48 protein-coding genes and 1 tRNA gene (1 of these 49 running past the window's edge) are annotated in these 57,671 nt (G+C 32.5%); 19 read left to right on the top strand and 30 right to left on the bottom strand.

The window, feature by feature from the left end; translation table 11 throughout:
- The 5 genes from ACJBCC_RS11705 to ACJBCC_RS11685 form a co-directional block, all read right to left on the bottom strand.
- Window positions 1–2,010, bottom strand: the 5' portion of a protein-coding gene (locus ACJBCC_RS11705) for a prolyl oligopeptidase family serine peptidase (RefSeq protein WP_407557270.1). The gene continues 276 nt to the left of window position 1, outside the view; 2,010 of the gene's 2,286 nt are visible here — the first part of the coding sequence; the start codon lies at window positions 2,008–2,010; the stop codon falls past the left edge of the window.
- Window positions 2,011–2,206: 196 nt separating this feature from the next.
- On the bottom strand, window positions 2,207–2,728 hold the full coding sequence (locus ACJBCC_RS11700) for a DUF4136 domain-containing protein (RefSeq protein ID WP_407557269.1): 522 nt from the start codon (window positions 2,726–2,728) through the stop codon (window positions 2,207–2,209).
- Window positions 2,729–2,771: 43 nt separating this feature from the next.
- Window positions 2,772–3,491, bottom strand: coding sequence for an ion transporter (locus tag ACJBCC_RS11695; RefSeq protein ID WP_299102752.1), 720 nt, complete (start codon window positions 3,489–3,491; stop codon window positions 2,772–2,774).
- Between the two features lie 19 nt (window positions 3,492–3,510).
- On the bottom strand, window positions 3,511–4,509 hold the full coding sequence (gene obgE, locus ACJBCC_RS11690) for a GTPase ObgE (RefSeq protein WP_407557266.1): 999 nt from the start codon (window positions 4,507–4,509) through the stop codon (window positions 3,511–3,513).
- Between the two features lie 102 nt (window positions 4,510–4,611).
- On the bottom strand, window positions 4,612–5,721 hold the full coding sequence (locus ACJBCC_RS11685) for an adenylate kinase (RefSeq protein WP_299102756.1): 1,110 nt from the start codon (window positions 5,719–5,721) through the stop codon (window positions 4,612–4,614).
- 169 nt (window positions 5,722–5,890) lie between these two features.
- Here ACJBCC_RS11685 and ACJBCC_RS11680 point away from each other — a divergent pair, with 169 nt between their 5' ends.
- From ACJBCC_RS11680 to ACJBCC_RS11640, 9 genes are all read left to right on the top strand, one after another.
- Window positions 5,891–7,045 (top strand): 5-(carboxyamino)imidazole ribonucleotide synthase, encoded by a 1,155-nt coding sequence (locus tag ACJBCC_RS11680; protein ID WP_299102758.1) that lies wholly within the window; start codon window positions 5,891–5,893, stop codon window positions 7,043–7,045.
- A gap of 2 nt (window positions 7,046–7,047) precedes the next feature.
- On the top strand, window positions 7,048–7,527 hold the full coding sequence (purE, locus tag ACJBCC_RS11675; RefSeq protein ID WP_299102760.1) for a 5-(carboxyamino)imidazole ribonucleotide mutase: 480 nt from the start codon (window positions 7,048–7,050) through the stop codon (window positions 7,525–7,527).
- A 162-nt stretch (window positions 7,528–7,689) separates the two neighbouring features.
- A complete protein-coding gene (locus ACJBCC_RS11670; RefSeq protein ID WP_299102762.1) occupies window positions 7,690–9,720 on the top strand; it encodes a M3 family metallopeptidase in 2,031 nt (676 codons plus the stop codon).
- Window positions 9,721–9,819: 99 nt separating this feature from the next.
- On the top strand, window positions 9,820–10,323 hold the full coding sequence (locus ACJBCC_RS11665) for a GbsR/MarR family transcriptional regulator (RefSeq protein ID WP_407557264.1): 504 nt from the start codon (window positions 9,820–9,822) through the stop codon (window positions 10,321–10,323).
- A 54-nt stretch (window positions 10,324–10,377) separates the two neighbouring features.
- Window positions 10,378–10,713 (top strand): hypothetical protein, encoded by a 336-nt coding sequence (locus ACJBCC_RS11660; RefSeq protein WP_299102765.1) that lies wholly within the window; start codon window positions 10,378–10,380, stop codon window positions 10,711–10,713.
- The gene (locus ACJBCC_RS11655) at window positions 10,703–11,449 is read left to right on the top strand and encodes a DUF2071 domain-containing protein (RefSeq protein ID WP_299102767.1); all 747 of its coding nucleotides are present in this window, start codon (window positions 10,703–10,705) and stop codon (window positions 11,447–11,449) included. Before ACJBCC_RS11660 ends, ACJBCC_RS11655 begins: the two co-directional genes overlap by 11 nt.
- Before the next feature lie 17 nt (window positions 11,450–11,466).
- Complete coding sequence (locus ACJBCC_RS11650) at window positions 11,467–12,372, top strand: TIGR01777 family oxidoreductase (RefSeq protein ID WP_299102769.1); 906 nt, start codon at window positions 11,467–11,469, stop codon at window positions 12,370–12,372.
- 52 nt (window positions 12,373–12,424) lie between these two features.
- Complete coding sequence (locus ACJBCC_RS11645; RefSeq protein WP_299102771.1) at window positions 12,425–12,982, top strand: sigma-70 family RNA polymerase sigma factor; 558 nt, start codon at window positions 12,425–12,427, stop codon at window positions 12,980–12,982.
- A gap of 30 nt (window positions 12,983–13,012) precedes the next feature.
- A complete protein-coding gene (locus ACJBCC_RS11640) occupies window positions 13,013–13,276 on the top strand; it encodes a hypothetical protein (protein ID WP_299102773.1) in 264 nt (87 codons plus the stop codon).
- Here the strand turns inward: ACJBCC_RS11640 and ACJBCC_RS11635 are convergent.
- Window positions 13,253–14,089 carry a hypothetical protein gene (locus ACJBCC_RS11635; RefSeq protein ID WP_407557262.1) on the bottom strand — a complete coding sequence of 279 codons (837 nt, stop codon included), beginning with the start codon at window positions 14,087–14,089 and terminating at the stop codon, window positions 13,253–13,255. The two genes, ACJBCC_RS11640 and ACJBCC_RS11635, sit on opposite strands and share 24 nt — an antisense overlap.
- 122 nt (window positions 14,090–14,211) lie before the next feature.
- On the opposite strand from ACJBCC_RS11635, the gene gcvP reads away from it, so the two are divergent.
- From gcvP to ACJBCC_RS11615, 4 genes are all read left to right on the top strand, one after another.
- Window positions 14,212–17,055: an aminomethyl-transferring glycine dehydrogenase gene (gene gcvP / locus ACJBCC_RS11630; protein ID WP_299102777.1), complete on the top strand. Its 2,844-nt coding sequence runs from the start codon at window positions 14,212–14,214 to the stop codon at window positions 17,053–17,055.
- A gap of 167 nt (window positions 17,056–17,222) precedes the next feature.
- The gene (locus tag ACJBCC_RS11625) at window positions 17,223–18,281 is read left to right on the top strand and encodes a 3-oxoacyl-ACP synthase III family protein (RefSeq protein WP_299102779.1); all 1,059 of its coding nucleotides are present in this window, start codon (window positions 17,223–17,225) and stop codon (window positions 18,279–18,281) included.
- Between the two features lie 30 nt (window positions 18,282–18,311).
- Window positions 18,312–18,833 carry a methyltransferase gene (locus tag ACJBCC_RS11620; protein WP_299102781.1) on the top strand — a complete coding sequence of 174 codons (522 nt, stop codon included), beginning with the start codon at window positions 18,312–18,314 and terminating at the stop codon, window positions 18,831–18,833.
- Between the two features lie 24 nt (window positions 18,834–18,857).
- On the top strand, window positions 18,858–19,703 hold the full coding sequence (locus tag ACJBCC_RS11615) for a glycosyltransferase family 2 protein (RefSeq protein WP_299102783.1): 846 nt from the start codon (window positions 18,858–18,860) through the stop codon (window positions 19,701–19,703).
- A gap of 77 nt (window positions 19,704–19,780) precedes the next feature.
- Here ACJBCC_RS11615 and ACJBCC_RS11610 read toward each other — a convergent pair whose 3' ends face one another.
- The gene (locus ACJBCC_RS11610; RefSeq protein ID WP_299102785.1) at window positions 19,781–20,587 is read right to left on the bottom strand and encodes a DNA/RNA non-specific endonuclease; all 807 of its coding nucleotides are present in this window, start codon (window positions 20,585–20,587) and stop codon (window positions 19,781–19,783) included.
- Between the two features lie 9 nt (window positions 20,588–20,596).
- Entirely contained in the window at window positions 20,597–22,279 is a 1,683-nt protein-coding gene (gene pafA, locus ACJBCC_RS11605; protein WP_299102787.1) for an alkaline phosphatase PafA, read from the bottom strand.
- 201 nt (window positions 22,280–22,480) lie between these two features.
- Between pafA and ACJBCC_RS11600 the strand changes: the two genes are divergently transcribed.
- Both ACJBCC_RS11600 and ACJBCC_RS11595 read left to right on the top strand, forming a co-directional pair.
- Window positions 22,481–23,218: an ABC transporter permease gene (locus ACJBCC_RS11600; RefSeq protein ID WP_299102844.1), complete on the top strand. Its 738-nt coding sequence runs from the start codon at window positions 22,481–22,483 to the stop codon at window positions 23,216–23,218.
- A 2-nt stretch (window positions 23,219–23,220) separates the two neighbouring features.
- On the top strand, window positions 23,221–23,988 hold the full coding sequence (locus tag ACJBCC_RS11595) for an ABC transporter ATP-binding protein (RefSeq protein WP_299102789.1): 768 nt from the start codon (window positions 23,221–23,223) through the stop codon (window positions 23,986–23,988).
- Window positions 23,989–23,990: 2 nt separating this feature from the next.
- Here the strand turns inward: ACJBCC_RS11595 and ACJBCC_RS11590 are convergent, their stop codons facing one another.
- From ACJBCC_RS11590 to porU, 12 genes are all read right to left on the bottom strand, one after another.
- Complete coding sequence (locus tag ACJBCC_RS11590; RefSeq protein WP_299102791.1) at window positions 23,991–25,484, bottom strand: DUF389 domain-containing protein; 1,494 nt, start codon at window positions 25,482–25,484, stop codon at window positions 23,991–23,993.
- A gap of 5 nt (window positions 25,485–25,489) precedes the next feature.
- On the bottom strand, window positions 25,490–26,578 hold the full coding sequence (locus ACJBCC_RS11585) for a mannose-1-phosphate guanylyltransferase (RefSeq protein WP_299102846.1): 1,089 nt from the start codon (window positions 26,576–26,578) through the stop codon (window positions 25,490–25,492).
- An 11-nt stretch (window positions 26,579–26,589) separates the two neighbouring features.
- Window positions 26,590–27,186: a SprT-like domain-containing protein gene (locus ACJBCC_RS11580; protein ID WP_299102794.1), complete on the bottom strand. Its 597-nt coding sequence runs from the start codon at window positions 27,184–27,186 to the stop codon at window positions 26,590–26,592.
- A 23-nt stretch (window positions 27,187–27,209) separates the two neighbouring features.
- Window positions 27,210–27,857 carry an HAD family phosphatase gene (locus ACJBCC_RS11575; RefSeq protein ID WP_299102796.1) on the bottom strand — a complete coding sequence of 216 codons (648 nt, stop codon included), beginning with the start codon at window positions 27,855–27,857 and terminating at the stop codon, window positions 27,210–27,212.
- On the bottom strand, window positions 27,857–28,540 hold the full coding sequence (locus tag ACJBCC_RS11570; protein ID WP_299102798.1) for an SDR family oxidoreductase: 684 nt from the start codon (window positions 28,538–28,540) through the stop codon (window positions 27,857–27,859). The genes ACJBCC_RS11575 and ACJBCC_RS11570 overlap by 1 nt, the downstream gene beginning before the upstream one ends.
- Window positions 28,533–29,510: a M28 family peptidase gene (locus tag ACJBCC_RS11565; protein ID WP_407557259.1), complete on the bottom strand. Its 978-nt coding sequence runs from the start codon at window positions 29,508–29,510 to the stop codon at window positions 28,533–28,535. Before ACJBCC_RS11565 ends, ACJBCC_RS11570 begins: the two co-directional genes overlap by 8 nt.
- 83 nt (window positions 29,511–29,593) lie before the next feature.
- On the bottom strand, window positions 29,594–30,328 hold the full coding sequence (locus ACJBCC_RS11560) for a hypothetical protein (protein WP_407557258.1): 735 nt from the start codon (window positions 30,326–30,328) through the stop codon (window positions 29,594–29,596).
- A 127-nt stretch (window positions 30,329–30,455) separates the two neighbouring features.
- On the bottom strand, window positions 30,456–32,075 hold the full coding sequence (locus tag ACJBCC_RS11555; RefSeq protein ID WP_299102804.1) for a pyruvate dehydrogenase complex dihydrolipoamide acetyltransferase: 1,620 nt from the start codon (window positions 32,073–32,075) through the stop codon (window positions 30,456–30,458).
- A gap of 3 nt (window positions 32,076–32,078) precedes the next feature.
- Window positions 32,079–33,080, bottom strand: a complete 1,002-nt coding sequence (gene pdhA, locus ACJBCC_RS11550; RefSeq protein ID WP_299102806.1) for a pyruvate dehydrogenase (acetyl-transferring) E1 component subunit alpha — start codon at window positions 33,078–33,080, stop codon at window positions 32,079–32,081.
- A gap of 114 nt (window positions 33,081–33,194) precedes the next feature.
- Window positions 33,195–33,677 carry a cytidine deaminase gene (gene cdd / locus ACJBCC_RS11545; RefSeq protein ID WP_407557256.1) on the bottom strand — a complete coding sequence of 161 codons (483 nt, stop codon included), beginning with the start codon at window positions 33,675–33,677 and terminating at the stop codon, window positions 33,195–33,197.
- A gap of 82 nt (window positions 33,678–33,759) precedes the next feature.
- Entirely contained in the window at window positions 33,760–35,022 is a 1,263-nt protein-coding gene (gene porV, locus ACJBCC_RS11540) for a type IX secretion system outer membrane channel protein PorV (protein WP_299102810.1), read from the bottom strand.
- Window positions 35,023–35,157: 135 nt separating this feature from the next.
- A complete protein-coding gene (gene porU / locus ACJBCC_RS11535; protein ID WP_407557255.1) occupies window positions 35,158–39,063 on the bottom strand; it encodes a type IX secretion system sortase PorU in 3,906 nt (1,301 codons plus the stop codon).
- A 322-nt stretch (window positions 39,064–39,385) separates the two neighbouring features.
- Here porU and gldJ point away from each other — a divergent pair, with 322 nt between their 5' ends.
- Window positions 39,386–41,068, top strand: coding sequence for a gliding motility lipoprotein GldJ (gene gldJ, locus ACJBCC_RS11530; protein ID WP_299102814.1), 1,683 nt, complete (start codon window positions 39,386–39,388; stop codon window positions 41,066–41,068).
- Window positions 41,069–41,133: 65 nt separating this feature from the next.
- Entirely contained in the window at window positions 41,134–42,414 is a 1,281-nt protein-coding gene (gene murF / locus ACJBCC_RS11525; RefSeq protein ID WP_299102816.1) for a UDP-N-acetylmuramoyl-tripeptide--D-alanyl-D-alanine ligase, read from the top strand.
- 29 nt (window positions 42,415–42,443) lie between these two features.
- Here the strand turns inward: murF and ACJBCC_RS11520 are convergent, their stop codons facing one another.
- Both ACJBCC_RS11520 and ACJBCC_RS11515 read right to left on the bottom strand, forming a co-directional pair.
- The gene (locus ACJBCC_RS11520; RefSeq protein WP_299102818.1) at window positions 42,444–44,816 is read right to left on the bottom strand and encodes an outer membrane beta-barrel family protein; all 2,373 of its coding nucleotides are present in this window, start codon (window positions 44,814–44,816) and stop codon (window positions 42,444–42,446) included.
- A 134-nt stretch (window positions 44,817–44,950) separates the two neighbouring features.
- Window positions 44,951–45,025 (bottom strand) — tRNA-Val (locus ACJBCC_RS11515).
- A 174-nt stretch (window positions 45,026–45,199) separates the two neighbouring features.
- Here ACJBCC_RS11515 and ACJBCC_RS11510 point away from each other — a divergent pair.
- A complete protein-coding gene (locus ACJBCC_RS11510; protein ID WP_299102820.1) occupies window positions 45,200–46,690 on the top strand; it encodes a hypothetical protein in 1,491 nt (496 codons plus the stop codon).
- Here ACJBCC_RS11510 and ACJBCC_RS11505 read toward each other — a convergent pair.
- The 7 genes from ACJBCC_RS11505 to ACJBCC_RS11475 form a co-directional block, all read right to left on the bottom strand.
- On the bottom strand, window positions 46,687–47,904 hold the full coding sequence (locus tag ACJBCC_RS11505; protein WP_299102822.1) for a folylpolyglutamate synthase/dihydrofolate synthase family protein: 1,218 nt from the start codon (window positions 47,902–47,904) through the stop codon (window positions 46,687–46,689). The two genes, ACJBCC_RS11510 and ACJBCC_RS11505, sit on opposite strands and share 4 nt — an antisense overlap.
- A 3-nt stretch (window positions 47,905–47,907) precedes the next feature.
- The gene (locus tag ACJBCC_RS11500; protein ID WP_299102824.1) at window positions 47,908–48,795 is read right to left on the bottom strand and encodes an energy transducer TonB; all 888 of its coding nucleotides are present in this window, start codon (window positions 48,793–48,795) and stop codon (window positions 47,908–47,910) included.
- 87 nt (window positions 48,796–48,882) lie between these two features.
- Complete coding sequence (locus ACJBCC_RS11495; RefSeq protein WP_299102826.1) at window positions 48,883–49,275, bottom strand: biopolymer transporter ExbD; 393 nt, start codon at window positions 49,273–49,275, stop codon at window positions 48,883–48,885.
- A gap of 4 nt (window positions 49,276–49,279) precedes the next feature.
- Entirely contained in the window at window positions 49,280–49,984 is a 705-nt protein-coding gene (locus ACJBCC_RS11490; protein ID WP_299102828.1) for a MotA/TolQ/ExbB proton channel family protein, read from the bottom strand.
- Window positions 49,985–50,064: 80 nt separating this feature from the next.
- Window positions 50,065–51,456, bottom strand: coding sequence for a sodium:proton antiporter NhaD (gene nhaD, locus ACJBCC_RS11485; RefSeq protein WP_299102830.1), 1,392 nt, complete (start codon window positions 51,454–51,456; stop codon window positions 50,065–50,067).
- 6 nt (window positions 51,457–51,462) lie between these two features.
- Entirely contained in the window at window positions 51,463–52,689 is a 1,227-nt protein-coding gene (locus ACJBCC_RS11480) for a Glu/Leu/Phe/Val dehydrogenase dimerization domain-containing protein (protein ID WP_299102848.1), read from the bottom strand.
- A 60-nt stretch (window positions 52,690–52,749) separates the two neighbouring features.
- On the bottom strand, window positions 52,750–53,823 hold the full coding sequence (locus ACJBCC_RS11475; RefSeq protein ID WP_407557254.1) for an anhydro-N-acetylmuramic acid kinase: 1,074 nt from the start codon (window positions 53,821–53,823) through the stop codon (window positions 52,750–52,752).
- A gap of 91 nt (window positions 53,824–53,914) precedes the next feature.
- Here ACJBCC_RS11475 and ACJBCC_RS11470 point away from each other — a divergent pair, with 91 nt between their 5' ends.
- Window positions 53,915–55,057 carry an acyl-CoA dehydrogenase gene (locus ACJBCC_RS11470; protein WP_299102834.1) on the top strand — a complete coding sequence of 381 codons (1,143 nt, stop codon included), beginning with the start codon at window positions 53,915–53,917 and terminating at the stop codon, window positions 55,055–55,057.
- A 59-nt stretch (window positions 55,058–55,116) separates the two neighbouring features.
- Here ACJBCC_RS11470 and ACJBCC_RS11465 read toward each other — a convergent pair whose 3' ends face one another.
- Entirely contained in the window at window positions 55,117–57,552 is a 2,436-nt protein-coding gene (locus ACJBCC_RS11465; protein WP_299102836.1) for a helix-turn-helix domain-containing protein, read from the bottom strand.
- Window positions 57,553–57,671 lie beyond the last annotated feature (119 nt).

Below are 57,671 nucleotides of genomic sequence, written 5' to 3'. Positions count from 1 at the left end.
ATACCATTGCTCATTAAACTGTGCCATGTAAGGTTTCCAGTATTCTGGGAAGGATTCAAAGAAGGTAAACAAGTTACTTACACCTACATAATCAATACCGCAAGTATATAAGTCTGGTGTTTTTACAAGACTACCTAAAGTCGCCAAACCTCCATAACTAGCACCATAGATGGCTACTTTATCATTGTCAATAAAATCTAAAGTCTTGGCATAAGCAACAGCGTCTTCTAAATCATTAAGCATTTTTCGTCCAATTTGCTTGTTTCCGGCTAAGAAGAAATCTTTTCCATAACCACCAGAACCTCTGTAATTAACTTGTAAAGTTGCATAACCTCTACTTGCAAATAATTGTGTTTCTGGATTAAAACCCCAATAATCTCTTACGCCATATGGTCCACCATGCGGATTTACAATTAAAGGTACACGTTCACCTTTTTTAATATTGTTTGGTATTGTGATGTAACCATAAACTTTTAATCCATCTCTTGTGGTAAAGTTAATTGGTCGCATTTCTGCCATATCTTCTTCATGCAACTGTGGCATTAAATCTAATATTTTAGTAAACTCGTCCTTTTTTACATCATATGTATAGTACGTTCCGTAAAGCTTATCTGTTTGTAAAATAATTAAGTATTTATCTTCATCATCCGTTTTATCTACAATAGAGTATACTTTATCTCCAAATTGTTTTTTAAACTTTTTATCTAGTTTTTTATAGTAACTACTCACAGGCACAACGTGCGTTTTTTCACCAGTGTAGTAGTAATAATCTACTTCGTAATTTCTTTTTCTAGATCTACTGACACCACCAACATCAAACGTGTCATTACTATATATTCTTTCAATGATTTCTTTTTTAGCTAAATCATAAAGCACTAATTCGCTTGTGTTACTTTCTAAATTAGTTAACACATAAGCATCATGCTTGTAAGGTGTGTTGTAATTAAATGCCACTAAAGAAAATGAATCTTGCCAATTGGTAGTTACAATTTCATTAAATGGTTGATCATTACCTGTTCTGTAATACAATACATATTCTACTCCATTTTGTTGTTTAGTATAACCTCTAAGCTCACCATCTTTATCAAATTCATAGCCTGCAATAGGCGAAGAGGCATCTTTATTTTCGTATAACTTAACCATTTCACCAGTTACAATATTTAATTTATAAGGCTCAAATATTTGTTTATTATCCTTATTCATCATTATAATAACATGATCTGGTTGATCTTTTAAAAGATTAGAAAAATTAACCTGTACATCTTCAAAAGGTGTTAAAGCCTTAGGATTACTGCCATCTAAATTCGCTGCAAAAAGTTGGTAGTTTTCATTTCCACCATTATCTTTTATATAAACTAATCTATTATCATTAGCCCAACCGTAACCTCTAATAAGTTCTTCACCTTCTTTAATAGCTAAAGTTACCTTTTCAGTTTTAGTATCTTTTACATAAACATGGTTTTTGCCGTTTTCGTCCTTTTCTCTAAATGAAAAATAATTGCCTTTAGGCGAAAATTGAAATGAGCTTTTACTTGGATCTTGAAAATAATCTTCCGCAGAATATTTGTAGGTTCCATTATCAAAAGCAGCTAATTTATCTAATGATTCTTTAGTTGACGGTAATGACACATCACCTGGTTTCGTTTTTACAGTTTTAGATAAGTTGAGTGGCAACTCCATTCCGCCTTGAAAAAATGTTCCGTTTATAGTTTCATTTTCTAAAACACCTACATATTTAATTCCGCCTTGTGTGAACGCAATTGTTAACTCATTAGCCTCAAATACTGTTTTATCCATAGGAATTCCTGTTGCACCTTGGCTAGGACTATCCATTGTAGATGATAAAACACCGTTATCATTAGACACATTAAAGAATAATGGAATTTCTTGACCTTGAACTTTTAAAACACCTTTCCAAGATCCTGAGATATCTTGAGCAAAAGTGCTAATTGAAAACACTAAAGCAACAATGCTTAGTATTAAACTTGAATTTGATTTTGTTTTTTTCATGATGATTATTTTAAATTGATTTACAGTTTAGAATGTTACCTCATCAGTAAACGATTCTATATAAATGTTACATTTATTTCTGTAAATATAATTTTGAAACAACCTCAATCCATTGAAAATATGACGAGTGGTCATTTGAATATGGTCAACGGAAATTTAGTATAATCACCAAGTTTTAATATAAAATGACGGAGAATCAGTCTTTTTGAGGCGGATATTCTGCAAATACTTTATCTATAATTTTAGCAAATAAAGCTTCTCTTTTTTCAGGGCTAGCGTTAGGATTAAAACTACTCTCACTAATAGCTTGCCAGAATAAACCAGTTTTAGTTTCATCTACAAAATCAATTATCAATTCTCTAGACTGTTTGTTTTGTCCCACAGGAATACCTACCGAAACACCGCCAAAACCGCCTCCACTTCCGCCACCTACGCCAACACCAACTGAGCTGTTATTGCGGCTAACGATGCTTTGACTTTGAATATCAATATAAAAATCTGGATTATCAGTGCGCGAAAACCCCATTGCTTTGAGCTTCTTATCCATAACTCTGATTAAGCGTTTGGTATCTAATTCGCTTAAACCCGTTTCTATATCATCAAAATAATTGTACGTTTTGTAATCGTCAAAATTTGTTGACTTTTCGTAATCGTAGTTTACTATTGTACCACAAGACGTCAAAAGAAATGCAATAAATAGAAGTTTTAAATTCTTCATCATTTTTTATTTTAAAGGTATTAAAAAAATGAAAAAGTAAAGCCTATTTTAACGCTTCGTCTTCATTAGGTTCAACAGCTTTGGTCAATGAAGATGAAATAATACCTGTAGGAATTGCCACAATTCCCAAACCAATCATTAGAATAAAAAAGGTAAAAATTCGCCCACCAACTGTTATTGGGTAAACGTCGCCATAGCCAACAGTAGTTAACGTTACTATAGACCACCAAAGACTATCAAAAATTGAAGTAAAATGCTCTGGTTGTGCTTCGTTTTCAAAATAATAAATACCAACAGCCGCAAAATAAATTAGCATTAAGGTAATAATCATAAAGAGTATAATCTGTTCCTTGGCTACCATCATCGCTTGTGCAAAATGCTTCATGGCTTTATTGTATCGCATCATTTTAAACAAGCGAAATAACCTAAACATTCTCAATAAACGCAGTGATCTTAAATCGATGCCAAACGATAAGTAAAATGGAAGAATGGCTAATAAATCAATAATACCGAAGAAACTGAAAATAAATTTAGGCTTATGATCAGCAACATATATTCTAGCCAAATACTCAAAGGTAAATATGACAACACAGAAAGCTTCAATAGCATTTAACACCACCTTAGTTTGTGGCTTTAAGTCAGGAAGCGTTTCAATTGAAAATGTTATGACTGAAAATATAATTAAAAACTGAATAAAATACGCGAAAAGCCTACTTCGTCTATTATCGTTGAGTTCTACTAAGTTTTTAAGATATGCTTTCATGTTAAGCCATACACATTATTTAGTCATTTAACATCTTCCAGAGCGTATCTTTTAATTCTGTTAAGCCTTGTTGTGCTACTGAAGAAATGAATAAATAATTCGCTTTTAAATCTTTATCTAAAATAGCTGATATTTCAGATTTTAATTCATCATCTAACATATCAGATTTTGAAACTACTACTAAACGTTCTTTATCTAACATTTCAGGATTGTAACGTCTTAATTCATCTTCTAAGATTTCATATTGCTCTACGATATCCTTAGCATCTGCAGGAATTAAAAACAGAAGAATTGAATTACGCTCAATATGTCTTAGAAAGTAATAGCCTAAGCCTTTCCCTTCTGCTGCACCTTCAATTATACCAGGAATATCTGCCATAACAAACGACTGATAATCGCGATATTCTACAATTCCTAAATTGGGCTTTAAAGTGGTAAACTCGTAATCTGCAATTTTTGGTTTTGCTGAGGTTAACACAGATAACAGCGTTGATTTTCCTGCATTTGGAAATCCAACCAAACCAACATCTGCTAAGACTTTTAATTCTAAAGTAATATCTAATTCTTCAAGAGGGATTCCTGGTTGCGCATAACGCGGTGTTTGGTTTACAGAACTTTTAAAATGCCAGTTTCCTCGTCCACCCATTCCGCCTTCAACTACAATTCTTTCTTCGCCATCTTCTGTGATTTCAAACAATATTTTATCAGTTTCAGAATCACGAACTACAGTGCCTAAAGGTACATCTACATACTTGTCTTCTCCATCTGCACCTGTACTTCTACCAGAACTTCCATGAGATCCATGACCTGCTCTAATATGACGCTTAAATTTTAAGTGAATCAATGTCCAAAGATTAGAGTTTCCACGTAAAATCACATGACCACCTCGTCCACCATCTCCTCCATCTGGTCCTCCTTTAGCAATATATTTTTCGCGATGTAAATGCGAAGAACCTTTACCTCCATTTCCGGATGTAACGTGCATTTTTACGTAGTCTACAAAATTTCCTTCAGTCATGTTTACTTCCCACAAAAAGTGGGAATCTTTTTAATTAAAATCTTAAGCTAAATATAAATTTTAGTTTTATCATGAGTTTCCTGACCTCGCAGGAACGACAAACTAAAGTTTATCAATCACAGCACTTAAACGTACAGTAATATCTTCGATACTACCTACACCATCAACACCAAAATATTTATTTTGCTCAGCGTAATAGTCCTTTAAAATTGCTGTTTTATTGTAATATTCTTTAATTCTGTTTCTAATAATACTTTCATCTGCATCATCAGCACGTCCACTAGTTTTTCCTCTTTCTAGCAAGCGACCAACTAACACTTCATCGTCTACTTCTAAAGCAACCATAGCATTAATTTGAGAATCTTTACTATCCATTAATTCGTCTAACGCTTTAGCTTGTGCATTTGTTCTAGGAAAACCATCGAAAATAAACCCTTTAGCATCGGCATTTTTCTCAACCTCTTTATTTAACATATCAATAGTTACCTGATCTGGAACTAATTCTCCTTTATCCATAAAAGACTTTGCTAACATTCCCAAAGCAGTTTCGTTTTTAATATTAAATCTAAAAACGTCGCCAGTTGAAATATGAATTAAATCGTATTTTTCTTTTAAAAAATTAGCTTGGGTTCCTTTACCTGCACCAGGAGGTCCAAATAGCACTAAGTTTGTCATGTGTTGTGTGGTTTTTAATTGATAAACGTCTGGTAAATCTCTCCCTAAGCCATCATAATCTAAGCCGTAGCCAACGATAAACTTGTTAGGAATCTCCATACCAACGTAATGAAGTTTAAAATCTTTATTGTATGCTTCTGGTTTATAGAATAAAGTTGCAATAAGCAACTGTTTTACATTTTCATTTTTAAAAATACGATGAACTTCTTCTAACGTATTACCTGTATCAATGATATCTTCAAGAATAACAACCGTTCTTCCTGTTAAATCTTGAGTAAGGCCAATTAAGCGTTGAATATCATCAGTAGATTTAACACCTTCATAAGATGCCAATTTTATAAAAGTAACTTCACAAGGTTTTGGATATTTCTTTACAAAATCACTCACTAACATAAATGAGCCATTCATAATACCAATAAAAACTGGAACTTCATCTCCCAAATCTTCTGCAATTGCATCCACCATTTTTTGAACAGCAGTATCTATTTCTTTTTCAGATATAAAAGGTTTGAAGTATAAATCGTGAAGCTTTATCACTTTGATATAATTTTAGATTTGCAAAGATAATCAATTGATTGGCGATTGACGATTTTTTGATTTACGAATTTAGAAGTATATATCATTTTTAGCTTATTTTTGTTGCTGAAAAGCAGAATTTTTAATCTTAAAAATAAGATTCCCATCTAATCGGGAACAACTCAAGTTAATGAACTATTTTTCTTCTAATTTTAAACTCGGAATTCTTGGTGGTGGACAACTTGGCAAAATGATGCTCTACGACACGCGTAAATTTGACATTTACACCTGCGTATTAGATCCTAGTACTGACGCACCATCTCGCCTTGCTTGTAATGAATTCACGGTTGGTGACCTATTAGATTACCAAACTGTGGTTGATTTTGGCCAAAACCTAGATGTGTTAACTTTTGAAATAGAAAATGTTAATGTAGATGCTCTCGAAACTTTAGAAAAACAAGGCGTAAAAGTTTACCCTTCCTCTAAAACCTTAAGGACGATACAGAATAAAGCAACCCAGAAATTATTTTATCAAGACCATGATATTCCTACAGCAGAGTTTTCAAGATTTGCGTTCACCTCAGAGATTCATGAAGCCGTAGAAAATGGTGGATTAAAATATCCCTTTGTTTGGAAAAGCGCACGTTTTGGTTACGATGGTACAGGTGTAAAAGTTGTAAGAAGTGAAAGAGATCTGGTTGACTTACCAAATGTAGAATGTATAGCAGAAAAACTGATTCCATTTAAAAATGAATTGGCCGTAATTGTTGCTAGAAACGAAAAAGGATTGGTTAAGACATATCCTGTGGTTGAGATGGAGTTTCATCCAGATGCCAACCAGGTTGAGTATGTTATTTGTCCTGCGAGAATACCCGATAATATCGCAAAAAAAGCAGAAGCCGTAGCGTTGAAGGTTGCAAACGAATTTAAACATGTTGGCTTATTAGCAGTTGAAATGTTTCAAACTAAAGACGACGAAATTTTAGTTAATGAAGTTGCGCCAAGACCGCATAACTCTGGCCATTATAGTATAGAAGGCAGCTATACATCTCAATTTGAACAACAGATACGATGTGTTTTTGGATTGCCTTTAGGAAATACCGAAAGTAAAGTTGCTGGTGTTATGGTTAACCTTGTTGGTAAAGAAGGATATACTGGTGATGTCGTTTATAAAAACATAGAAAACATAATGGCCTTAGATGGCGTTACACCACATATCTATGGTAAAAAACAAACACGACCTTTCCGCAAAATGGGACATGTTACTATTGTAAATAAAGATATTGCAATGGCAAGAGAAATTGCAGAAAAGGTAAAACAAACAATTGAAGTAATTAGTGAATAACGATGAGTAAAGTAGGAATTATAATGGGAAGTAAAAGCGACATGCCAGTTATGCAAGACGCTATAGATATTTTAAAAGAGTTCGATATTGCTATTGAAGTCGATATTGTTTCTGCACATAGAACACCAGAAAAATTATTCGATTATAGTAAAAATGCACATACAAGAGGTATCCAAGTAATTATTGCTGGTGCAGGTGGTGCAGCACATTTACCAGGTATGGTAGCATCTTTATCGCCTTTACCAATTATTGGAGTACCTGTAAAGAGCAGTAACTCTATTGATGGTTGGGATTCTGTTTTGTCTATTTTACAAATGCCAGGAGGCGTTCCTGTAGCAACAGTTGCACTAAATGGTGCTAAAAATGCTGGTATTTTAGCTGCACAAATTATAGGCAGTTCTAACCCAAATGTTCTTAATAAAGTAATTGAATATAAAGACGGCTTAAAAGCTAAAGTTTATGATTCTGCGAAAGATTTATAAAAAAGCCTCAACTTACGTCAAGGCTTTTCAGCTATTAATCAAATCTGAGTAGTAACTGTATCACTCTTAAGATTTTGCAAAGATATAGCAAGTGATAGTATTTACTCTCTTAACGTTTCGTTAAAAAACAGACTGTCAACTATTTAAATATAAAATTAAAACATGACAATTCTAAATAAACCCTTCAACACAGCCTATAATACAGCACCTTTTTCTCAAATAAAAACAGAAGATTATTTACCCGCTTTTAAAGAAGGTATCAAAAAGTCGAAAGCTGAGATTGATGCTATTGTAAATAATAGCGAGGCACCAACTTTTGAAAACACTATTGAAGCCTTAGATTATTCTGGTGAAGAATTAGATCGCTTATCTAGTATTTTCTTCAATTTAAATTCAGCTGAAACTAACGAAGAAATTCAGAAAATAGCACAAGAGGTATCGCCTTTACTTTCCGAATTTAGCAATGATATTACTTTAAATGAAGATTTATTTAAACGTGTAAAAACGGTTTACAATTCTAAATCTACTTTAGAGTTAACCACAGAGCAAGAAACACTTCTCGACAAAAAATATAAAGGGTTCTCTAGAAATGGTGCTAATTTACCAGAAGACAAAAAGGAAAAACTAAGAGCTATTGACAAAGAATTAAGCCAATTAAAATTAAAATTTGGTGAGCATATTTTAGCTGAAACTAATAAGTTTGAAATGCATCTTATTAACGAAGATGATTTGGCTGGCTTACCTGATGGCGCAAAAGAAGCTGCTAAACAATTGGCAGAGAGCAAAGATAAAGACGGCTGGCTAATTACACTAGATTACCCAAGTTATATTCCGTTCATGACTTATGCAGACAATAGAGCATTACGTGAAGAATTATCTAAAGCCTTTGGCAGAAAAGGATTTCAGAATGATGACTTAGACAACCAAGATATTGTTCTTAAGATTGCTAAACTTCGTTTTGAACGTGCGCAACTTTTAAGCTATAAATCTCACGCACATTTTGTTTTAGAAGAACGCATGGCACAAACGCCAGAAAAAGTAACCTCGTTTTTAAATGAATTACTAGACAAAGCCAAACCAGCTGCAAAAGCAGAATTTAAAAAACTTGAAGAATTTGCTAAAGATTTAGATGGTATAGACCAATTACAAAAATGGGATTCTAGTTATTATTCTGAAAAATTAAAACAAAAATTATTTGATTTAGATGACGAGCAGCTGAAGCCTTATTTTAAGTTAGAAAACGTTATCAATGGTGCATTTCAGGTTGCAGAAAAATTGTTCGGATTACAGTTTGAAGAAATTGATACTATAGATAAATACCACGAAGATGTTTTAACCTATAAAGTTACTGATGCCGAAGGCGAATTAGTGTCTATTTTCTATGCTGATTTTTTCCCAAGAGCAGGCAAACGAAATGGTGCTTGGATGACGTCTTACAAACCACAAATGATTAAAAATGGTAAAAACGAAAGACCACACATTTCTAACGTTTGTAATTTTACCAAACCAACAAAAAGCAAACCTTCATTATTAACATTTAATGAAGTAACCACCTTGTTTCATGAGTTTGGCCACGGACTTCACGGCATGCTAGCCAATACCACGTATCCAAGTTTATCTGGCACAAGTGTGTTTTGGGATTTTGTAGAATTACCAAGTCAGATTTTAGAAAATTGGTGTTACCAAAAAGAAGCTTTAGAGTTATTTGCTACGCATTATGAAACAGGGGAAGTAATTCCTATGGAATTAATTGATAAAATTACAGCATCATCAACGTTTCACGAAGGTATGCAAACCTTACGTCAAATTAGTTTTGGATTATTAGATATGTCTTGGCATGGTATTGACCCTTCAGATATAACAGATGTAAAAGCACATGAAGTTGAAGCTTTTGGAGATACTAGTTTATATCCAGATGTGGCAGAGAATTGCATGAGTACGTCATTCTCGCATATTTTTCAAGGTGGATATTCTTCTGGTTACTACAGTTATAAATGGGCCGAAGTTTTAGATGCTGATGCTTTTGAGTATTTTAAAGAAGAAGGTATTTTTAACAAAACGGTTGCTGACAAATTTAAAACCTATGTGCTCTCACAAGGTGGAACAGAAAACCCAATGACCTTGTATAAGAAGTTTAGAGGTCAAGAACCAAAACCTGAAGCCTTATTAAGACGTGCTGGTTTATTAAAATAAAAGAGCTTACAAAAAGAGAGTCAACAAAAAACTCTCTTTTTTTACAAATTAAACTTTCAATAATTACTGAAAGTTTAAAAAATATTATATATTTGCCGTATGGAATATTTAGAAGCTAAAGAAAAATTTATTGGTACTTGGGGAAGTTTAGGCTCACTTTGGGGCATAAATAAAGCCATGGCACAAATACAAGCACTACTTTTTATTTCTACAAAACCGTTGTCTATGCAGGACATTATGGAGGATCTTAAAATTTCTCGTGGCAACACCAGCATGAATTTAAGACAACTTATGGATTGGGGAATTGTAACCAAAGTTTTAGTTTCTGGGGAACGTAAAGAGTTTTTTACGACTGAAAAAGATGTACAAGAGTTAACCCGAATAATTGCCAAGGAAAGAAGCAGAAGAGAAATTCAACCTGTTATAAAAGTGCTAGATGATGTGTCTTCTATTAAAGACGATGGTACGGATAAAACGAAAGAGTTAATAAAACAAACAAAAGCTTTACATGATTTAAGCGTAAATGCGGACGCTATGCTTAATAAGTTAGTAACTCAAAAACAAAATTGGTTAACTAAGTCAATTATCAAATTATTAAAATAAAAAAATTTAAATATATCTTTCAATGTTTTCTGAAAGTTTAAAATTAACAGAATTATGAAAACCTTATACCAATTAAACAAGATCGTCTTAATAATTACCTTAGTACTTTATCTAACATTCTTATTAGGTTTATATGCTCAAGTCGTCTTGGGAGCTATTCAACTATTGAGCGCAATAAGTGTAACATGTTTTTGGAAACAATTAAAAAATCACAACAAGAAACAACTCCTAACCTATTGGCTACTTGTTACCATTTACGGAATTGGTTGGCTCATTGAAATAGATCTCAATGACCTTTGGTGGTTAGGCATAATCATTATACCAATGTCTATAGCTATATATTTTGTCTGGCTATTAAATAATGTAAAAAACTTATATCATGACATCTAAGAACAACCATAGCAACAACATTTTCATGACAGGACATTGGGAAGACCTAATTATTTCAACTTTTGAAGTGGAGGAAGAAATTTTAGAATCTTATTTGCCAAACAATACAGAACTCGATTTATTCAATGGCAAAGCCTTAATGAGCATTGTAGCATTTACATTTTCTAAAGTAAAATTCTTTGGTATTAAAGTTCCTTTTCATCAAGATTTTGGGCAAATCAATTTCCGGTTTTACGCAAAATCAACAATCGATGGCTCCAAAGGTGTTGTATTTATAAGAGAATTTGCACCAAAACCACTCATAGCATTAACTGCCAATCTATTTTATAACGAACCATATTTCTATAGAAAGATTCAATTAAATAAAACTTATTCAAATAAAACTCAAGCTCTAAAATATTCTTATAAGAAAATGAATATTAAAGCAAACACGTTTAAAGAATCAAAAGTTTTAAAACAAGGCTCATTTGATGAATTCGTTGTAGACAGATACATTGCTTTTGTTAAAAATAATAGTACAACAACCTTTCAGTATAAAATTCAACACAAACCTTGGGAATTATATAAATCTGCCAACATAGAAATCGATAAGACTATAATTACTATGCTTCCTGATGCATTCAAAAATGCAAAATATATCAAATCTTGTGTTGTAGATGGTTCTTTTGTATCTGTAGAAAAAGGAATTTTACAACAAACTATAGCAAAGCCAAAACCACAACAAGCCATCGCATAAAACTTAAAATTATAAATATGAAACCAAAAAAAATAATTATAGCAGGTGGAACAGGATTTTTAGGTAAAGTCTTAGAGAATTATTTCGCTAATAAAGGATTTGAAACCCTAATTTTAACACGACAACCTACTAAATCAAATCACACCTATTGGAATGCAAAAGATTTAGGTCAATGGGTAAATCATCTTGAAGGTGCAGATGTCTTAATAAATCTTACAGGGAAATCGGTAGATTGCAGATATACAGTAAAAAATAAAAGACTAATTCATGATTCTCGTATTAATTCTACTCATATTTTAGGCAAAGCAATTCTTCAAAATATAAATCCTCCTAAAATGTGGTTGAACATGTCCACTTCAACTATATATAAGGATTCTTACATTAAACAAATGACAGAGGCAAATGGCGATATTGGTAACGATTTTTCAATGAATATTGCTAAGTCATGGGAAGCCGTATTTAATAAATTTGAACCTCCGAATACAAAAAAAGTTATACTAAGAACGTCTATAGTTTTAGGAAAAAATGGAGGTGCCTTATTGCCTTTAAAATCATTAAGTAAACTTGGTTTAGGGGGAAAACAATGGCATGGCAAACAAAAAGTGAGTTGGATTCATGAAACTGATTTTGCGAGAGCCATAAATTTTATCATAGAAAATGAGCTGTCAGGAACATTTAATATTGTCTCACCTCAACCTACTACAAACGCCTATTTAATGAAATCTCTAAGACATGTTTTAAAAGTTTCAATCGGGCTACCACAACCAAAATGGCTCATTAAATTAGGAGCAAAATTAATAAGAACTGAACCAGAACTAGTTCTTAAAAGTAGAAATGTAATACCCGAAAATTTAATAAATAACGGGTTTAAATTTAAACATCATAAAATTGAAAAAGCTTTAAGTACACTTATTAATTCATAGAGTAGTTTCTCAAAATTTTAACTTATTTTTGACAAAGCAATGAAATTGAAAAATGCCTAAGCACAAAATAGATCCAAATAATTGGGTGAAACTATATTCTGATTATCTCTTTAATTACACAATTACTCGTGTAAATGATAGAGAAATAGCGCAGGATTTAATTTCCGAGACATTTTTAGCTGGTCTAAAATCAATGAAAAACTTTAAAGGAGAAGCTAGCGAACGTACGTGGCTAATTTCTATTTTAAAACGAAAAATTATTGATTATTACCGCAAAATTAATTCTAATAAAGGTAAAGCTGAAGTTAGAATGGGTTACATTAATAGCGAAGAATCAGAAGGTGACTGGCTAGAAGAACGTGTATCTGACCCATTTGACAAAACTGCAGAAGACACTTTAGTGAATTCAGAATTAGGAGATGCTATTTACGATTGTATAGAGAAAATCCCACAAAAACAGGCTGATGTTTTCAAAATGAAAACTATTTTAAATTATGATACTGAAACTATTTGTAATGAATTAAATATTTCTGCGTCTAACCTTTGGGTAATAATCCATAGAGCTAGAACTGCTTTAGCAGATTGCATGGAAGATAATTGGTTTAATTAGAGTGATTATTATCATAACTGAACATTAAAAATGAAAAAAAGTTTTTTATTTATTAGCTGTGATGAAGCTCAGCATATTTGCGATAAAGCGCAATATGGCGAAGCATCTGGTTGGGAACGCTTTAAACTTAACGTGCGTCTAATTTACTGTGGCATTACAAAAAACTATTCTAAAAAGAACCAAAAGTTAACTGAAAACTTAGAGAAAGCTGATGTTAAGTGCTTAAAAACGGAAGAACGCAACAAACTAGAAAAACATTTTAACGAGGAATTAGCGAAGCAGAATCAAGGTTAACAACCAAACCATTGGTATACTTTCTACCCAAAATGAACTGTGATATTTAGATTGATCTTTATGTGAAATTACAATAAAAACTAGCGTTAGAATAGATATACTTATTGTAGAAATAATTAGCGCTGAGCTTAATTCATCTTTAAAATAGTTTAATAACACAAAAACAACTAAAAGAAAAACACCAAATATTTTGGTTTTTTTTATGCCTATTTTTTGAGGTATTGTTGCCAACTTTATACTATCATAATTCAAATCTCTTATTTCAAAAGGCAGCATTAAGGCCAATACAAAGCAGAATCGTTGAGCTCCTGTAAAAATCACATCAGAGTTTATAGAAATGTCATTATTTACTACAGGCAAAAAAACAGTTGTAAAGGTCCAAACTAATGCTATCAGATAAACCTTTAAACCTCCTATTTGTCTTAAGTTTTTATGATCGTCAAACAAATAATGTTTAGGTATCATTATAGGTATTGCATAAAAAAAAGTAACGACGCCTAATATGGCAATAAGTATCAATGCTTTTGTATTAAGATAAAAAGCATAATAACACATTCCTAAAAACGCAACGAATGAGAATATTTGAATAACCTTAAGCCAGTTAGCCAATCTTCTATGATGAAACTTAGCAACTCCAAAATATTTTACAAAATTATATCCAGATATACTAGCAAAAAAAACAAATCCAAAAAGATCCTTATCGTAGTCTAAATTAAATTCAATAAGGGTTACCCAAACCAGTGAAGTGGCAACCAAAGCCACATGTATACTGCTATTTAAATAAAAATTAAAAATGCGTTTCACTACTTGCATAAAACAAAAATAACATTTGTGTTAATAACCTCTGCTTTCGGTTAAAAACTTTAATTAGCATTAACATAAAAACGTAGCTAAATCTGTATTTTTGCAAAACATAAATAATATATAATTTTTATATGGATACGACCTCTTTTGCACTTAGACATATTGGACCAAATTCTAACGAACAAGACGCCATGTTAAACACTATTGGTGTTAAAAATATTGAACAGTTAGTTACGGAAACTATTCCGGATAACATACGGTTAGAAAAAGATTTAAATCTAGATGCTGCTATGAGCGAGCAAGAATATTTAAGTCATATTTATAAATTATCTCAACTTAATAAAGTTTATAAATCTTATATAGGTTTAGGATACCATCCTACTAATTTACCTGCAGTTATTCAGCGTAATATTTTAGAAAATCCAGGTTGGTACACAGCCTATACACCTTACCAAGCAGAGATTGCGCAAGGTCGTTTAGAAGCTTTATTAAATTTCCAAACCATGGTTATTGATTTAACAGGTATGGAAATTGCAAACGCATCACTTTTAGATGAAAGTACTGCAGCAGCAGAAGCTATGTCATTATTATTTGCAGTAAGAGATCGCAGCCAAAAGAAAGCAAATGTTAATAAATTCTTTGTTTCAGATTTAGTTTTACCACAAACTATTTCATTATTAGAAACAAGAGCGAACCCAATTGGTATAGAATTAGTTATTGGTAATGAAGCCGAATATAACTTGTCTAGTGAATACTTTGGAGCGTTATTGCAATATCCAGGGAAAAATGGACAGATTACTGATATCAAATCTTTTATTGAGAAAGCAAATGCCGAAAACATAAAAGTAGCCGTAGCTGCTGACATTTTAAGTTTAGTAAAACTTGAAGCTCCAGGTAAATTTGGAGCAGATGTTGTTGTTGGCACAACGCAACGTTTCGGAATCCCAATGGGTTATGGAGGACCTCATGCTGCATATTTTGCGACTAAAGAAGCATATAAGCGCGATGTACCAGGAAGAATAATTGGTGTTACAAAGGATACCAATGGTAACAGAGCCTTACGTATGGCGCTGCAAACAAGAGAGCAACATATTAAAAGAGATAAAGCAACATCTAATATTTGTACAGCACAAGTACTTTTAGCCGTAATGGCAGGTATGTATGCTGTTTATCATGGACCAAAAGGCCTGAGTTTTATAGCTGATAAAGTAAAAAACTCTACAGCTACACTTGCTAATGCATTAGAAACCTTAGGTTTAGAGCAAGTGAACACCCACTATTTTGATACACTTCAAATAAAGGCAGATGCTGTAAAAGTAAAATACGAAGCTGAAAAATCTGAAGTTAACTTTCACTATCCAGACACCAATACAGTAACTATTTCTTTAAATGAAACCACAAACATTTCAGATTTAAATGAAATAATTTCAATTTTTGAAACCGTAACAGATAAGACAACTGACAAGATTGAAGCGCTTTCTGCTGTTGAAACAATTCCAGATCATTTAACACGCCAATCAGAATTTTTAGCATTCGACGTTTTTAACACCTATCATTCTGAAACTGAATTAATGCGCTATATTAAACGTTTAGAGCGAAAAGATTTAGCGTTAAATCATTCTATGATTTCTTTGGGATCTTGTACTATGAAATTAAATGCAGCCTCAGAAATGCTACCATTAAGTTGGAGTAGTTGGGGAAATATGCACCCTTTTGTACCAGCAGACCAACCAATCGGTTATAAGTTAATGTTGAATGAATTAGAACATCAACTTTCAGAAATCACTGGTTTCGCAGCGACGTCGTTACAACCAAACTCTGGTGCTCAAGGTGAGTTTGCAGGTTTAATGGTTATAAAAGCATATCATGAATCTCGAGGTGATCATCACAGAAATATTTGTTTAATCCCGTCTTCTGCGCACGGAACAAATCCGGCAAGTGCAGTAATGGCAGGTATGAAAGTCGTCGTTACTAAAGCGTCTGAAAACGGAAATATTGATGTTGAAGATTTAAGAGAAAAAGCAGAATTACATAAAGATAATCTTTCTGCATTGATGGTAACGTATCCATCTACACATGGAGTTTATGAATCTGCCATTAAAGAAATCACACAGATTATTCATGATAATGGTGGCCAAGTATATATGGATGGTGCCAATATGAATGCTCAAGTTGGATTAACAAATCCTGGTAATATTGGCGCAGATGTTTGTCACTTAAATTTACACAAAACATTTGCCATTCCTCATGGTGGTGGTGGACCAGGTGTAGGACCAATATGTGTTGCTGAGCAACTTGTTCCTTTTTTACCTGGAAACCCAATAGTAAAAACGGGTGGACACCAAGCAATTTCTGCAATTTCAGGCGCGCCATTTGGATCGTCTCTGGTATGCTTAATTTCTTACGGCTACATTAAAATGTTAGGTTATAGAGGTCTAAAAAAATCTACTGAGGTGGCTATTCTTAACGCCAACTATATTAAAGAAAGATTAGAAGGCTCATATCCTACTTTGTACTCTGGAGAAAACGGAAGAGCGGCACACGAGATGATTATTGATTGTAGAGATTTTAAAGCAAATGGAATAGAAGTTACTGATATTGCTAAGCGTTTAATGGATTATGGATTTCATGCACCAACCGTTTCTTTTCCAGTTGCTGGTACTATGATGATTGAGCCAACAGAAAGCGAAAGCAAAGCAGAAATGGATCGTTTTTGTGACGCTATGATTTCTATTAGAAGAGAAATCGATTTAGCTTCTAAAGATGATGCTAATAATATGCTTAAGAATGCTCCGCACACTTTAGACATGTTAACTTCTGATGAATGGTTATTACCTTATTCAAGAGAAGCCGCTGCGTTTCCATTAGAATTTGTTAGAGATAACAAATTTTGGCCAAGTGTGAGACGTGTAGATGATGCTTTTGGAGATAGGAATCTTATCTGTAGCTGTGCGCCTATAGAAGATTATATGTAAGGCTTATAATTGCATTTTCAAAATCATGAAAAACACATCTTTTATTGTGTATTTTAGAATATAATTAAAAATAATTACGATATTCTTAAAAATTAAAGCATTAAATCTGTAATTAAAAGATAAGCCTTTATTATTAGTTAACTTCGCAGTAATGAAAATAGAAAACAATGGCGATTAGAATTATAGGAACCGGAAGTTATATACCAAGCACAATTGAAAAGAATGAGGATTTTTATGATCATGAATTTCTAAATGCAGATGGATCAGCAATTAACAGTCCAAATAAAGTTATTGTAAATAAGTTCAAGGCCATTACAGGCATTGAAGAACGTCGTTATATAAAAAAAGATTTAGTAAACTCGGATATTGCATTTTTTGCTTCACAGAAAGCTATAGAAGATGCAAAAATCGATAAAGAATCTATTGATTACATCATAGTTGCACATAATTATGGTGACATTAAGCATAATACCGAACAGAGCGACACAGTACCTAGTATTGCCTCTAGAGTTAAGCACCTATTAAAAATTAAAAATCCAAAATGTGTAGGTTACGATTTACTTTTTGGTTGTCCTGGTTGGATAGAAGGTGTTATACAAGCCAAAGCTTTTATAGCGTCTGGTCTTGCTAAGCGTTGTCTAATAGTTGGCTCAGAAACCTTATCGCGAGTTATTGATCCGCACGATAGAGATTCAATGATTTACAGTGATGGTGCAGGAGCTGTAATTGTAGAAGAGAATAACGAAGAAGGTGGAATATTAGCTCACGACACAGCAACATTTGCTTTAGACGAAGCGCATTATATTCATTTTGGAGAAACTTATAATACAGAGATAACTGAAGAACGTCGATATATAAAAATGTACGGTCGTAAGATTTATGAGTTTGCTCTTTCTAATGTTCCTAAAGCATTAAAAGCCTGTTTAGAAAATAGTGGTAAGTCTATTAACGATGTTAAAAAGATTCTAATCCACCAAGCCAATGAAAAAATGGATGAAGCTATTGTTCAACGTTTCTATAAATTATATGATATGGAAATGCCAGAAGGCATTATGCCAATGTCTATTAACCTTTTAGGAAATTCTAGTGTAGCCACAGTCCCTACACTTTATGATCTAATTTTAAAAGGTCAGTTAGAAAACCAAGACATAAACAAAGGCGATATTATACTATTTGCTAGTGTTGGCGCTGGTATGAATATTAATGCTATTATTTACCAGTATTAATTAAGAATTCTCAGAGTTTAGAACAATAGTATGTACGAAAAAACATATCCAAATAAGCGATTTAAACTCACACTTCAGTTTTTACAAAAACACATTGATACATCAGAATCGATTTTAGATTTAGGTGTCATAAATCCATTATCGGAAATTATGATTTCTGAAGGTTATACGGTAAAAAACACTTCAGGCATAGATTTAGATGAGGACCGCTCTGAAATTGAAAATGCAACTGCCAAAGTGGTTACTGCTTTTGAAATTTTTGAACATCTTCTATCCCCTTATGAGGTTTTAAAATCGATAAAAGCAGATAAGATTGTTATCAGTATTCCTTTAAAATTATGGTTTGCTTCAGCCTATAAAAGTAAAACCGACATGAGAGATAGACATTACCATGAGTTTGAAGATTGGCAACTCGATTGGCTTTTAGAAAAAACCGGTTGGGTTATTAAAGACAGACAACAATGGACAAACCCTGTTAAGAAAATAGGCATAAGACCAATTCTAAGAAGGTTTACACCACGATATTATATTGTTTACGCAGAAAGGGCTTAACTTTGAAAAAACGATTTTCAAGATTTGAACTTTTACATCATCATTCCTGCACATAACGAAGACGATTATATTGGTAAAACTTTAGAATCATTAACGCAACAAACCTTACTACCAAAAGCTGTTATTGTAGTAAATGACAATTCCACAGATAACACACAAACTATAGCCGAAGACTACGCTATAAAACACCAATGGATTAAGGTAATTAACTCAACATCCTCTAACAAACATTTACCTGGATCTAAAATAATTAAAGCCTTCTATAAGGGTTTAGCCGCTTTAGATAATGATTATGATGTGATTTGTAAGTTTGATGCAGACCTTATTTTTCCTGTTAATTATCTAGAAATAATTTCGAAACATTTTAAATCTAACCCAAAATTGGGTATGGCATCTGGCTTCTGTTATATTGAAAAGAACAACAGTTGGGTTTTAGAAAACTTAACGAATAAAGATCACATTAGAGGTGCGCTTAAAACGTATAGAAAAGCGTGTTTTAACCAAATAGGACAGCTAAAAGCATCAATGGGTTGGGATACAGTAGACGAATTGCTTGCTAAATATTATGGTTGGGATATTTTCACTGATGAGAGCCTCCATGTAAAGCATCTTAAACCAACAGGACAATCTTACAATAAAGCGTCAAAATATCTTCAAGGTGAGGCTATGCACAAAATGCGTTATGGCTTTTCGATTACTTTTATTTCAGCTTTAAAATTAGCTTATAAAAAGAAGAGTATTAAACTGTTTAGAGACTATATGTCTGGATATTTTAGGGCAAAATCTAATAATGTCGACTATTTAGTATCTAAAGAAGAAGGTCAATTTATTCGCGATTTACGTTGGAAAGGCATTAAGGAAAAGTTTTAAGTTTATAATTAAAAAAGATCCTATTACCTATTGAGATGCTGAACTAAATTCAGCAAGACAAAATCATCTAATTTTTATTAGAAACTCCAGTTTTTATAGCTGCTAGAGGCTTCTAATTTGGTTTCGATATCATCTTCTAACTCAGGAAAGAAATCAATACCTGTAAGCGATTCTACCTCATCTACAGAAACCACAAACTTATATAAAGGTAGATTTGAATCTTTATGATCCAATAAAAAGGCCAATAGTTTAATGTTACCATTGGTATTATCTAAAATCACTTTATAAAATTGATTAGGAACTGAAACATTTTCAGTGCCGATTGCTTTCATACTACCAGATAGAACGCCACCCGTTACAACAAATATACCATCGTTCTTTTTAGCCCAATATCTAACTTTCTGTTCAAGTCTATTCCAAACGCCAGCATTAAATTTATGTTCTTGCGGACTAATATTACTGGTTAGAAAAGTTTCATCGTGAGCCGCTTTTGTATAACGTCTATCACCTGCAGGACACAAGTGACCCTTGTCATAACCCGATTTTTTATAATTTCGCCAATGCGCAGCTCCTGTCTTTACGTTTTCATCAATTTCAAAATATGGTCGTTTATGATTTGTAGAACTTAAATGTGAAGATTTTAATTCATAAGCAACCCATTCTGCTTGTTCATGAGCTTCACTATAAGACAAAGAATAGTTTTGATGATGCACAATTTGATGGGTTGTACTTGTAGGTAAATAATATTCGTTGGTACTTTCTTTAACTGTTTGCCCTTCATTTACAATACCTTCCTCTAATTTAGAATTAAGATAAAAGTCGTAACTATAAATGGCAATTGCTATAACAATAGCGATAAGGGTAAAGATTGGCTTTCTTTTCAAATCATCAATTTAATCAATTACAAATCCTAAAACACTCCCTGTAGCTCCATTAGGAAAACTAATCCCTAAAAGTGCAGAAATAGTTGGTGCGATATCTGGTATTACAGTCTTTTCTAATGTTTCTCCATGCTTTATACCATTGCCAAAGAATAATAATGGTACATGTGTATCGTAGTTTAAAGCACTTCCGTGTGTAGAACCTGTTTTCCCATAAGCAATAAAGGCCGTATCATTTACCAAAATAACATCACCAGAGCGCTTTTGGTTAAATCCATTTTGTAATAACGCTTCCACTCCATTTGTAAATCCGGCGGAACTTAATGTTGTTGCTGTGTAAACTTTAGAAACGTTTTTATAACTCAACTGTTCCATTGCAATTGCGTTCTGTACATCGATGAGATTTAATCCTAAAGCTTTTACTTTTGCCCTATCAATAAATACTTGATTGTTACTAATATTTTCTACAATATCAGTTGTTCCATAAGTTTCAGTTAAAAACGCATTAAACGTTTTCTTTCTAGAATAATTATCAACATATCCTGCTGGTACATTTACTGATTGCAAATAAGATGGTACATCTATAGCACCATGATCTGCAGTTAAGAACACAGTATATTCGCCTTTACCAACTGTTGCATCTAAATAGTTAAAAAAGCGTTCTAAATCCTTATCTAAACGAATGTATGTATCTTCAATCTCTTTAGAATTTACACCAAAATTATGCCCAACGTAATCTGTAGCTGAAAAACTAACAGCCAAAACATCTGTAATTTCATCTTGTCCCAAATTTTCTGCCGCTACTGCTGCCATTGCAAAATCTGTAGTAAGGCTGTTACCATAAGGTGTCGCTTTTAGTATATCAAAACCCCTATTAGTTTCACTTAAAGTCTTTAAGTCGTAAGGAAAGGTTGCTGTTTCCTTGCCTTTAAATCCACCTTCAAAATTGTTCTCATCAGCTCCACTTTCAGTGTATGTAGAAATATCATAAAGTGTATTCCAAACTTTTAAATACGATTGTGCAGCCTCTGAAGAATTAAAATCCTTTACCCATTGCGGTAATTCATTCATATAAAAAGAACTAGAAATCCAAACGCCTTCTTTTTTTCCATGAAACCAATATGCCGCGTTTGCCGTATGACCAGCTGGCAGTATTGCACCTCTATCTTTTAATGAAACACCAATGGTTTTACCTTGCATTTGCGTAAATAATCTATTTTCATCACCAAATGTTGTGGTTTGCATTCTATTTGGCGACATCATACCTGCCTTGTCTTCTGTACCAACAGAAGTTACATTATCATCTTGAGCACAGTACACCATTTCTTTAATTTCTTTATTATAAAAATTGTTACCAATTATACCATGATATTTAGGTGTAGTTCCTGTATAGATTGACGCATGACCAGGACCTGTATATGTTGGCACATAGTTAAAATGATTGTTCTTACAATTAAAACCTTCATTAATAAGGCGTTTAAAACCCCCTTCTCCGTATTTAGAGTTAAAACGCGTTAAATAGTCATATCGCATTTGGTCTACAACAATACCAACTACTAGCTTTGTACCTTGGTCCGTTGCTACTTCTAAAGGTTTTTGTGCTGTAACTTCTGACTTTGTATTTACCGTATTACTTTGTGAGGCGCAAGAATTAAGCAAGAATAAAACTGCAACTAAAGTGAAGATATTTTTCATGGTAATAAACTTTAAATATTGAACTTCAAAAATACAATTTTAAAGTTATCTTAATTTTAATTTAAGTTAATTTCACATTACTAATTTTATTTATTTCAATCTTATAATTTAATATCAATACATCTATTTTATATGTGAAAAAATACTGAATATGCTCATTTCCTAATCATTTTTTATACTTTAGCATTAATGAAAACACCTATCACTTACCTTGAAAATATAGGTACTTATTTTATCATGATTAAGGACATTTTTCGTAGACCTACAAAGTGGTCCGTGATGAAACCTTTAATTTTAAAAGATATTGATGACCTTATTATAGGCTCATTGGGTATTGTAGCTTTTATTTCGTTTTTTGTTGGAGGCGTTGTTGCCATTCAAACATCTTTAAACATGACGAGTCCCATTATGCCTAAATATCTTGTTGGTTTTGCTACAAGACAATCTATTATTTTAGAATTTGCGCCTACTTTTATCTCAATAATTATGGCAGGAAAAGTGGGTTCTTTTATAACCTCTAGTATAGGAACCATGCGCGTAACAGAACAGATTGATGCTTTAGAAGTAATGGGAATCAATGGAATAAATTACTTAGTCTTCCCTAAATTTATAGCCTTAACCCTTTATCCTTTTGTTATCTCAATAGCCATGTTTCTTGGGATTTTAGGTGGATTAATAGCTTGTGTTTATGGTGGCTATGGCACCATGGAAGATTATATTGAAGGTGTTCAGTTAGATTTTGAACCCTTTCATTTTATATATGCATTTATAAAAACTTTTGTATTTGCATTTTTACTCGCAACTATACCATCTTACTATGGTTACTTTATGAAAGGTGGAGCTTTAGAGGTTGGTAAAGCTAGTACTACTTCATTTGTTTGGACCAGTGTGATGATTATTTTGGTTAACTTTTTACTAACAAGCTTATTACTAGGATAATTATGATAGAAGTAAAAGACATACACAAATCATTTGGCGATGCTCATATTTTAAAAGGGATTACTACATCTTTTGAGAAAGGTAAAACCAATTTAATTATTGGTCAGAGTGGTTCTGGTAAAACGGTATTTTTAAAATGTTTGCTTGGCTTATTTGAATATGAAGAAGGTTCTATTTCTTACGAAGGTAAAAATTTTAGTAATTTAACAAGAGATGAAAAAACCAACCTGAGAGCAGAAATGGGAATGGTTTTTCAAGGCAGTGCTTTATTTGATTCTATGACCATTGCAGAAAACGTAATGTTTCCTTTACGTATGTTTACAAAACAAAGTAAGAGCGAAATGGAAGATAGAGTTAATGAGGTGCTACAACGTGTTAACTTAGAAAATGCGCACAATAAAATGCCAAGTGAAGCTTCTGGTGGAATGCAAAAGCGTGTTGCTATTGCTAGAGCTATTGTAAATAGACCTAAATACTTGTTTTGCGATGAACCCAATTCTGGTTTAGATCCTAGAACAGCTATTGTAATAGATAATTTAATTCAAGAAATCACAGACGAATTTAATATTACTACTGTGATAAACACCCATGATATGAACTCGGTTATGGAAATTGGGGAAAAAATTGTATTTCTAAAAGATGGTTTACTAGAATGGGAAGGCTCTAGCGAAACCATATTTAGAACAGAAAACGAAGCTGTTACCAACTTCGTTTATTCATCTGAATTATTCAGAAAAGTACGTAAAATGTATCTTGAAGAAAATGATTAAACCTAGTTCCTTTTAATAAATACAGTATCTACTTTTAATTCGTTTTTAAGCCACTTTTGTAAATCGCGTTCTTTAATTAAAACGATACTATCATTTAATTCTACTTTCCATCTTACATTGGCAACTGACACCGTGTCAATATTGATAAAATCCTTCGATTCAAGCATTTTAGCATATCCAAAATATTCTAAATCATTGAACTTAATTTTAGCATCACGAGATAAAGATGTAAAAGAAACAGATTTTTGATTGGAGTTCTTTGATTCTATTACCTTATTTAAGCTAGAGATATTAGATTCTAATTCCATAATTTGCTTTTGAAGTCCATCTATAACATTATCTTTTCGATCTAAATCCGCATAAGCTCTATCTAATGATTCTAATAAACGATCTGCACTTCTTGTTTTATTGGCATTAATAACCAGTTCAAAATCTTTTAGATTGACGTATTTAACTTTATCATTTTGTAAAGCTGAAATCATTTCATCACTAACGTCACCATTAAAATATAAACTAAGTCTTTTATTATCTGCGTCTAATACTTTTTTCTGCAACCATAAATTAGGGTTTGTATCAATTTCATTTTTTACAAAACTATCGTAATCTCTAGTATATTTGCTCTCTTGTAGTACCGTTAAGAACGTCCAAATTGCAGGAATCATTACTACTATAGCAACTAACATTGCTAATCTAGAAGTTCGTTTACGCTTCGCTGAGTTCGCATATCTTAACATTGGAAAGCGCAAAATCTTCAATACTAAAAATGTAGCTAAAGCAATGAAGATGGTATTTATTGTAAACAAATACATCGCCTGCCCAAAGTAGATCCAGTTTCCTTTGGCTAATCCATAACCTGCAGTACATAAAGGTGGCATTAATGCTGTTGCAATTGCTACACCGAAAATCACGGACGCAATTGTTCCTTTTTTAGTACGTGCAATTATTAAAGCCAATCCACCAAAAAAGGCAATAAGCACATCTCTAATATCTGGTTTTACACGACCTAACAATTCTGAAGTATCTTCACTCAACGGAAACAACCAAAAGAATAGAAAAGCCGTTAATAAACTCAGCACTATCATTGTCGCTAAGTTTATTAGAGATTTCTTTAAGGTATCAATATCATTTATGGCAATTGATAGACCAACACCTAAAATTGGTCCCATTAAAGGCGAAATTAACATGGCACCAATTACAACTGCAGTAGAGTTTGCATTTAATCCTACTGAGGCTACAAAAATAGAACAGATTAAAATCCAAGCAGTTGCACCTTTAAACGGAATATCTGCTGTGATAGCAGCTATAGTAGCGTCTCTATCAGTATCATCTCTAAAGTCTAATAACTCTTGTAAAAAAGTTTTTACACTCGCAAATAATCCTTTAGCGTCTTTTCTAACTGCTTCTTTCTTTTCTTCAACAGCAGCTTCCTTATTCATTTCGTTGGTGATTTGCTTCTGCTCATCTTCCGAAAAATTGAATTTATTTTCGTCACTCATAGTTTTTAACCATATTCTTCTCCAAAATTAGCTTTCACATTTTGAAGCACTTTTTTAATATCTTGCTCTTTTGCTTTAGGAAAGATAAGTAAAACTTCGTCTTTATCAACTATGATGTAATCTTTTAATCCATCTACGACGACAACTTTATCACCTTTTGTTCTAATCATGTTACCATTAGAATCATCAGTTAGGGCTTTTGCATTTACAATGGCATTGTTATTTTCGTCCTTATCTAACTTATCGTAAAGACTTCCCCAAGTTCCTAAGTCATTCCAATCAAAAGTAGCAGGTATTACATAGACATTTTCACTCTTTTCCATAAGTGCATAATCCACAGATATGTTTTCTGCCTTTACATAGTTTTCCTTTATAAAGTCGTCTTCAAACTCTGTATTGTATACACTGTAACCTTTTTCAAACAATTCAAATAACTTTGGTTGATTGTTTTTAAATGCAGCTACAACAGTTTTAGCACTCCACATAAAGATACCTGCATTCCATAAAAAATTACCTTGATCTATAAAAGATTTCGCTGTTTCATAATCTGGCTTTTCTCTAAACTGATTTACAGATTTAATTTCTTTTTGAGATGACTTATCATATTCAATATAACCGTAACCTGTGTTTGGAAATGTAGGTGTTATACCTAAAGTCATCAATGCAGAATTAGATTCACAGAAGTCAAAAGCTGCTTTTACATTATCAGAAAAAGCTTTTTCATCTTCAATCCAATGATCACTTGGCGCTACAATCATTACAGCGTCTTCGTTTTCTTTCTGAATTTTTAAAGACGCATACAAAATACATGGTGCAGTATTACGCATTGCTGGTTCTAACACAACTTGTCTTTTTGTAACCGTTGGTAACTGTTCAAAAACTAAATCATTATAACGTTCATTAGTTAAAATGAATATGTTTTCTTCCGGAATTAATTGTGCTAAACGATGAAATGTTTTTTGAATTAAAGTATCTCCTGTTCCTAACATATCGTGAAACTGTTTAGGAAAATCTTGTGTACTTACTGGCCAAAATCTTGAACCTACTCCACCTGCCATTAGTATGGCGTAATAATTTTTATTTTTGCTATTCATCATATTTTGATTTATTCTAAAACTTCAACTTCTGCGTTTGGATTAAACAAATATAATTTACCTGAGTTAACTTCCACACATTCATATCGTTTTCTTCGTTTATTACCTCTTTTAAAAATTCTGCCATTATACAGCTTAAAGGTCTGATTCAAAGGTAATTCAAACACAAACGTTTTATCGTTGTCTTCGTTGAATTGCTTTAAGGCGTAGGCGAGTTGCACATCTGTGTCGCTAGATGCTTTTGGGTTTTTAAAATGCTGAGCCAATAATGGCAACAGTTCATTAGGGAAAATATCTGGCCTTAAAAATGGCAACATTAAGTGTTGATACGTATGCTTCCACTCTTTTCCATGTGGTTTTATTAGTCTACCATATTTACTGTAAGCTTCATAATGCGCAATTTCATGAATTAACGTCATTAAAAACCTATAACAATTTAAATTTGAATTTATAGTAATTTGATGTTTTCCATTTGGCAAGGATCTATAATCACCATGTCTGGTTTTACGCTCGCTTTTAACTTTTATAGTAAACTTATCATCCTCTAAAATTTTTAAAATTAAAGGTTTAGCCAATTCTGGAATAAAGTCTAAAAACTGTAAGTGCATTCTATATTTTATAGATGTAAATGTTAATTTTTATTATGTATCAATGGTAATAAATCTGCCATATCATTAAATGTTTTTGTTGCCTTACTGTTTAGTTGATGATTATAGTCATGTGCAGTAAAGCCAAAAACGTCAAAACCACCATTAACTGCTGCATTAACACCAATGACACTATCTTCAATCACAACACATTCTTCTGGTTGAAAACCCATCGTTTTGGCTGCCCATAAAAATACAGCTGGATCTGGTTTCCATTTTTGAACACCATAACAACTAAATACATTAGCTTTAAAATACGACCACAAACCCGTTAATTCTAGATTCAATTGAATTTTATTTTCAGGCCCACTTGAAGCAACACAAAACGGAAGGTTAAGATGTTTGATGACATCTGAAACACCTTCGACAGGTTTAATATCTGATTTAAATTTTTCAAAAGACCGTCTTCTATATTCAGATTCAAAATTAGTTGGCAAATCCTTACCAATTAATTCTGAAATGAGATTTTCACATTTATGAAAAGAATTTCCTTTAAAATGTTGATAGGCATAATCTAGATTAATCTGTGCACCCAATTCGTTTGCCATGTCAACCATTACTTGATTTCCTATAGGTTCGCTATCTACTAGGACGCCATCACAATCAAAAATTACACATTTATATTTAGACATTAAGGCGTAGAATTAGAAACTTGTAACACTTTTCCGTTATAATATTTATTTCCTGTTAAAGCAAAATTCTGAATATAATCTGCCATTCCCTTAGCTGTTGTTGGCGCTTGATAGCCAGGAAATGCTTCTTCTAACATTTCGGTTTGTACAGCGCCTAATGCTAGTACATTAAATTGTGGACCCGTTTCTTTATACTCTTCAGCAAGTAATTCTACCAAAGTAATCACTGCGCCTTTGCTTGAGCTATAGGCAGACAATCCAGGAAATTTCATGCTACCTTGGATGCCTCCCATTGAACTAATCGTTACAACGTGTCCATCACTTTTTATAAACGGCAAAACGGTTCTAGTTAATTCCGAAACTCCAAAAACATTAGTTTGATACACCTTTGTAAAATCTTGAAATGTAGTTTCTGCAAATGGTTTATTGATAATTGCACCTGCATTATTAATAAGAATATCTACATGTTTCCATTCCTCTTTTATAAATTCGGTCACTTTTTGATAATCTTCTTCTTTACACAAATCAAAAGCAAAAGACGAAATATTATCAAAATGAAGATTACTTACTGGTTTAGCATTACGTGATAATGCCAAAACATTATGACCTTGATTAGCAAAAAGATGAACCAATTCAAATCCAATTCCTCTACTTGTACCTGTTATAATTATATTTTTACTCATCTTTTAAAACCACTTCTTTAGTTGGTGCATTCATCATTCCCTCTAACGCAGGAATCATTTTTTCTATAAAATTTACCATGTGTGCGTAATCCATTTTATCTGCTTCGTCGTCTACATGATGGTAATAATCAAAGTTTGAAAAATCGAAGGTAGAAATGGCGTGCGCAGGAATATTGAGTTCTTTATAAAACGGAAAATTATCTGACCTCATAAATAAGTTAAACCCTTTTGCTTTTGGAAAAAACCCTACAACCTCTTGACCTGCATATGTATTTAAAGTCTCAGCAAAATTAGAACGTTCAAAACCGCTCATATAAGCCATAGATTGATCTTCTGCTCTTGGCACACCAATCATTTCAAAATTGATCATTGTATATGCATTAATCCCTTTATCTCTTAATCGTGCAGCCAAATGCGCAGAACCTTTCAGTCCTATTTCCTCCGCATCATAAAGCGTAATTAATATGCTCCTTTTATTTGTTTTTGATTTAGCAAAATATTTACCAAATTCCATCGCAGCAATTGTACCAGAAGCATCATCATTGGCTCCATTAGCGATAGAATCTCCTTCAACAACTTTCCCTTTACCAATATGATCGTAATGTCCTCCGAGAATAATGAATTCATTTTTTAATTTTGGATCATTCCCTTCAACCATTCCAACAATGTTATAACCATCTAAATCATTGACCTTAAACGAATCTCGATAGCTTTCAAAATAAGGTCTAATGCTATTCTTTTTTAAATAATCTTCGATAAAAACGGCTGCTTTCTCAATGCCTTCACTTCCTGTTGCTCGTCCATTTAGTTCATCTGAAGCCAAAAAATTCATACTCGCCTTAATGGCTTCTTGAGTAATGATAGGTTTTACAGTTTCACCATCTTTTCCTGATTTTCCGTCAGCACCTTTTGTATGATAAGCACAAGAGGCAACCAATACGATAATCAATAATGACACTATTTTTCTCATAATTTATATTTGAGTTTAAAGATAAAAAAATCCTGTATCAAATTATTAATACAGGATTTAATTCCAATTATATTATAAGCTAATTACATTTTCTTATTCGCTTTCTTTGCTAAACGTCCTACTTTTTTGTTTAAATCCTTCATTAGTTTTTCTACAGCACTCTCGCACATAGGTTGAATCTTATCCGTTTTCATAACAGGAATACCTTTAACCATCACTGCTTTTTTTGAAGAGCCAGCGACTTCACGAAACTGAAATACACTCTTATTATCCTTAGTATATAAATCCATACTAAATCTCGCTTGAATACTTACATAACCAAGATTTCCAACGCCTGTTTTAACGAATCCAAAATCTAAATGAATAAACATTATAGCATCAACACCTAAGTCTTCAGCTACATCCTTTAAATCCTTTACGTTTTGCCTATAGTTAGGAATTACATTATAACCATCTACTGATGTAGTTGACTCAACATCTTGATTAATGTTACCCGCTTCCTCATAAGTTGGTTTAAAGCTTTTATATTTTTCATTGGCAAACACCTCATCTTCTGCTATAAATTCGAAATCAAAATTTTCGGCATATTCATCAAAAAACGCAGTATGCAATTTATTAAGTGGTTCTGATTGATTAAAATCAGGATCATCACTAAGATTTGAATTTTTGGCAATTAAATCAGCAGAAGCATCAAGCGCTGATAAATCTAGCATTTTATCTGCGTAAAATGTTACTACAGCTACCTTCTTCTTTTGCGCATTACTTACCATAAATAATGACAGAAAAGTTACTAGCATTACTATTTTTAAATATTTCATATTATTGGTTAATTTATAAGTTTAGTCACGAAAATAATCTAATCTGATAGTTATAACAAAAAAAATCCTGATTTGAAAATTCATCAAATCAGGATTATAATATTTAAATTTTCACTTTATCAGCTACTTACGATACTAACATTGTTACAGGATTTTCAATATATCCTTTCAAAGTTTGAAGGAATTGCGCTCCTGTCGCACCATCTACAGTTCTATGATCACATGCTAGACATAATTTCATAGTGTTACCTACAACAATTTGCCCTTCTTTAACCACCGGTTTTTCTACTATGTTACCAACAGATAAAATTGCTGAATTAGGCTGATTAATAATTGATGTAAAACTATCAATACCAAACATTCCTAAATTAGAAATAGTAAAAGTACTGCCTTCCATTTCATCTAAAGCTAGTTTTTTGTTTCTTGCTTTACCAGCAAAATCTCTAACTGCTGCACCTATTTGAGTTAAGCTTTGCTCATTCGCAAATTTAACTACAGGCACTAACAATCCATCTGGTACAGCAACTGCAACACCAATATGTACATGGTTATTTAACTGCATTCTGTCATCAAACCACTGAGAGTTAACTTGAGGATGTTGTTTTAATGCTAAAGCACAAGCTTTAACCACTATATCGTTATAAGAAATTTTTACATCTGGTACAGAATTATATTGCTTTCTAAAAGCAATAGCATTCTCCATGTCAAACTCCACATTTAAGTAGTAATGTGGTGCTGTAAACTTAGACTTAGCTAAATTCTTAGCAATCGCTTTACGCATATTAGAATTTGGGACTTCATCAAAATCTTCTTGACCTGATGGCACAAATTTACCAACTGATGCTCCTGAAGCAGCAGGTGTAAAGTTCTCTATGTCTTTCTTAACGATTCTTCCGTTTTCTCCAGAACCACTTACTTGAGATAAGTTGATTCCTTTTTCTTCTGCCATCTTTTTGGCTAAAGGTGATACAAAGATGCGACCTGTACTTGTATTTGAAGTCTTAGGTGCTTCCTTCTTAGCTTCAACTTTTTTAGGAGCAGCTTTAGGCGCTTCTTTCTTTGCTTCAACTTTTGGTGCTTCTTTCTTTGCTTCACCACTACCAGCAACTTTAAAGTTTTTGGCTACATCAGAAACATCAGTTCCTTTTGGGCCAATAATAGCTAATAATGAATCTACTTTTGCCGAATCACCTTCGTTTAAACCAACATATAATAAATTACCAGACTGGAATGATTCAAATTCCATTGTCGCTTTATCAGTTTCTATTTCTGCTAAAATATCACCTTCTTCTACCTCATCACCAACTTGTTTTAACCAAGTAGCAACAGTTCCTTCTTCCATGGTATCACTTAAACGTGGCATGGTAACAACTATAACGCCTTCTGGTAATTCAGTTGCTTCTGTAGATGCTTCGTTTGAAGTTTCTTCCGTCGTAGCTGATGTTTCTTCTTCTTTTTCATCAGATGATGCTTCAGTACTCCCATTTAAGTAGCCAGAAATATCTTCTCCTTCTTCACCTATAATAGCTAAAAGCGTATCTACTTTTGCTGTTTCACCTTCTTGTATTCCTATATGAAGTAAAGTTCCTTCGTTGAAAGACTCAAACTCCATTGTAGCTTTGTCTGTTTCGATTTCAGCTAATATATCTCCTTCTTCAATTTTATCACCTACATTTTTTAACCAAGAGGCAACAGTTCCTTCTTCCATTGTGTCGCTTAAACGCGGCATATTTATTACTTCTGCCATAGCTTACTTAATTTTGTGATCTATAAATGGATAATCTTCTTGTTCGTATACAACATCGTACATTACGTTCTTATCTGGATATGGAGATTCATCTGCGAACTTCTCACATTCAGCCACACGTTTTTTAACATCCTTATCAATTTCTTTTAAGTCTGCTTCTGTAGCATATTTTTTCTCAAGTATAATATCTTTAACCTGTGTAATTGGGTCAATTTTCTTATACTCTTCAACTTCGTCTTTAGTTCTATAGTGTTGCGCATCAGACATTGAGTGGCCTCTATAACGATACGTTTTAACTTCTAAGAATGTTGGTCCTCCACCTTTTCTAGCACGAGTAATCGCTTCATCAAAAGCTTCAGCTACTTTTATAGGATTCATACCATCAACCGGACCACAAGGCATTTCGTACCCTAAACCTAGTTTCCAAACATCTGTATGGTTTGCTGTACGCGCCACTGAAGTTCCCATAGCGTATCCATTGTTTTCACAAACAAATACTACTGGCAGATTCCAAAGCATAGCAAGATTAAAAGTTTCATGTAATGAACCTTGTCTTGCAGCTCCATCACCAAAACAACAAATTGTAACACCATCAACATCATGGTATTTATCTCCAAAAGCAATACCTGCTCCTAACGGTATTTGACCACCAACAATTCCGTGACCTCCATAAAAACGGTGTTCTTTTGAGAAAATATGCATTGAGCCTCCAAGACCTTGAGAAGTTCCTGTAGCTTTTCCAAATAATTCTGCCATAACACGTTTTGGATCAACGCCCATACCAATAGGCTGAACGTGATTACGATATGCCGTAATCATTTTGTCTTTTGTTAAATCCATAGCGTGCAATGCACCTGCTAAAACGGCTTCTTGTCCATTATACAAATGAAGAAATCCTCTCACTTTTTGTTGAATGTAAACTGCGGCAAGTTTGTCTTCAAACTTTCGCCAGAACATCATGTCTTCGTACCACTTTAGGTAAACCTCTTTAGTTATTTTTTGCATTATCTTGATAAGTGTTCATTAAATAGTTTAACAAAAATAACACTTTAGAGAATAATTAAGAAGTAGTATCTAATAAAAAAACAGCGGATTATTGAATAAAATGTAACAAAACTATCATAATACTGAATTTTCAAAAAGCAACGGTAATAAATTAGCTAATGAGCTAGACTTAACAACCTTTCCTTGCGCTCCCATAAAATAAATTTCGATAGGTAGATTTTGTTTTATTTCATATTCAGCAATAGATTGTCTACAAGATCCACATGGTGGAATTGGCTTATCTGTTACCTGATTTTGTGAAGATGCTGTAATTGCCATTTTTAATATTTTGGCTTTAGGATATTTTGCACCTGCATAATAAATGGCTGTACGTTCTGCACATAAACCAGAAGGGTAACAAGCATTTTCTTGATTACTACCTATTACAGTTTCGTTATTATCTAGTAATATAGCTGCACCAACATTAAATTTAGAATAAGGCGCATAAGCATTATCTCTTGCTTCTATTGCTAATTCCATTAATGATTGAATTGACTTAGGAAGCTCATCAAAATCCTCGTAGATATCTAGCTTTGTTTCTATTTTTACTTCCTTCATAAGTGTACTATTTATTTTAGCCAAAAAAACTATTGCTTATAGACAATAGTTTTTTTTGGAATCTAAATTTAGTTATAATTTACTAATATTCGTTGTATTCATTTGCACCAAAATTAAATGTAAGTGAAAAACGTAATGTGTTTTCTAATGGACTTTGAATTTTTGAAGCTGAAAACAAATAAGATAAATCAACATTAATGGTTGTGTATTTAAAACCTGCACCTAATGCGAAAAACTTACGTGCACCTTTATCATCCGCTTCATTAAAATAACCACCTCTAAAAGAAAAATTATCTTGATATGTATATTCTGCTCCAAGTGCCCAAGTGAATTCTCTTAATTCTTCACTGAATCCTCCTGGTGCATCACCAAACGACTGAAAAACACCACTTAAGAAACTGACATCTGTACTTTGACCATCTATAATCACACCTTCTTCAGAAGCAGCACTTTGCTCATCTGTTTGAAAATCGCCATCATTAGCATCAAAAACACCATCATCATTAACATCTGTAAACACAATTTTATCACCATAAATTGGAGGTGTTGGCACCAAATATTTTGTTACCTCAGCTGTAACTGCTAACTTATTATATTCATCAAAAATAAAATCGAAACCTGCTCCTAATCTTAAATTAGTAGGCTGAAATACTTCTTGTCCTCCATCATCATACTTAAATCTTGGTCCTAAATTTTGAATCGCAAAACCAAGTCTCCAGCGACCATTAAAATCATTGTAAGCTTCTTCTTCACTTTGGTAGTAGCCTGTAATATCAGCACCAAACGTATTTCCTGGATTTGCATTAGGATCTGTTTGATTTAGTCTCAAAGCAGAATGCATATAACGAAGAGCCACAGCCATAGAAAATTGCTCACTTAACCTCAGTGAATAAGCAGCATCTATTGCAAATTCATTTGGTTTTACTGCAACTCCTGGTGATGTAGCATCTTGAGTTAATACAATTTCACCAAGTGAAAAATACTTTAAACTTGCTGAGAATGCACTCACATCACTCAGTCTATTAAAATACGTTACATAACTTAATGAGATATCATTTACCAATCTTGTTAAATAAGGCGTATAACTTAAACTTGCTCCTTGTTTTGATTCTGAAAACGCATATTTAGCTGGATTATATTGTTGAGAAAAGCCATCTACTGATGTAGCAACTCCCATATCTCCCAATGACGCAGATCTTGCATCTGGAGAAATTAGCATAAATGGCAAACCTGTTGTAATCACTCTAGTATCTGAAATACTAGGTCTTAATTCTGTTGTTTCTACTTGCCCAAAGATTGAACTAATTATAGTTAAAGCAAAAAAGGATAAGATGTATTTTTTCATGGTTATTTTAATAAGAATTAATATGCTGTTTCTATACTAATTCGTTAGCAAATATAATTTTTTATTTAAGAAGTAATTTAAAGTTTATGTTTTTGCTTCAAATTATCGATGTTTTACATTAAAACATATATTATTTTAAAGAATCACAAGTTTTTGAATTTTCTCAACTTGCTTATTTAAACGATCAGATTTCACTTTTAGTTTATACACATACACTCCTTTTCCGATTTTGTCTCCAAAATCGTCTCTTCCGTCCCAAACTATGCTCCTTGACAAAGAGGATGAACCACTATTACAGCATTCATCTGCACTTGTTTGTCCATTGAGCGTTCTTACTAATTTTCCAGATATAGTAAATATTTGAACTGATATATCTAAAGCATCAGAACTATTATGATTAAACCAAAACTCTGTGTAACTCACAAATGGATTAGGATAATTTAAGACATTATTAATGACTAATTCTTCATCTTTATCAAAGACTGTAAATTGAATTTCCGAAGTTGAAGAATTATTATATACGTCCCAAGCTTTTAAAGTTAAGGTATGTAAACCTTTCTCTAAATCTCTAAACGGATATGTTAATGTACCATTTGTATAATCATCAACATTAGCCTGATAATAATTATTTAATACTATTGGATTAGTTTCATCACCATCTATTATAGCAGTTATATCATGACCAATACCACTTGCTGTATTAATTCCGTTTTCATCTTGAAGCTTAACTAAAAAATTAGGCGATTCATTTGTAATACCACCTGAAACAAAGTTTTCATCGTTCATATATAGTTGAATAACGGGTCCAATATTATCTTCTGCTGCATTTTCATTGATTCCTCCAATCTTAATATCAAAATTTGCTCCAGACTGATCTGCTGTTTGACTCGTATTCTCTGCATAGAAACTAACTTTACCTGTTCCGACAGGAATACCAATATCCCTAGGCACAACAAAATCAAATTCAAACAAACCATTCACAATACTTGCTTGTCCATTAAATAAAATTTCGCCTAAAGTTGTATAATCTAACGTTACTAATTTTTGACCATTTGAGTCGCAATCACTTGGATCATCGTTTTCATCACAATCTTCTTTTATACCATCGTTGCCTAGTGTTGTTCGTTCAATAGATTTATCAAATACCGTAGCTGTTAACTTACCATTATAATTAGATAATAAATTTCCGTTTGAATCAACAACTTCACCCGCAAACTTAGTATAGCTCAATGCTTTTAAAGTATCTATACTTTGTGTAATTTCTACATCATTTACTTTGGTTAACTTAATATCTGGCTGTCCAAAACCTAATTTCATGGCAGGATCACCTATATAGTAAACCAATCGTTTTTGTGATTGACCAGCAATATTATTATCTATTTTAGTTAATCGCACTGCTTCCGCGGCGGAAGGATATTCATTAGACCCAAAAGCGTATAGGTAATCATCTAGTACTGCATTGAAATCTTCACCTACATTAACTATGATCTGTCTAGTTGTTGTTATTAAGGCAATAGATCCGCCGTTTGTGTTCCAAAACATAAACTCACCAGCCGTATCTCTATCTGGATCATCAAACTTTGTGTATTCACAAGTCACAGTAATAAAGAGATTGAATTTACATATGTTGTTTACCTCTTGAGATTCAAACTTATCAAAGATTCGTTCTTTAGCAATGCCATCTTCACCGCCATGTCCAAAATAGTTCACAACTAAAGCACCTACTTCTATTGCATCTTTGATAGCTTCATTAACTTCTGGATATCTATCTCCAGCTGAAGAAGATTCTTGTTCAAACGCGTCAGAATGAATTTTTACTACATTTAAAAATGGTTTTTCTTGTTCTAACGTTATCCCTAGATCTTCTGTAGCTATCTGCAGTCGTTTTTCCCATTCTTCATCCACATCGTCTGAAATAAGAACAATATTATTTCTCCAATTACCAAAAGATTGCGGTTGATAATAAGCTTTTACTTTATCTACCATTTCGGTTGCACGTTGCACATCTTCTGCTACAATTCTACCCACTGCAATATCCATTCTATCACTACTATCCATATTTCCTTCATTCTCATCCATCATTGTAAAAAAATCATCGGACACAAATGAATTAATTAAACTATAACTATTAATGGTATACCATGAAGGCACTAAATTGGTGTTGTTACTTATTCGATCTTTGTAATCATAAGACCCATCACCAAACAGACACAAATATTTTAGACGATTTGCTTCCGTACTTGCATTATCATATACGTATTTCACAAAATTTCTTAACGCTGCAATATCTTGACTACCTGTGCTAAACTCATTATAAATTAATTGTAGATCTACAACTTTTACATTTAGGTTATATTGCTCTCTGTTTATCTGAGCCAACCGTTCTGCTTGTGTTAAAAATTGCGAAGGTGCTAGTATGATATAATCAATATCTTCAAACTGTCCTTGAGCATTATTAAAGATTGTGCCTTTTAAGTTTTGATTAGCCAAAGATGATCTTGTTTCTTTTAATGGCGATAAGGTATTTGAATAAGAAAACGCGATATAAATTCGTTCTTCACCAGATTGTGACTTAAAACTTAAGCTATTTGAATTCTCAGAATTAATTGTATTGGCTACATTAAATCGATCTGAAATATCCCAAATTTCACTTAATCCTGATGTATTAGTGACATTATATTGTGCAATACCAGGTGTAGTGACAACAGTTTTGTTCTTAAAAACCATTTGATCACCTTCATAATTTAATTGCCTTGTGGCTTCAATATTAATATAATCTAAAAACGCGTTAGATGAAGGGTTTCCACTATTGTTATAATCTAGATTCACAACAATATCATCTGACGAAACATTGACTAATCCATAATATGAATTTCCAGATGCCAAGATAGAACCTGCCGTTATAGTGCCTAATCCTAAATTTGCAACTTGACTTCCGTTGACATTTACTTGCATTGTTGTAGCTACCTCAGAAATAGAACCAAAAGCAACCTCAAATTCAATAGGCTCACTTGTAACTAAATTAGGAAAATCAAACTCATACGTTCGTTGATTTTCTATATCAAATTCATCGCCAAACCAGCGTCTACCTATTTTGGCTATATTGGATTCATCTACTTCGTAAAATTGATAATCTTGAAAAGTATCTATTTCTAAATCTGGCTCTTGAGCAATTGTAGGCATTGATTGAATACGTTTTCCTTCACCAGAGCCTATATTTATGTAATAATATGTCTTGTCTGTATATAAATTTAGATTCGTTTGACTTTCTTCATTGTAAGACTTTGGCCCTTCACCATAGAATAGGATAAAATCGCCATTATCAAAACTGCCATCGGTCTCACCTACAAACTTTATAGCATTTTCAACCACATCAAAAGGATAATTTGCAGAATTAGCATACGGCAACATTCTTCCGCCATTGCCAAAAAGTTTAATTGTTCTTGGATCTATTGAATTAGTACTAATTCCTAAACTACTTAAAAAGTCTTTTGTTAATTTAAAAACACCTGACTCTTCAATATAGAACCGATACCATTCACCAGTACTTAAAACTGAATTGGTAATTTGGTTAGTTGTCATTGTACTATTATTTAAACGACTAGATAGGGTACTATATATTAAGGTAAAGGATACTACTTTTTTGTAAATGCCATTTTCCTTTATAATAGGTTGCATCTGAAAATAACAAGAGCGCTGTCCTCTAGCATTAGTATTGTACAATTTATAATGATGTGATGCAGAGATTACTGTTGGGTCTAAATCTTTTAATTCACTTTTATTAATAGTTTCATAAACTATATTAGTCAATTGTACTGTGTTTTGGTCTATAGTAATTCCGTTAGATTGCCATTGTGCAAAAAATATAAGCCCTTTGTCTTCATCAAAACTAAAATGTTCAGAATCAAAACTAGGAACTTCAAGTTTACTCAAAGCAGTTTCTAATATTTCAGTCCCTTCCCAATTAATATTAAATTGTTTTTGTTGACCAAAACAAAAGATTGTAAATAAAAGCAAAATGATAGAATAACAATTTTTCATTAACTTGAACAATATTAAGTATCAGATAAAATCTTTAAAAAGTCATAAAATTGACAAATTCATGATTTTCACAGTAAATTAACGGTAATTAAAGCCTGTTATTATGAGGGTTTAATTTTTATTTCAAAAATACAACAATAATTCAGATACACCCTCGTTAATAAAGGGTAAAATACATCGACAAATGACCAAAAATCCGTTGTGATGTTCAAAAAAAAGGATGAAATACACGTTTTTTTGCATTTTGATGCAAAAAAAAGTTGTTAGTTTACCTTTAATTACTATATTGCGACTCTAAAATTAAACGAGCTTACTTAAACCTATGGATATGAAACATGTCTCAAACCTAAAATTACTTATTGCATTAACGCTTTGCGCTACGATAGTTAGCTGTAATCGTTCTTCTAATGATGGCAACGTAGATAGTGCCACTGGATGGAAAATTAACGATAAAAAAGGTGGTTTTCAATACAACACCCAATTCAAGGAGCAAGAAACGCCTCCAGGAACATCTTTTATAGAAGGTGGAACTTTTACAATGGGTAAAGTGCAAGATGACCCAATGCATGATTGGAATAATACTCCAAATCAACAACACGTTCAATCTTTTTACATGGATGAAACTGAAGTTACAAATCTTAACTACACGTTTTACTTAGATTATTTAAAGAACGTATATCCACCAGAAGATCCTAACTATGCATTAATATATAAAGGAGCACTTCCTGATACATTAGTATGGAGAAACCGTTTAGGATATAACGAAATGATGACTGAAAACTATTTGCGTCATCCTGGTTATGCAAACTACCCAGTAGTTGGTGTTAGTTGGATTCAAGCAGTTGAATATGCAAACTGGAGAACAGACCGTGTAGCTGAAATGGCTTTACAAGAGTCTGGTTATATTAAAAGAGATGCTCACCTTACTGACGTAAATGCTGAAAGTACTTTTAGTACTGACACTTATATAAATGCACCTTCTCAAACTTATGGTGGAAACACAGAAGTTCTTGAAGGCGGAAAACGTAAGCAACAAACAGATGCTGAAGGTAACCCTGTGAACGTATATGCTAGTAGAGAAACTGGATTAATCCCAGTAAAATATAGACTACCTACTGAAGCAGAATGGGAATATGCTGCATTAGGCATGAGTGAATTACGTAGCTATAATGTTTATAGAGGTCGTAAAAAATATCCTTGGGATGGTCAGTACACAAGATCTGGAAAACGTGTAAATCGTGGAGATCAAATGGCCAACTTTAAGCAAGGAAAAGGTGATTACGGTGGAATTGCAGGATGGTCTGATGATGGCGCTGATATTACAGCAGAAGTAAAAACATACTCTCCAAACGATTACGGTTTGTATGATATGGCTGGTAACGTTGCAGAATGGGTAGCTGATGTTTATAGACCTATCGTTGATGATGAATTTAATGATTTCAACTATTATAGAGGTAACGTTTATTCTAAAAACGCAATTAACGAAGATGGAACAGTGAAAATTGTTACTGTTGATGAGATTGTTTACGATACTTTACCAAACGGTAAGATTGTAGCAAGAGATTTACCAGGAGAAATTGCAAGAGTACCTGTTGATGAAGAAGAAACTTATTTAAGAGCTAACTTCAGCCAAAGTGATAATAGAAACTTTAGAGATGGTGACAAACGTTCTTCTCGTTACTACAGAGAAAGCTTTGATGAAACAGAAGGAAGCAAGAACAATGACACTCGTAAGATGTATAATTCTCCAAAACATACAGTAGAAGTTGATTCTGCTGAAGGTAAATTAATTAGAGAATATGATAAATCTAGTAGTAGAACTTCTTTAATCAATGATGATGTAAGAGTTTACAAAGGTGGTTCATGGAGAGATAGAGCTTATTGGATTGATCCAGCTCAACGTCGTTACTTCCCACAAGATATGGCAACTGATTACATTGGTTTTAGATGTGCAGTTTCTAGAGTTGGTTCTAAGAGCCAAAAAGGAGGAAAAAGACGTAACTAAGAAACGTTTAATAATATTTAAGAAAGTCCTGATAAATTTATCAGGACTTTTTTATTTTTAAGCCTATGGAAATTGCTGATATATATTTAAAATTTAAGTCCACTTCTGGCATATGTACAGATACAAGAAAACTTAAACAAGATTGCTTTTACTTCGCTTTAAAAGGCGATAATTTTGATGGTAATAAATTTGTCTCAAAGGCATTTAATGGTGGTGCTAAATACTGTGTTGTTGACGATAAAACTTCTGTAATCAATGACCAATGTGTTTTAGTAGAAGACGTATTAACAACATTGCAAACTTTAGCTTCATATCACAGAAAAGCCATAAACATACCCATTATTGCTTTAACAGGAAGTAATGGAAAAACCACTACTAAAGAACTCATATATGCCGTTCTTAATACAACATATAATATAAAAGCCACTATAGGAAACCTAAACAACCATATTGGTGTTCCTTTAACATTACTCCGATTTACTGAAGATTTAGACTTTGGTATTGTAGAAATGGGTGCTAACCACCAAAAAGAAATTGCATTTTTAAGTGATATTGCTCAACCAAATTATGGATTAATTACCAATTTTGGAAAAGCACACTTAGAAGGGTTTGGCAGCATAGAAGGTGTTATAAAAGGCAAAGCGGAACTTTATGATTTTATAAAATCTCATGATGAAACCATATTTGTAAACCGTGATGACCAAAAGCAAATAGAGCAAGTTGCTGAATATGAAAAATTGATAACCTTTGGTAATGACGTTGCCAACGATTGTGTTGTTTCTTTTGTAGACGCAAATCCTAACGTAACACTAACTTACAAATCGGTACAAATTAATAGCAAACTTATAGGCAGTTATAATTACGCAAACATCGCTGTAGCGATTGCCATTGGTCAACATTTTAATATTTCTGTTGAAAACATTAAGCAAGGTATAGAAAACTATGTACCAGATAATAATAGATCGGAGATAATTAAAAAAGGGAGTACAAAAATAATCTTAGATGCTTATAATGCTAACCCAACAAGTATGTTAGCAGCACTCCAAAACATGAAACAATTAAAGGCTGACAATAAATTTCTTTTTCTTGGTGATATGTTTGAATTGGGTGCTGAAGCCGAAAAGGAGCATCAAGCTATTGTAGATTTTGCTGAAAACAATTTTGAGAATAATATATTCTTAATTGGACAAAATTTCGGAAAAACACAAACTAAAAGAACTACCAAACGCTTTACAAATTTTCAAGATATAAAGTCAGAGATTGCATCATTGGCACTCCAAAATGCCACTGTTTTAATTAAAGGATCTCGTGGTATGGCTTTAGAGCGACTCTTAGATTTGATTTAATTTTGAGAACAATTTCTACACAAACTATTTTATCTTATTCTACCACCTGAATAAGTCATAGCTTCTCCTTTACCAAAACCATAACTTAATCCTAAGGTAACAAATCGACCACGTTGATCAAAACTATAAGTTTCAAAAGTTGATTGATAGACGTTACTTTCAGATATTCTTGATTCAAATAAATCTCTAACTCCTAAGTTAACCACAGCTTTTCCTTTAAAAATTTTTTTTCGGATTCCTAAATCTAAAAAAGCGAAACCTGTTACTTCTCCTTGAATTGTCTTATAACCCGACTGATATCTTCCGGTTAATTCTAAATCTATATCTGCTGGTAATCCTATTTTTGCCCCTAGCCTAGATGACCATTGACGACCAGAAAAATCGAAAGATTGTGTTTCGAAAGTGCCGTTACGATCAAAATAATTATAATTAAAATCTCCTGTTAATGTTAACCATTTACTAGGACTGTATTTACCATTAGTTTCAAAACCTACAGAACCATTAGTACCAATGTTTTCTGGTATTGTAGTTGTTACATTATCTTCAAAAGTAGATACGCGCTCAATAACATCTGTAGTATATTTATAATATACACTAGAACTAAACGAGGCTTTACCTATTTTATAAATACTCGTTAACTCATAAGAATCTGTAAATTCTGGCAGTAAATCAGGATTTCCAATCCTAATATTAAAGTTGTTTCTGATATTAAAAAATGGATTTAAATCCCATAACCTTGGTCTAAAAATACGTCTAGAAAATCCTAATTGAAACGAAACAATATCACTAAGTTTATACGACGCATGTATGGATGGAAAATAATCCGTGAAATTCTGATAATTAGATTCATCCGTATTGGTTAAAAGCGTTTCTAAATCTGTATTTTCTAACCTTAAGCCAGCTTTTATTCCCCATTTTTCTAATTCATAAGCACCTGTAAAGTAAATACCTAATACCTTTTGATTGTATTCAAAATTATTAGTTAAGTCCTCGTTCACAACATATGAACCTCCTTCTAAATCTCTTACTTCATAGTTGTTCCCTACATCATTAATTACGTATTGCGCACCAGCTTCAATAGTATATGTATCAGATAACGGATTTGTATAATCTACTTTAAAAGTATAGTCTGCTTGTTGAAAATCAGTATCTGTTTGCTGATCACTATTGGCATCAGTTCCAGAAATAGTTCTATTTTCAAATTGAGATGATTGGTCTTTCCCGAAGAATCTTCCTAAAGCACTTAATAATAAAGAATGGTCTTCATTATTTTTGAATTGCTTTTTATAATTAAACTCATATTGATATTTAGGGTTAGTCGCTTCTGTAGTTTCACGCCTTAACCAACTTGAAGTTAGTATGTTATTTGAATCATAAAACCTAAACTTAGTTTCCGAAGGTTGGTCTTCTATTTCGTAAGCAAAATTCCCTGATAAGGTTAATACATTAAGATCATTTATATGATAATCTGTTCCTAAAGTGATATTATAAAATGTTTCATCTCTATAGGCTATTCCGTCGCTGTAAATGATTTCATCATCGACTAAATTTCTATTAATGGCTTCACTCTCTCTTGGCAAAGAGCGATAACCAGCTCCTATTTGAGTAAACAAATTGAATTTCTCAGTTCTACGATTAAGACTTATACCAATACTATGATTATCTGGTGTACCTGTATTTAATGATATAGAACCATTCCATCCCCTTTTTTCTTCTTTCTTGAGAATAATATTTAAAATACCTGCTGTCCCTGAAGCTTCATACTTAGCGGAAGGGTTAGTTATAACCTCAATACTTTCTATCATATCTGCAGTAATTGTACCTAATGCGTTACTAGATTCGTCAGCTAAAACAGAAGGTTTTCCATTGATTAAAATCTGAACACCAGAGCTTCCTCTTAGGCTAATTTCTCCTTCTATGTTAACTGCAACGGATGGTACATTGTTAAGTACTTCTAATGCACTTGCACCTGTACTACTTATATCCTTACCAATATTAAAAACCCGTTTATCTAGTTTAAATACAGTTTTAGACACTTCAGCCCTAACTACGACTTCATCTAGAATTTCATTATCTTCAGAGAGTTTAATTTTACCTAAGTCAATTTTTGAATTGGTAATAGTAAAATCAGTAATCGTTTTAGTTTTATAACCCATAAAACTTACTTCGATGTAAAAATCAGCTACCGATGTATATATTTGAAACTCCCCTTTATCATTAGTTGTTGTACCCGTAATAATGGCTTTAGAATTATTTTTATAAAGCGCAATAGTTGCATATGGAATAGGTTGCATCGTTGCTTCTTCAACCAACGTACCAATGACATCTATCTCTTTTACTTGAGCTACCAAAGTAGAACACGCTACTAATATCAACAGCGTAAATATTTGTCTTGAATACATTAAATTTGTTTTAGTACTAATTTAAAATTTTTCTTGCAGTTATAATATAATAATCAGGATTTTAACCCCTAACAAATACAATCGTAAAAGCAAAAAATCCCGATCTACAAATGTAAATCGGGATTCTTATTAAGTGGGCGACAAGGGATTCGAACCCCTGACCCCTTGGGTGTAAACCAAGTGCTCTGAACCAACTGAGCTAGTCGCCCTTATTATTAAGGACTGCAAAGATACTCTAGTTTTTAATATCTCAAAACATTTTTTAAAAATTTTTTATTTTATTTTTTATTGATCAATTTCTTCCATTGTTTTGACCATAAATAGCATTTCTTAATAAACAAATTTATACGATTTTAATATATTAGGTCTCAAACAAAAATCTATTGAAATATTACTCTTATATAGACGAATTCAGCCTGAATATTGAAGAACTCATTAGTTTATCTCCATATAAACTAAAAGAAATTATTGACAAGCTAAGCAAGCAAGACAAAAAATATAAAAAAGTAATAATTAACGGGCTAGAAGACGATACACTTAGATCATATCATGTAACCGTAGAAAAAAACCCTTGGTTAAAACATATGCTCTTCGAAAAATTTGATAAGCTCGAATTATCTCAAATCGAGCTTAATATAGAATACTTAAACTATTTGGGTGGTTTTAAATTTTTCATTGAACCATATCTACGACCTATCCTTCCCAATCTTATAAACCAATTAATTGAAAAAAATGAATTAAAACTTTTACTATATATTCTTAATCAAACCGATATATTTTCTAGCAATTGTGAAAAAGATGTTATTAGCATACTTAAGAGAAAAGTTAATAATGCTATAAATTATTTAGATCAAAATTCATTAAATAATTTAGATGAGAATATAAAATATATTAAAAATTATCGTTTTTACGAGACACTCAACTTGTATGAACCACATTTAAAGGTTGAACTCATTAAACTCTACGACAATATAATTGCAATCGTAACGCAATTTGATGTAGATGCAGACGATCCTATATTTAGATTTGTTTCTCAAGCTCAAGTCGCTTTTCAAAAAAGTCAGATTGACGATGTAGCTACAAAGTTATTCATCGATAACAATGCTGAAAACGCAAAGGATTATGCCTATAAAAATTCTTCTATAAAAGAAAAAAAGTCAAATAAACCTATATATCAACAATATGGTATCTATTTGGTTTTGGGAATAACTACTGTAATTGTTTTACTTTTTGCCATTACTTTTAAACGTGGACAAAGTTATCAGGAAGAACAAAATACATCTCAAACAGAATTGAACAGTAAAAAAAAGAAGAGAACTACGTACGATAATCGCATTCGATTTTATTATTCTCTAAAAAGAATAACTAAAAAAGGGCGTTCAAATAATATTTCAGTTGGTGCCACAGAAATTCAACCATTTTCTAATCCTTTCCCTAAAACATTCAAGCCTATGACTAACGACACAATGGCCTCTGAAAATATAAATGTACAAATAGCTAATGGAACAGGATTTGATTTAATAGTTTTTAAAATGATTGAAGGCCAAGATGAATCTATTTACATTCCAAAAGACAAAACACGATTTATCGCACTGAATCCTTTAGATTCATTACTTTTTTATAGTGGCAGCAACTTTGTATCCTCTAAATTTTCGAATTTTACACAGAATATGGTAATTTCTGACATTTATAAAGTAGGTAAAATTGAAAGTGCTCCGATTTCTACAATTAATATAACCGCAATAGACTCAATTAACAAGTTTAAAAGAAGGTTGATTTCCCGAAAAAATATCGAAGCAACTGAAAATATTACACTTAACAAATTGAGTATCGACAATTTATACAGAGCATATTATAATAAATATGTTAACTAAAGAACTTCAGCCACTACGAATGTACTGCCTCCAACATAAATTAAATCTTCTCTTTTAGCATTAGATTTTGCCATAGATAAAGCTTCCGAAACGCTATGAAATGAATCCCCTAATAATTGATATTTTGCAAATTCGAGTCTTAATAATTCAGCATCCAAACCACGTTGAACATTTGGTTTGCAGAAATAATATATGGCTGAAGAAGGAAGCAAAGGGACAATAGTACCCAAATCCTTATCGTTAACCACACCAAAAACAATATGAAGTTGATTATAATCTGTATTTTCAATTTGATTTAATACATACTTTAAACCTTCCTTATTATGAGCTGTATCACAAATAATCATAGGATTGTTATTTAGAACTTGCCATCTACCTTGTAATCCTGTGTTTTTTACAACCTTTCTAAGTCCAGTTTTTAAATTGCTATCAGAAATCTTAAGGCCTTTAGTCTTTAGAACTTCAACGGATTGTAAAACGGTCTTTATGTTGTGAATTTGATATGATCCTTTTAAGTCACTCTCTAAAACTCTCTTTATGTTTTGGTCTGCGAAATAAATATCAGATTGTGTCTCTTTTGCTTTACTTATAAATACAGTTTTGGTTTCGGAATGTGTTTCTCCAATAACTATTGGAATCTTGTTTTTAATAATTCCTGCCTTCTCTCCTGCTATTTCAGTGAGCGTATTTCCTAAAAACTGCGTGTGATCAATACCAATATTGGTAATAACCGATAATTCTGGAGTAATAATATTAGTTGAATCTAAACGACCACCTAAACCTACCTCAATAACAGCAATATCTACTTTTTGCTTAGCAAAATAATCAAACGCCATACCGACAGTCATTTCAAAAAAAGACAACTGATTTATTTCAATAAAAGGGCGATTCTGCTTTATAAAGTTAATTACAGCCAGTTTACTAATAACTTTACCATTTATACGAATGCGTTCTCTAAAATCCTTTAAATGTGGTGATGTGTATAAGCCAACTTTATAACCTGCTTCTTGTAAAACAGAAGCCAACATATGACTTGTAGATCCTTTACCATTAGTACCTCCTACATGTATGGACCTAAATAAAGCTTCAGGATGATTTAAGTGTTTTGCTAATTTAAGCGTGTTAGATAAGTCTTTTTTAAAGGCTGAGTTTCCTTTATTCTGATACATTGGAAGCTGTTGAAACATCCAATTTACAGTATGTTGATAGTTCATAGCTTATTGACCTACATCAAAATTAATACTTACAAAGCCAACTTGAGTTGTTGGTGCATCTGCATCAGATGGCCATTTATGTGACATTGCTATTTTCTTTGCTGGTGCAAGTAAACATGGATGTGTATTAGTAGAACCTTTAATACCTGGCTCTGCTTTTATTACTTTACCTTGTCTATTGACCTCTATCTTAACTACCACTAATCCATATTCATTACAATCTTGTTTGTAAATTTGTTTTGATGGTCTACCTCTACCACCTAAGCCATAACCAACGCCACCTTTTCCTGGTCCTGAACCTCCAAAATAACTTGGCGCATAAGGATCGCCATCTAACTGGCCTTTATTTCCACCTTGACTATCTGGTCCTTCACCTCCATCAGTATTACCCTCGGCATTTTTTACGCCTCCTATAAGATTATCTAGTTTACGCTTTTTCTCTGCTTCCTCTTTACGTTTCTTTTCTTCAGCTTCTCTTTTTTCGCGTTCCACACGTTCTGCTTCTGCTTTTATTTTAGCTTCTGCCTCTGCTTTCGCTTTTGCCTCTGCTTCTTTTTGCTTTTTTATAGCAATAGCTTCAGCATTTTCTTGTGTCATAACCTCTTCAGCTTTAGTTGAGGCTTCGGTTGGCGTAACTTGTGTTTCTTCTGGCACAGACTCTTCTACTACTTCTTCCTCTACAACTTTATCTTCAACTGCCTTTCTTGGCTCACTTAGCGGTTTATTTCCACTACCAAAATCAGTTGTTCCAAAGTTAACAGCAACACCATATTCTTCAGGTGGATCCATATACTGAGGACCAACAACAAACAATAACAAAAGTAAAATCAAAGTAATAAGTACTGTGATTCTTGCTGAATTACGTTCGTGTTTAGTCTCTAAATATTTCACTTTGTAGTTTATTTAATAGACCTACTAGGTTATATAAACCAAGAAGGTTATTGTTTGATAATATCAAACTTTCAAAAATGATGCCGTTTAATTTGGTTGAACAGCCAATATCACTTTAAATTTATTTCGGTTAGCGATATCCATCACTTTTACAACATTCTCTACAGGAACAGATTTTTCTGCTCTTAAAACAATGGTAGGCGCATCTTGATTAGACAGAATATCTAATAACCGCCTTTCTAAAATAGCTTCGCTCACTCTTTTTTGATCTATATAATAAGTCAAATCTTTCTTGATACTTACAGCTGTAGATTTCTTGTTTTCAGTTTTACCACTCGCCTTTGGTAATACAATATCAATAGCATTAGTACTTACCAATGTCGATGCTATCATAAAAAATATCAATAACAAGAATACAATGTCTGTCATTGACGCGAAATTGAACTCTGGTGTTATTTTATTTCGTCCTCTAATATTCATAAAATTAGATTGGTTCGTTTAAGTGATCTAAAAATTCAATTGAATTTGCTTCCATCTGGTAAACAACCTTATTAGTTTTACCCACGACATGGTTAAATGCTACGTAAGCAACTATACCAACAATTAATCCACCAACGGTTGTTGTCATCGCTGTATATAAACCACTTGCTAAAACATCCATTTGAATCGTTCCACCAGCGTTAGCTAATTCAAAAATAGAAATAATCATACCCACAACTGTTCCTAAAAACCCAATCATTGGTGCTACACCAGAAATGGTTGCTAATACATTAACGTTCTTCTCTAGATTATAAATTTCTAATCGACCTGCATTTTCAATCGCTGTATTAATATCATCTAAAGGTTTCCCAATTCTTGTAATACCTTTATTTATCAATCTTGAAACTGGTGAGTTTTGTTGCGCACACAACATTTGTGCTGAATCTATTTTTCCATTACTCACATGATCTTTAATCTGATTCATAAAGTTTGAATCTACCTTAGACGCAGCTTTAATAGCAAAAATTCGTTCAAAATAAATGTATATCGCTAATATTAATAGTAGAAATAAAATGAGAATAATAACTATTCCTGATGTTCCTCCACTGGTAATCAACTCAATTATAGATAATGTTTTTTCAACTGATTCGCCTGATTCTCCATCAGCCAAAACAGCAACTTCATCTTGAATAGCACTTAATGATATCATACTAATATGTTTATTTTTTTTAAGTTCTTCTTTTAATAACGTTAAGTTTTTAACTTAAGTATAATTGTATTATTTCAATATTAAAAAATGGCTCTTGTTACCATAAAAGCAGCAGCACCAGCTATAAAACCAACAAATGCCAACCAAGAGATCTTTTTAAGATACCAGAAAAAATCGATTTTCTCCATTCCCATTGCTACAACACCTGCCGCAGAACCAATGATTAACATACTTCCACCTGTACCAGCAGAATACGCTATAAAGTGCCATAACTCATTATCTAATGGCTCAGAGAACATACCTAAACTTGCAGCTACTAATGGTACGTTATCGATTACAGCTGAACCAACACCTAGTAATAGTACTACTAAATCGGAAACACCTTCATGATGAAACTCTGTTCCTAACATTGGCATTGTTTCTTGTAAAGAACCTGCAAAACCAAATAATATTCCTAAAGATTCTAAAGCAGCTACAGCCATTAAAATTCCTAAAAAGAATAAGATGCTTGGTAATTCAATTTTTGATAAAGAATGGTGAACAGGACTATGACTTGCATGCGCTGCATGCTCATCTGAACCAACTTCTGATATCGCGAATTTAGAATTACTGTAAACTTCTGCAAAAATAGCAACCACACCTAATGAAAGCATCATACCAACATAAGGAGGTAAATGTGTTACAACTTTAAATATTGGCACAAAAATAATTGCTCCTAATCCTAAAAATAACATTGTAGAACTAAATTTATTCTTTGGTTTACCATCTGACTCTTGTAACTCTAATGTTCCTTTAAAAGGTTTTAAGAATGAAGCGATAAAGGTTGGCACTACCATACACAATAATGAAGGAATAAATAGGTAAGCAAATAATTTACCTGTTGATACCTTATTACCAATCCAAAGCATTGTAGTTGTTACATCTCCAATTGGTGACCATGCTCCACCTGCATTTGCAGCAATAATAATTAAACCTGCATACCAAATTCTTACATCTCTTTCTTTTACAATTTTCTGTAAAATTGAAATTAAAACTATTGTAGCTGTAAGATTATCAATAATTGCAGAAAGTATAAATGCTAATATGGCAAACATCCATAATAACTTCTTTCGACTATTAAAGTTGACTGCATTTTTTATTGTAGAAAAACCATCAAAATAATCTATAATTTCAACAATTGTCATAGCTCCTAATAGAAACACGAGAATTTCGGCAGTTTTACCTAAATGATGTAATAAGGTTTCTTCCATTAAATGCATTTTTTCTTCATGCGGAAGCAACCCAAAATTATCCATTAAATTATGCTGAGCAGAATCAAACCATTGTGTAAAACCATCAATACCTAAAGATATCAATGCCCAACTTATAGCCATCATTACAAGAGCCGGAATTAACTTATCTATTTTAATATTATGCTCTAAAGTAATGGCCAAGTAGCCAAATACAAATACAAGAATTATTACTGTTTCCATAGTTTATTATATTAGTTGTCTAAGGGCAATTTCGAAAGCAGTTTCGCTAATGCCTATTTTTGTTGGGTTATTTTTATTTACTTCTATTAATGCTTTTCTTATCACTTTAGATGTATCATTAAAAATGGCTTCATCAGTCATTAGCACTTTTCTTTCCATAAAGTAAGCAAAAACTCTTGCCATTCCACAATTTGAAATAAAATCTGGGATTAAACTCACTTTTTGATCTGTGTGTTCCATGATAGAGCCGAAGAAAATTTCTTTGTCTGCAAAAGGTACATTAGCACCACAAGATATCACTTCTAAACCTGTTGCTATCATTTGATCTATTTGGCCTTGAGTAACTAATCTAGATGCCGCACATGGTGCAAATATTTCGGTTTGTAATGACCAAATTCTCTGATTTATTTCCTCAAAAGGAATTAAATTATCTGCTACAAGTGTATTTCCGTTTTTATTAAGGTAAAGATCAGTTATCTCTTTAAAAGAAAAACCATTTTCATTTATTAGACCACCAACTCTATCAATGATACCCACAACTTTAGCTCCCATTTGTGCAAAATAGAAAGCTGCAGCAGCACCAACATTACCAAACCCTTGCACCACAACACGTTTTCCTTTAATAGAATTTTCGTTAATATCGTAAAAATGCTTGGCTGCAATCGCGACACCATATCCAGTAATCATATCTGCAACAGTATATTTTCTACTGACATCTGGTGAATAATCTGGGTTTTCAATAACTTTAATTACACCTTGTCTTAATTGCCCAATTCTATTAATTTTATCTGCAATTGTAGGCTTAAAATGTCCTTCAAACACACCTTCTTGCGGATGCCAAACACCACTTTCTTCAGTGATTGGAATTACTTCATGTATTTCGTCTACATTTAAATCTCCTCCTGTACCATAATAACTTTTAAGTAATGGAGATACAGCAGCATACCAACGCTCCAAAACTCCAGTTTTTCTTGGATCGTGCGGATCAAAGTTAATTCCAGATTTAGCACCTCCTATTGAAGGTCCAGAGACCGTAAATTTAACCTCCATTGTTTTGGCAAGTGATAAAACTTCATTTTTATCTAACCCTTTACGCATTCTAGTACCACCACCAGCTGCACCTCCTCTAAGAGAATTAATTACTGTCCAGCCTTCAGCATCTGTTTCAGGATCATTCCAATGGAATACAATTTCGGGACTTTTATTTTCGTAGGTATGAAGAAGTTCTTTGATCAATTTTTTGAGTTTAATTTCGTGTAACAAATATAAAAAACTATCAACTCTTAATGTTAATTAAAATTGATTTTTAGGTATTAAAATTTTTCCAGAAGAATGGTCGTGACTTGCACCAGTGACACTGCCTAAACAATTGACTTGGTTTCTTTCTTTTAGAACGCCTAATAGACCGAAAATCAATGCTTCTTTAAATTCCACAATTTCGTCATCAGGTATTATAATATTTGATTTTGAATGATGTTTTATTCTGAGCATTAAAAAATCATTATAAACACCACCTCCTGTGACTAAAGCTTTTGAAATTTCTAGATTTAAAATTTTTGAAATTTGAAAAGCAATATGCTCAACAAACGTTCTTAAAACATCATTAAGTTGAAGTTTGAAAGAATCGATCAATGGAAATATATTTTCATGAACCCATTCTAGCCCTAAAGATTTAGGATGTTTTTCTGAATAGAATTGAAGTTGATTAAGTTGAGATAATAAGTTTTTGTGTATTTTTCCTGATGAAGCTAAATTTCCTTTATTATCATATTCTAAATCTAATTGCCCAACATAATGGTTTAAAACAATATTAACTGGGCAAATATCAAATGCAATTCTTTCATTATCGTCTTCGTACGAAACATTAGCAAAACCTCCCAAATTAAGGCAGAACTGATAATCATTAAACAACAATCTATCTCCAATTGGCACCAATGGAGCTCCTTGACCTCCCAATTCTACATCTTGAATTCTAAAATCACAAATCACTTTATGGTTTATTCTATCTGCTAATATTTGATTATTCCCTATTTGAAAGGTCAATTTATTTTCAGGTTGATGGAGTGCAGTATGGCCGTGAGAGGCAATAAAATCAATATCCTTAATCTTATTTTGTTCTATAAAATCTGAAATTACATGTGCTAAATATTCAGAATATTTTAAATCAATTTTCTGTAATTGTGCCATATTCATAGTCACAAGATTGCTTAGTGTTTTTTTCCAAACACTATTATACTTAACGGTTACAACATGGCTGATATTAAAACTCCAAAATTTATTAAATTTAAATTGAACAGCAATAATGTCAATACCATCTAATGAAGTGCCAGACATTAAAGCGAGAATTTTATAATTAGATTTTATCATATTAGTAAAAATAGTATTACTTATTGAAAATACGATAAGAAAAAATTATCTTTGCGTGAATTTTTTATTAAATCAATAATTAAAATAGTTTATGGACTTTAGTTTAACAGAAGAGCATTTAATGATTCGTGATGCTGCCAGAGATTTTGCACAAACCGAATTACTTCCAGGTGTTATAAAACGAGATAATGCTCAAAAGTTCCCTGATTCCTTAGTTCGAAAAATGGGAGAACTAGGCTTTATGGGAATAATGGTAGATCCTAAATATGGAGGGAGCGGAATGGATGCCATTTCTTATGTACTTATTATGGAAGAATTATCTAAGATTGATGCTTCAGCTTCTGTAATGGTCTCTGTAAATAATTCTTTGGTTTGTTATGGTTTAGAGGCTTTTGGTAATGAAGAACAAAAACAAAAGTATTTAACGAAGCTTGCAACAGGAGAAAGTATTGGTGCATTTTGTTTAAGTGAACCAGAAGCAGGAAGTGATGCTACTTCGCAAAGAACAACTGCAATTGATAAAGGCGATCATTATATAATAAACGGGACCAAAAACTGGATTACAAATGGAGGTCGCGCTGAATTTTATTTAGTAATAGCGCAAACTGACAAGCATAAAGGTTCGCATGGGATTAATGCTTTTATAGTTGAAAAAGGGACTCCAGGATTTGATATTGGCCCTAAAGAAGATAAATTAGGAATTAGGGGAAGTGATACTCATACGTTGCAATTTAATGATGTAAAAGTGCCTAAAGAAAATAGAATTGGCGAAGATGGCTCAGGGTTTTTATTTGCTATGAAGACACTTTCTGGAGGACGAATAGGTATAGCTGCTCAAGCTTTAGGTATAGCTGCAGGTGCTTATGAGTTAGCTTTAAAATACTCAAAAGAACGAAAAGCCTTTGGCACTGAAATTTGTAATCATCAAGCCATTGCTTTTAAGTTAGCAGATATGCATACAGAAATTGAAGCTGCAAGAATGTTAGTAATGAAGGCTGCTTGGGATAAAGATCAAGGAAATAATTATGACATGTCTAGCGCTATGGCAAAACTATACGCAAGTAAGGTTGCCATGGAACAAACTGTAGAGGCAGTACAGATTCATGGAGGAAATGGTTTTGTTAAAGAATACCATGTTGAACGTTTAATGCGCGACGCCAAAATAACGCAAATCTATGAAGGAACTTCAGAGATACAAAAAATTGTTATATCAAGAAGTCTTATAAAAGGCTAGTATCGATAAGTAATTATTATTGCAAAAAAAAAGACTTCAATTTAAATTTGAAGTCTTTTTTAGTTTTTTGATAATTCATCTAATACTATACGTAATTCTCCATAAGAAAATTTATCATCTAGTTGATGCTTTAAGTCTGAAAGATTCTCGAAGGTTTTACTAGGAATAGATGACATTAATTCTGAATAATGAGCTTTAGACATTAAGTCCGTAATGTTAACTTCTCCAGATGTTATGAAATTTGCTAAATGCCCAAAAACTGTATTAGTGTTTAACTCTCGCTCTAGCGCAATTTGATCAATAGACTTACCTGATTTAAACAAATCTAAAGATACTTTTTTGGTATCACCTTTCTGTTTTTTGGGTTTTTCTTCTTTAAAAACCAACTCTTGATTTTTAGTTTCAATATCATTTTCATCGCAGTAGCTAATAATCACTTTTAGAATTTCTTTACCGTATTTAGAAATTCTGGTTTTACCCATACCATGAATCTGTGACAACTCTTGTTCATTAACAGGAAGTAATTCACACATTGCATACAAAGACTTTTGAGTAAAAACTTGAAAGTGAACTAAATCCTCACGCGTTGCAATTTGATTTCTTAATTCCCTAAGGAGTTCAAACAATTCTATATTTGATGTGCCATCGATTACCATTTTGCGTTTCTTCTTTAGTTTCTCTTTTCCTAAAAAGACAGATTTTGCCCTTAATGATAAAAACTTTTCAGTTTCAAAACCATTTGATAGTCCCATAAAAAACAAAATTTTTGTTTCTACCAATTGATCTAAAGTATCTAAGTGTTTAATTATATCCTTATCAATAGTTTTGTTATCTGTAGAATAATTTACACTTTTAAGAGGTAATTCAATGACAGAATTAGTTTGTTCCTTAAAGTAGTTTAATGCTTTATTAAAACGATTTTGTAATACTAAATTTAATTCAGGTTCTTCTTCAGGCTCAATTAAAGTTTTTAATTGAATCTTGAAGCTATTGGCAATCTTAAGTAAATTAGCGATGCAAGTTTTAATAGTTAAAAGAGGTTCTTCTATAGTCCCTTCAATACTTCCTCGATTTTTGTAATAAATGTCTAATAATCGATTTATTGGGTATAGAAATTCATAAAAATTAAACACCTCAGAAATTAATTTTAATTGATATTGATGTTCAGATTCTTTTAAAGTTGTTACATCAGGCTGGTTTGCTTCAGAATCCTTATTAAAAGAAATGACATTTTGATCACTAATTATTTGAGTAGCATCAATCTTACTTTTAAGGACTAATCCCTCCAACGATTTACAACGACTTAAAGCAACATAAGTCTGACCATGTGCAAATGCACCTTCTGCATCAATTATCGCTTTATCAAATGTTAATCCTTGACTCTTATGTATAGTTATTGACCATGCCAAGCGTAATGGAATTTGCGAATAACTGCCAATCTTATCTTCGGAAATTGCCTTTGTTTCAGAATCTACATTGTATTTGATATTTTCCCATGTTTCTAGTTTAGTGATAATATTAAAATCATCATCAGGACATTTAACTATTACTTCATCCTTTTCTAATAAAATAACCTTACCAATTTTCCCATTGAAATAACGTTTATCAGTTGAACTATCATTCTTAATAAACATTACCTGTGCTCCTACTTTTAATACTAATTCAGATTTGTTAGGATAAGAATGCTCTGGAAAATTACCTTGAACATTTGCTTTATAAATAAATTCTCGCCCACTTAACTTATCCAATTCTAATATATTTGTTTGTCTTGCCTTACTATTATGTGTTGTCAGAGAAATATATCCATCGTTTTTATGAGGTTCAAAATCGGGAATAAACCGTTTATTTAATTCTTTAGCGGATTGAACAGTTAGTGCATTATTTCTAATTTCATTTAAAATATTAATAAATAAAGGGTTATCTTGTCTATATATATGCTTTAATTCTATAATTAAAGGATTGCAATTTTGATATGCTATACTACTGAAGAAATATATGTTACTATAAAAAGGTTGAAGAATCCTCCATTCATTTTCCTTTATTACTGGGGAAAGTTGCTGAAGATCACCAATCATTAATAACTGAACACCACCAAATACTTTACTCTTATCTTTAAAGCGTCTCAGGGTTTTATCTATACTATCGAGCAAATCCGCTCTTACCATACTTATTTCATCTATAACCAATAAATCAAGAGACTTTATAATATCAATCTTAGTCTTACTAAATTTTCTATTGAATCCAGATGCTGTAGCTAAATTATCTTCGGGTAATATTGGTCCGAATGGCATTTGAAAAAAAGAATGTATTGTAACACCATTAGCGTTGATTGCCGCAACACCAGTAGGTGCAACTACTACCATTCTTTTATTAATATGTGATTTTAATTTATGTAGAAACGTAGTCTTACCCGTTCCGGCTTTACCAGTCAAAAAGATATTCCTATCGGTTTTAGTTAAAAAATCCCACGCTAAATCTAATTCTCTATTTATCATTAAGTAAAATCTTAAAATAAGTAAATGAAGGTATTAAAATTTTCAGATTAAAAAAAACGAAAAAACCCTTACTAAATAAATAGTAAGGGTTTTACAATACCGATATATCGGTAAAAAAG

The organism is Winogradskyella sp. 4-2091 (assembly GCF_045765065.1).
Taxonomy (GTDB): Bacteria; Bacteroidota; Bacteroidia; order Flavobacteriales; family Flavobacteriaceae; genus Winogradskyella.
Note: the sequence above shows the minus strand (reverse complement) of the source record. Positions and strands in the feature narration are given on the sequence as shown.

Excerpts from the sequence above, each read along its gene's own strand:
- nhaD (WP_299102830.1), bottom strand. The coding sequence starts at position 51,456 with ATGGAAACAGTAATAATTCTTGTATTTGTATTTGGCTACTTGGCCATT.
- porU (WP_407557255.1), bottom strand. The coding sequence starts at position 39,063 with ATGAAAAATTGTTATTCTATCATTTTGCTTTTATTTACAATCTTTTGT.
- ACJBCC_RS11695 (WP_299102752.1), bottom strand. The coding sequence starts at position 3,491 with ATGAAAGCATATCTTAAAAACTTAGTAGAACTCAACGATAATAGACGA.
- ACJBCC_RS11680 (WP_299102758.1), top strand. The coding sequence starts at position 5,891 with ATGAACTATTTTTCTTCTAATTTTAAACTCGGAATTCTTGGTGGTGGA.
- ACJBCC_RS11635 (WP_407557262.1), bottom strand. The coding sequence starts at position 14,089 with ATGCAAGTAGTGAAACGCATTTTTAATTTTTATTTAAATAGCAGTATA.
- pafA (WP_299102787.1), bottom strand. The coding sequence starts at position 22,279 with ATGAAAAATATCTTCACTTTAGTTGCAGTTTTATTCTTGCTTAATTCT.
- ACJBCC_RS11645 (WP_299102771.1), top strand. The coding sequence starts at position 12,425 with ATGCCTAAGCACAAAATAGATCCAAATAATTGGGTGAAACTATATTCT.
- ACJBCC_RS11465 (WP_299102836.1), bottom strand. The coding sequence starts at position 57,552 with ATGATAAATAGAGAATTAGATTTAGCGTGGGATTTTTTAACTAAAACC.
- ACJBCC_RS11595 (WP_299102789.1), top strand. The coding sequence starts at position 23,221 with ATGATAGAAGTAAAAGACATACACAAATCATTTGGCGATGCTCATATT.
- ACJBCC_RS11520 (WP_299102818.1), bottom strand. The coding sequence starts at position 44,816 with ATGTATTCAAGACAAATATTTACGCTGTTGATATTAGTAGCGTGTTCT.
- ACJBCC_RS11660 (WP_299102765.1), top strand. The coding sequence starts at position 10,378 with ATGAAAACCTTATACCAATTAAACAAGATCGTCTTAATAATTACCTTA.
- ACJBCC_RS11700 (WP_407557269.1), bottom strand. The coding sequence starts at position 2,728 with ATGAAGAATTTAAAACTTCTATTTATTGCATTTCTTTTGACGTCTTGT.
- ACJBCC_RS11565 (WP_407557259.1), bottom strand. The coding sequence starts at position 29,510 with ATGAGAAAAATAGTGTCATTATTGATTATCGTATTGGTTGCCTCTTGT.
- ACJBCC_RS11475 (WP_407557254.1), bottom strand. The coding sequence starts at position 53,823 with ATGATAAAATCTAATTATAAAATTCTCGCTTTAATGTCTGGCACTTCA.
- ACJBCC_RS11560 (WP_407557258.1), bottom strand. The coding sequence starts at position 30,328 with ATGAAATATTTAAAAATAGTAATGCTAGTAACTTTTCTGTCATTATTT.
- ACJBCC_RS11625 (WP_299102779.1), top strand. The coding sequence starts at position 17,223 with ATGGCGATTAGAATTATAGGAACCGGAAGTTATATACCAAGCACAATT.
- ACJBCC_RS11670 (WP_299102762.1), top strand. The coding sequence starts at position 7,690 with ATGACAATTCTAAATAAACCCTTCAACACAGCCTATAATACAGCACCT.
- cdd (WP_407557256.1), bottom strand. The coding sequence starts at position 33,677 with ATGAAGGAAGTAAAAATAGAAACAAAGCTAGATATCTACGAGGATTTT.
- ACJBCC_RS11590 (WP_299102791.1), bottom strand. The coding sequence starts at position 25,484 with ATGAGTGACGAAAATAAATTCAATTTTTCGGAAGATGAGCAGAAGCAA.
- ACJBCC_RS11585 (WP_299102846.1), bottom strand. The coding sequence starts at position 26,578 with ATGAATAGCAAAAATAAAAATTATTACGCCATACTAATGGCAGGTGGA.
- ACJBCC_RS11640 (WP_299102773.1), top strand. The coding sequence starts at position 13,013 with ATGAAAAAAAGTTTTTTATTTATTAGCTGTGATGAAGCTCAGCATATT.
- ACJBCC_RS11495 (WP_299102826.1), bottom strand. The coding sequence starts at position 49,275 with ATGAATATTAGAGGACGAAATAAAATAACACCAGAGTTCAATTTCGCG.
- ACJBCC_RS11620 (WP_299102781.1), top strand. The coding sequence starts at position 18,312 with ATGTACGAAAAAACATATCCAAATAAGCGATTTAAACTCACACTTCAG.
- gcvP (WP_299102777.1), top strand. The coding sequence starts at position 14,212 with ATGGATACGACCTCTTTTGCACTTAGACATATTGGACCAAATTCTAAC.
- ACJBCC_RS11570 (WP_299102798.1), bottom strand. The coding sequence starts at position 28,540 with ATGAGTAAAAATATAATTATAACAGGTACAAGTAGAGGAATTGGATTT.
- ACJBCC_RS11655 (WP_299102767.1), top strand. The coding sequence starts at position 10,703 with ATGACATCTAAGAACAACCATAGCAACAACATTTTCATGACAGGACAT.
- ACJBCC_RS11665 (WP_407557264.1), top strand. The coding sequence starts at position 9,820 with ATGGAATATTTAGAAGCTAAAGAAAAATTTATTGGTACTTGGGGAAGT.
- ACJBCC_RS11490 (WP_299102828.1), bottom strand. The coding sequence starts at position 49,984 with ATGATATCATTAAGTGCTATTCAAGATGAAGTTGCTGTTTTGGCTGAT.
- purE (WP_299102760.1), top strand. The coding sequence starts at position 7,048 with ATGAGTAAAGTAGGAATTATAATGGGAAGTAAAAGCGACATGCCAGTT.
- porV (WP_299102810.1), bottom strand. The coding sequence starts at position 35,022 with ATGAAAAAATACATCTTATCCTTTTTTGCTTTAACTATAATTAGTTCA.
- gldJ (WP_299102814.1), top strand. The coding sequence starts at position 39,386 with ATGGATATGAAACATGTCTCAAACCTAAAATTACTTATTGCATTAACG.
- ACJBCC_RS11470 (WP_299102834.1), top strand. The coding sequence starts at position 53,915 with ATGGACTTTAGTTTAACAGAAGAGCATTTAATGATTCGTGATGCTGCC.
- ACJBCC_RS11505 (WP_299102822.1), bottom strand. The coding sequence starts at position 47,904 with ATGAACTATCAACATACTGTAAATTGGATGTTTCAACAGCTTCCAATG.
- ACJBCC_RS11555 (WP_299102804.1), bottom strand. The coding sequence starts at position 32,075 with ATGGCAGAAGTAATAAATATGCCGCGTTTAAGCGACACAATGGAAGAA.
- ACJBCC_RS11650 (WP_299102769.1), top strand. The coding sequence starts at position 11,467 with ATGAAACCAAAAAAAATAATTATAGCAGGTGGAACAGGATTTTTAGGT.
- pdhA (WP_299102806.1), bottom strand. The coding sequence starts at position 33,080 with ATGCAAAAAATAACTAAAGAGGTTTACCTAAAGTGGTACGAAGACATG.
- ACJBCC_RS11580 (WP_299102794.1), bottom strand. The coding sequence starts at position 27,186 with ATGCACTTACAGTTTTTAGACTTTATTCCAGAATTGGCTAAACCTTTA.
- obgE (WP_407557266.1), bottom strand. The coding sequence starts at position 4,509 with ATGACTGAAGGAAATTTTGTAGACTACGTAAAAATGCACGTTACATCC.
- ACJBCC_RS11575 (WP_299102796.1), bottom strand. The coding sequence starts at position 27,857 with ATGTCTAAATATAAATGTGTAATTTTTGATTGTGATGGCGTCCTAGTA.
- murF (WP_299102816.1), top strand. The coding sequence starts at position 41,134 with ATGGAAATTGCTGATATATATTTAAAATTTAAGTCCACTTCTGGCATA.